Source organism: Rhodococcus sp. NPDC003383 (assembly GCF_053589115.1).
This window is the reverse complement of record NZ_JBSFRG010000020.1, coordinates 1-57294: the sequence shown is the minus strand read 5'-3', so window position 1 is coordinate 57294 and position 57294 is coordinate 1. Positions and strand designations below refer to the sequence as shown.

General features: G+C 70.0%; 55 protein-coding genes and 1 riboswitch (1 of these 56 only partly in view). Of the genes, 26 read left to right on the top strand and 29 right to left on the bottom strand.

Annotation, left to right across the window (positions count from 1 at the left end):
* From rsmH to ACWDTS_RS18025, 4 genes are all read right to left on the bottom strand, one after another.
* A protein-coding gene (rsmH, locus tag ACWDTS_RS18040; protein WP_450118740.1) for a 16S rRNA (cytosine(1402)-N(4))-methyltransferase RsmH crosses the window boundary here: on the bottom strand, positions 1 to 684 show its 5' portion. The gene continues 342 nt to the left of window position 1, outside the view; the window shows 684 of its 1026 coding nt (coding positions 1–684); the start codon lies at positions 682 to 684; its stop codon lies off the left edge, out of view.
* Between the two features lie 244 nt (positions 685 to 928).
* Complete coding sequence (gene mraZ / locus ACWDTS_RS18035) at positions 929 to 1360, bottom strand: division/cell wall cluster transcriptional repressor MraZ (RefSeq protein ID WP_068160088.1); 432 nt, start codon at positions 1358 to 1360, stop codon at positions 929 to 931.
* A 487-nt stretch (positions 1361 to 1847) separates the two neighbouring features.
* Entirely contained in the window at positions 1848 to 2267 is a 420-nt protein-coding gene (locus ACWDTS_RS18030) for a DUF3040 domain-containing protein (RefSeq protein ID WP_197254121.1), read from the bottom strand.
* A gap of 184 nt (positions 2268 to 2451) precedes the next feature.
* Positions 2452 to 2844, bottom strand: coding sequence for an SAV_6107 family HEPN domain-containing protein (locus tag ACWDTS_RS18025; protein ID WP_450118739.1), 393 nt, complete (start codon positions 2842 to 2844; stop codon positions 2452 to 2454).
* A 216-nt stretch (positions 2845 to 3060) separates the two neighbouring features.
* Here ACWDTS_RS18025 and ACWDTS_RS18020 point away from each other — a divergent pair, with 216 nt between their 5' ends.
* The 5 genes from ACWDTS_RS18020 to ACWDTS_RS18000 are packed head-to-tail and all read left to right on the top strand — an operon-like array spanning position 3061 to position 8042.
* Positions 3061 to 3693 (top strand): GNAT family N-acetyltransferase, encoded by a 633-nt coding sequence (locus ACWDTS_RS18020; protein WP_450118738.1) that lies wholly within the window; start codon positions 3061 to 3063, stop codon positions 3691 to 3693.
* 9 nt (positions 3694 to 3702) lie between these two features.
* Complete coding sequence (locus ACWDTS_RS18015) at positions 3703 to 5292, top strand: phytoene desaturase family protein (RefSeq protein WP_450118737.1); 1590 nt, start codon at positions 3703 to 3705, stop codon at positions 5290 to 5292.
* Positions 5289 to 6131, top strand: coding sequence for a carotenoid biosynthesis protein (locus ACWDTS_RS18010; RefSeq protein ID WP_197254113.1), 843 nt, complete (start codon positions 5289 to 5291; stop codon positions 6129 to 6131). The genes ACWDTS_RS18015 and ACWDTS_RS18010 overlap by 4 nt, the downstream gene beginning before the upstream one ends.
* A gap of 32 nt (positions 6132 to 6163) precedes the next feature.
* Complete coding sequence (locus ACWDTS_RS18005; RefSeq protein WP_197254111.1) at positions 6164 to 6901, top strand: LppM family (lipo)protein; 738 nt, start codon at positions 6164 to 6166, stop codon at positions 6899 to 6901.
* A gap of 4 nt (positions 6902 to 6905) precedes the next feature.
* The gene (locus ACWDTS_RS18000; RefSeq protein WP_374068750.1) at positions 6906 to 8042 is read left to right on the top strand and encodes a glycosyltransferase; all 1137 of its coding nucleotides are present in this window, start codon (positions 6906 to 6908) and stop codon (positions 8040 to 8042) included.
* Positions 8043 to 8049: 7 nt separating this feature from the next.
* Here the strand turns inward: ACWDTS_RS18000 and metF are convergent, their stop codons facing one another.
* Positions 8050 to 9030 (bottom strand): methylenetetrahydrofolate reductase [NAD(P)H], encoded by a 981-nt coding sequence (metF, locus tag ACWDTS_RS17995; protein ID WP_374068747.1) that lies wholly within the window; start codon positions 9028 to 9030, stop codon positions 8050 to 8052.
* A gap of 91 nt (positions 9031 to 9121) precedes the next feature.
* On the opposite strand from metF, the gene ACWDTS_RS17990 reads away from it, so the two are divergent.
* The 4 genes from ACWDTS_RS17990 (at position 9122) to ACWDTS_RS17975 (ending at position 14441) form a co-directional block, all read left to right on the top strand.
* Positions 9122 to 10264, top strand: a complete 1143-nt coding sequence (locus ACWDTS_RS17990) for a polyprenyl synthetase family protein (RefSeq protein ID WP_450118736.1) — start codon at positions 9122 to 9124, stop codon at positions 10262 to 10264.
* A complete protein-coding gene (gene crtI, locus ACWDTS_RS17985) occupies positions 10264 to 11850 on the top strand; it encodes a phytoene desaturase family protein (protein ID WP_450118762.1) in 1587 nt (528 codons plus the stop codon). The genes ACWDTS_RS17990 and crtI overlap by 1 nt, the downstream gene beginning before the upstream one ends.
* A 91-nt stretch (positions 11851 to 11941) precedes the next feature.
* Positions 11942 to 13546, top strand: a complete 1605-nt coding sequence (locus ACWDTS_RS17980) for an alpha-(1->6)-mannopyranosyltransferase A (protein ID WP_450110295.1) — start codon at positions 11942 to 11944, stop codon at positions 13544 to 13546.
* Positions 13539 to 14441: a phytoene/squalene synthase family protein gene (locus ACWDTS_RS17975; protein ID WP_450110294.1), complete on the top strand. Its 903-nt coding sequence runs from the start codon at positions 13539 to 13541 to the stop codon at positions 14439 to 14441. The genes ACWDTS_RS17980 and ACWDTS_RS17975 overlap by 8 nt, the downstream gene beginning before the upstream one ends.
* A gap of 44 nt (positions 14442 to 14485) precedes the next feature.
* Here ACWDTS_RS17975 and ACWDTS_RS17970 read toward each other — a convergent pair whose 3' ends face one another.
* The gene (locus tag ACWDTS_RS17970; protein WP_307846373.1) at positions 14486 to 14857 is read right to left on the bottom strand and encodes an Rv2175c family DNA-binding protein; all 372 of its coding nucleotides are present in this window, start codon (positions 14855 to 14857) and stop codon (positions 14486 to 14488) included.
* A gap of 150 nt (positions 14858 to 15007) precedes the next feature.
* On the opposite strand from ACWDTS_RS17970, the gene pknB reads away from it, so the two are divergent.
* Positions 15008 to 17026, top strand: coding sequence for a Stk1 family PASTA domain-containing Ser/Thr kinase (gene pknB, locus ACWDTS_RS17965; protein WP_450110293.1), 2019 nt, complete (start codon positions 15008 to 15010; stop codon positions 17024 to 17026).
* A gap of 75 nt (positions 17027 to 17101) precedes the next feature.
* Here pknB and ACWDTS_RS17960 read toward each other — a convergent pair whose 3' ends face one another.
* The 12 genes from ACWDTS_RS17960 to ACWDTS_RS17905 all read right to left on the bottom strand — a co-directional run bounded on the left by ACWDTS_RS17960 (position 17102) and on the right by ACWDTS_RS17905 (position 28086).
* Positions 17102 to 18487, bottom strand: a complete 1386-nt coding sequence (locus ACWDTS_RS17960; protein WP_197254096.1) for a class II 3-deoxy-7-phosphoheptulonate synthase — start codon at positions 18485 to 18487, stop codon at positions 17102 to 17104.
* A gap of 58 nt (positions 18488 to 18545) precedes the next feature.
* Positions 18546 to 19037 carry a polyadenylate-specific 3'-exoribonuclease AS gene (locus ACWDTS_RS17955; protein ID WP_450110291.1) on the bottom strand — a complete coding sequence of 164 codons (492 nt, stop codon included), beginning with the start codon at positions 19035 to 19037 and terminating at the stop codon, positions 18546 to 18548.
* 54 nt (positions 19038 to 19091) lie between these two features.
* On the bottom strand, positions 19092 to 19859 hold the full coding sequence (locus tag ACWDTS_RS17950; RefSeq protein ID WP_450110290.1) for a lysophospholipid acyltransferase family protein: 768 nt from the start codon (positions 19857 to 19859) through the stop codon (positions 19092 to 19094).
* A gap of 129 nt (positions 19860 to 19988) precedes the next feature.
* The gene (locus tag ACWDTS_RS17945; RefSeq protein WP_450118735.1) at positions 19989 to 20969 is read right to left on the bottom strand and encodes an ROK family protein; all 981 of its coding nucleotides are present in this window, start codon (positions 20967 to 20969) and stop codon (positions 19989 to 19991) included.
* A gap of 17 nt (positions 20970 to 20986) precedes the next feature.
* Positions 20987 to 21415: a hypothetical protein gene (locus ACWDTS_RS17940; protein ID WP_450118734.1), complete on the bottom strand. Its 429-nt coding sequence runs from the start codon at positions 21413 to 21415 to the stop codon at positions 20987 to 20989.
* A complete protein-coding gene (locus tag ACWDTS_RS17935) occupies positions 21412 to 22611 on the bottom strand; it encodes an ArsA family ATPase (protein ID WP_450118761.1) in 1200 nt (399 codons plus the stop codon). The genes ACWDTS_RS17940 and ACWDTS_RS17935 overlap by 4 nt, the downstream gene beginning before the upstream one ends.
* 35 nt (positions 22612 to 22646) lie before the next feature.
* Positions 22647 to 23084 carry an SRPBCC family protein gene (locus ACWDTS_RS17930; RefSeq protein WP_197254087.1) on the bottom strand — a complete coding sequence of 146 codons (438 nt, stop codon included), beginning with the start codon at positions 23082 to 23084 and terminating at the stop codon, positions 22647 to 22649.
* A 99-nt stretch (positions 23085 to 23183) separates the two neighbouring features.
* Complete coding sequence (locus ACWDTS_RS17925) at positions 23184 to 23573, bottom strand: polyketide cyclase / dehydrase and lipid transport (protein ID WP_450110288.1); 390 nt, start codon at positions 23571 to 23573, stop codon at positions 23184 to 23186.
* 42 nt (positions 23574 to 23615) lie between these two features.
* The gene (locus tag ACWDTS_RS17920) at positions 23616 to 24743 is read right to left on the bottom strand and encodes a glycosyltransferase family 4 protein (RefSeq protein WP_450118733.1); all 1128 of its coding nucleotides are present in this window, start codon (positions 24741 to 24743) and stop codon (positions 23616 to 23618) included.
* A 134-nt stretch (positions 24744 to 24877) separates the two neighbouring features.
* Positions 24878 to 26230, bottom strand: coding sequence for a hypothetical protein (locus ACWDTS_RS17915; protein ID WP_450118732.1), 1353 nt, complete (start codon positions 26228 to 26230; stop codon positions 24878 to 24880).
* A gap of 70 nt (positions 26231 to 26300) precedes the next feature.
* Complete coding sequence (locus ACWDTS_RS17910; RefSeq protein WP_450110285.1) at positions 26301 to 27344, bottom strand: NlpC/P60 family protein; 1044 nt, start codon at positions 27342 to 27344, stop codon at positions 26301 to 26303.
* Positions 27345 to 27504: 160 nt separating this feature from the next.
* A complete protein-coding gene (locus tag ACWDTS_RS17905) occupies positions 27505 to 28086 on the bottom strand; it encodes a C40 family peptidase (protein ID WP_197254081.1) in 582 nt (193 codons plus the stop codon).
* Between the two features lie 12 nt (positions 28087 to 28098).
* A riboswitch (cyclic di-AMP (ydaO/yuaA leader) is annotated at positions 28099 to 28264 on the bottom strand.
* Positions 28265 to 28736: 472 nt separating this feature from the next.
* On the opposite strand from ACWDTS_RS17905, the gene ACWDTS_RS17900 reads away from it, so the two are divergent.
* Together ACWDTS_RS17900 and ACWDTS_RS17895 are read left to right on the top strand one after the other, a co-directional pair.
* Entirely contained in the window at positions 28737 to 30530 is a 1794-nt protein-coding gene (locus ACWDTS_RS17900) for a DEDD exonuclease domain-containing protein (RefSeq protein WP_450118731.1), read from the top strand.
* Positions 30531 to 30561: 31 nt separating this feature from the next.
* A complete protein-coding gene (locus ACWDTS_RS17895) occupies positions 30562 to 30837 on the top strand; it encodes an Lrp/AsnC family transcriptional regulator (RefSeq protein WP_197254077.1) in 276 nt (91 codons plus the stop codon).
* A gap of 7 nt (positions 30838 to 30844) precedes the next feature.
* On the opposite strand, the gene trpD is transcribed toward ACWDTS_RS17895, so the two are convergent.
* Positions 30845 to 31915, bottom strand: coding sequence for an anthranilate phosphoribosyltransferase (gene trpD, locus ACWDTS_RS17890; protein ID WP_450110283.1), 1071 nt, complete (start codon positions 31913 to 31915; stop codon positions 30845 to 30847).
* A 65-nt stretch (positions 31916 to 31980) separates the two neighbouring features.
* Entirely contained in the window at positions 31981 to 32427 is a 447-nt protein-coding gene (locus tag ACWDTS_RS17885; RefSeq protein ID WP_450110282.1) for a hypothetical protein, read from the bottom strand.
* Positions 32428 to 32566: 139 nt separating this feature from the next.
* On the opposite strand from ACWDTS_RS17885, the gene ctaE reads away from it, so the two are divergent.
* The 4 genes from ctaE (at position 32567) to qcrB (ending at position 36894) form a co-directional block, all read left to right on the top strand.
* Positions 32567 to 33178, top strand: coding sequence for an aa3-type cytochrome oxidase subunit III (gene ctaE / locus ACWDTS_RS17880; protein ID WP_450110324.1), 612 nt, complete (start codon positions 32567 to 32569; stop codon positions 33176 to 33178).
* Positions 33179 to 33242: 64 nt separating this feature from the next.
* The gene (gene qcrC / locus ACWDTS_RS17875) at positions 33243 to 34115 is read left to right on the top strand and encodes a cytochrome bc1 complex diheme cytochrome c subunit (RefSeq protein ID WP_450110281.1); all 873 of its coding nucleotides are present in this window, start codon (positions 33243 to 33245) and stop codon (positions 34113 to 34115) included.
* Positions 34112 to 35239 (top strand): cytochrome bc1 complex Rieske iron-sulfur subunit, encoded by a 1128-nt coding sequence (qcrA, locus tag ACWDTS_RS17870; RefSeq protein WP_420753125.1) that lies wholly within the window; start codon positions 34112 to 34114, stop codon positions 35237 to 35239. Before qcrC ends, qcrA begins: the two co-directional genes overlap by 4 nt.
* On the top strand, positions 35236 to 36894 hold the full coding sequence (qcrB, locus tag ACWDTS_RS17865; RefSeq protein ID WP_197254069.1) for a cytochrome bc1 complex cytochrome b subunit: 1659 nt from the start codon (positions 35236 to 35238) through the stop codon (positions 36892 to 36894). Before qcrA ends, qcrB begins: the two co-directional genes overlap by 4 nt.
* Positions 36895 to 37097: 203 nt before the next feature.
* Here the strand turns inward: qcrB and ACWDTS_RS17860 are convergent, their stop codons facing one another.
* The 3 genes from ACWDTS_RS17860 to ctaC all read right to left on the bottom strand — a co-directional run bounded on the left by ACWDTS_RS17860 (position 37098) and on the right by ctaC (position 39320).
* Complete coding sequence (locus tag ACWDTS_RS17860; RefSeq protein ID WP_450110280.1) at positions 37098 to 37391, bottom strand: hypothetical protein; 294 nt, start codon at positions 37389 to 37391, stop codon at positions 37098 to 37100.
* 417 nt (positions 37392 to 37808) lie between these two features.
* On the bottom strand, positions 37809 to 38225 hold the full coding sequence (locus tag ACWDTS_RS17855) for a cytochrome c oxidase subunit 4 (RefSeq protein ID WP_197254067.1): 417 nt from the start codon (positions 38223 to 38225) through the stop codon (positions 37809 to 37811).
* 33 nt (positions 38226 to 38258) lie between these two features.
* Positions 38259 to 39320, bottom strand: coding sequence for an aa3-type cytochrome oxidase subunit II (ctaC, locus tag ACWDTS_RS17850; RefSeq protein WP_248673625.1), 1062 nt, complete (start codon positions 39318 to 39320; stop codon positions 38259 to 38261).
* Between the two features lie 306 nt (positions 39321 to 39626).
* Here ctaC and asnB point away from each other — a divergent pair, with 306 nt between their 5' ends.
* Positions 39627 to 41582, top strand: coding sequence for an asparagine synthase (glutamine-hydrolyzing) (asnB, locus tag ACWDTS_RS17845; protein ID WP_450118730.1), 1956 nt, complete (start codon positions 39627 to 39629; stop codon positions 41580 to 41582).
* 72 nt (positions 41583 to 41654) lie between these two features.
* Here the strand turns inward: asnB and ACWDTS_RS17840 are convergent, their stop codons facing one another.
* Together ACWDTS_RS17840 and ACWDTS_RS17835 are read right to left on the bottom strand one after the other, a co-directional pair.
* On the bottom strand, positions 41655 to 42626 hold the full coding sequence (locus ACWDTS_RS17840) for a carbohydrate kinase family protein (protein ID WP_197254062.1): 972 nt from the start codon (positions 42624 to 42626) through the stop codon (positions 41655 to 41657).
* Between the two features lie 145 nt (positions 42627 to 42771).
* Complete coding sequence (locus ACWDTS_RS17835; protein ID WP_197254061.1) at positions 42772 to 43122, bottom strand: HesB/IscA family protein; 351 nt, start codon at positions 43120 to 43122, stop codon at positions 42772 to 42774.
* Between the two features lie 197 nt (positions 43123 to 43319).
* Here ACWDTS_RS17835 and ACWDTS_RS17830 point away from each other — a divergent pair, with 197 nt between their 5' ends.
* The gene (locus ACWDTS_RS17830; protein WP_450110277.1) at positions 43320 to 44018 is read left to right on the top strand and encodes a DUF3043 domain-containing protein; all 699 of its coding nucleotides are present in this window, start codon (positions 43320 to 43322) and stop codon (positions 44016 to 44018) included.
* Positions 44019 to 44045: 27 nt separating this feature from the next.
* Here ACWDTS_RS17830 and ACWDTS_RS17825 read toward each other — a convergent pair whose 3' ends face one another.
* The gene (locus ACWDTS_RS17825; protein WP_197254059.1) at positions 44046 to 44255 is read right to left on the bottom strand and encodes a hypothetical protein; all 210 of its coding nucleotides are present in this window, start codon (positions 44253 to 44255) and stop codon (positions 44046 to 44048) included.
* A 120-nt stretch (positions 44256 to 44375) separates the two neighbouring features.
* On the opposite strand from ACWDTS_RS17825, the gene cobT reads away from it, so the two are divergent.
* Both cobT and ACWDTS_RS17815 read left to right on the top strand, forming a co-directional pair.
* Positions 44376 to 45494, top strand: a complete 1119-nt coding sequence (gene cobT, locus ACWDTS_RS17820; protein ID WP_450118729.1) for a nicotinate-nucleotide--dimethylbenzimidazole phosphoribosyltransferase — start codon at positions 44376 to 44378, stop codon at positions 45492 to 45494.
* Entirely contained in the window at positions 45494 to 46243 is a 750-nt protein-coding gene (locus ACWDTS_RS17815) for an adenosylcobinamide-GDP ribazoletransferase (RefSeq protein WP_450118728.1), read from the top strand. Before cobT ends, ACWDTS_RS17815 begins: the two co-directional genes overlap by 1 nt.
* A gap of 98 nt (positions 46244 to 46341) precedes the next feature.
* Here ACWDTS_RS17815 and ACWDTS_RS17810 read toward each other — a convergent pair whose 3' ends face one another.
* Both ACWDTS_RS17810 and gcvT read right to left on the bottom strand, forming a co-directional pair.
* Positions 46342 to 47454, bottom strand: coding sequence for a branched-chain amino acid aminotransferase (locus tag ACWDTS_RS17810; RefSeq protein ID WP_197254054.1), 1113 nt, complete (start codon positions 47452 to 47454; stop codon positions 46342 to 46344).
* 32 nt (positions 47455 to 47486) lie between these two features.
* Positions 47487 to 48587, bottom strand: a complete 1101-nt coding sequence (gene gcvT / locus ACWDTS_RS17805; RefSeq protein WP_450118727.1) for a glycine cleavage system aminomethyltransferase GcvT — start codon at positions 48585 to 48587, stop codon at positions 47487 to 47489.
* Between the two features lie 99 nt (positions 48588 to 48686).
* Between gcvT and ACWDTS_RS17800 the strand changes: the two genes are divergently transcribed.
* The 5 genes from ACWDTS_RS17800 to ACWDTS_RS17780 all read left to right on the top strand — a co-directional run bounded on the left by ACWDTS_RS17800 (position 48687) and on the right by ACWDTS_RS17780 (position 55035).
* Positions 48687 to 50201, top strand: a complete 1515-nt coding sequence (locus ACWDTS_RS17800) for a leucyl aminopeptidase (RefSeq protein ID WP_450118726.1) — start codon at positions 48687 to 48689, stop codon at positions 50199 to 50201.
* Between the two features lie 263 nt (positions 50202 to 50464).
* Positions 50465 to 52195, top strand: a complete 1731-nt coding sequence (gene sucB / locus ACWDTS_RS17795) for a 2-oxoglutarate dehydrogenase, E2 component, dihydrolipoamide succinyltransferase (protein ID WP_450118725.1) — start codon at positions 50465 to 50467, stop codon at positions 52193 to 52195.
* A 174-nt stretch (positions 52196 to 52369) separates the two neighbouring features.
* Positions 52370 to 53149 carry a lipoyl(octanoyl) transferase LipB gene (lipB, locus tag ACWDTS_RS17790; protein WP_450110269.1) on the top strand — a complete coding sequence of 260 codons (780 nt, stop codon included), beginning with the start codon at positions 52370 to 52372 and terminating at the stop codon, positions 53147 to 53149.
* Positions 53150 to 53225: 76 nt separating this feature from the next.
* A complete protein-coding gene (gene lipA, locus ACWDTS_RS17785) occupies positions 53226 to 54236 on the top strand; it encodes a lipoyl synthase (protein WP_450110268.1) in 1011 nt (336 codons plus the stop codon).
* 58 nt (positions 54237 to 54294) lie between these two features.
* Positions 54295 to 55035: a DUF4191 domain-containing protein gene (locus tag ACWDTS_RS17780; protein WP_450110267.1), complete on the top strand. Its 741-nt coding sequence runs from the start codon at positions 54295 to 54297 to the stop codon at positions 55033 to 55035.
* A 77-nt stretch (positions 55036 to 55112) separates the two neighbouring features.
* On the opposite strand, the gene ACWDTS_RS17775 is transcribed toward ACWDTS_RS17780, so the two are convergent.
* Positions 55113 to 55589, bottom strand: coding sequence for an RDD family protein (locus ACWDTS_RS17775; protein WP_450110266.1), 477 nt, complete (start codon positions 55587 to 55589; stop codon positions 55113 to 55115).
* Positions 55590 to 55800: 211 nt separating this feature from the next.
* On the opposite strand from ACWDTS_RS17775, the gene glnA reads away from it, so the two are divergent.
* On the top strand, positions 55801 to 57237 hold the full coding sequence (gene glnA / locus ACWDTS_RS17770) for a type I glutamate--ammonia ligase (RefSeq protein ID WP_450110265.1): 1437 nt from the start codon (positions 55801 to 55803) through the stop codon (positions 57235 to 57237).
* Positions 57238 to 57294 lie beyond the last annotated feature (57 nt).

Here is a 57294-nt window from a genome sequence, read left to right as displayed (position 1 = left end):
ACCGCCGGTGCGGCGCGACGCGGCCGGGATCGTCCGATAGAGCAGTTCGACGAGCTGCCCGCTGGTCCGGAACGGCGTCTTCTCGCGCGTCCGCACGATCTCGGAGGCGATCTTCCCCGCGAACCGCTCCTCCCCGTAGGTGCTGAGGATGCGGGCGAGGTCGCCGTGGTTGTACGTGTTGAGCACGTCGGCGGCGGTGATGCCGACGGTCGGGTCCATCCGCATGTCGAGCGGCGCGTCCTGCGAGTAGGCGAAGCCCCGGTCGGCCTCGTCCAGCTGCATCGACGACACCCCGAGGTCGAACAGGATCGCGTGGACCGACCCGATCCGATCGAGTCCGCACTCCTCGAGCGCGTCGGCGATCCCGTCGTAGCGGGTATGGACGAAATCGGTCCGGTCCCCGAACGGCGCGAGCCGCGCCTTCGCGATGGCCAAGGCGTCAGGATCGCGGTCGAGACCGATCAGACGCAATCCCGGGTAGGTACGCAGGAAGTGCTCCGAGTGCCCGCCGAGACCGAGGGTCGCGTCGACGTACACGGCACCCTCACCACCGGGGCCCTTCGCCTCGATCGCCGGACCGAGCAGCTCGTCGGCGCGTTCGAGCAGCACGGGAACATGCGCGAAACCTTCGGCGGGGACGTCACCGGCTGCACCGGGTTTCGCGTCGTCCTCGCCGTCCACCATGTTTCCTGCGCTTCCTGTTCGGTCGATTCGGGAAACGAATCGAGACGTGGGGTTCGATCGGTGGACGGTCGTCGGAGTGCCGATACGCGGGCGGCGAATGCATCGAGGTCTCTGTCCGATTCGGGGACCTGGCGCTGGGGAAGTGCGTCAGGGCTCCGTTGCCGAACCTGGCGCTGGGGAAGTGCGTCAGGGTCGGCCTCGGGCAGAGGCCTCGCGGCACTCGCCGCGCGACCGAAGCAGCGGTTTACAGGATGTCTTGCAGCGCCTCGTCCCTCGCCTCCGAAAACTCTTCCTCGTGTTCGGCGAGGTAGGTCTCCCACGCCGTCGCGTCCCAGATCTCGAGGTGCTTGATCGCCCCGATCACGACGCAGTCCTTGGTGAGCCCGGCGTACTTGCGGTGTGCCGCGGAGAGCGTGATCCGGCCCTGCGCGTCGGGTCGCTGTTCGTCGGTGCCGGACGCGAGGCTGCGCAGAAATGCGCGCGCCTGCGGATTGCTGCGCGACGCGGCAGCGGCCCGCTCCGCCAGCGCCGCGAACTCGTCGCGCGGAAACACGGTCAGGCTGTGGTCTTGCCCTTTGGTGATCATCAGCCCTCCCGCCAGTTCGTCTCGATACTTCGCCGGCAACGTGAGCCGACCCTTGTCATCCAACTTCGGGGTATGGGTGCCGAGAAACACTCGCCACCCCCCGCCTTAGTCGGCCGGACCATTCGTCTCCGGCGGGGCAACCCGAGCCGCTCCGCCGCGACCCACAGTACCCCACTTTGCCCCACGTTCAACCAATTACGGGCCCGAATCGCCGGGCGTTTCACCCGAAATCGCTGCTCAACGAAGGTGGGGTGGAGTGGGGCGTTTTCGGGTCGGTGGGTTTCCGCGGCAGCCACCGGCCGTGCACGTCCCGGGCCGGCTCCGATCGACACCGGAAAACCCCAGGTCGATGCGACCGCACCGGACGACTCGGAGGCGTCCCGCAGCTCGGTGGGGCGATGTGGGAGGAGTCGGGCGAGGGGTGAATCCGAGGGGTAAATACGGGGCGATGCGCGCACCGCTCCCGGCACGCACGTGACGCACGTCGCGACATCCCCGAGACGACGAACGGCGCGACCCCTTTACATGGGGTCGCGCCGTTTCGCGGACTGCCTTCTACTCGTGGGCGAACTCGCGGCTATTCCTGTTCGAAACGCCGCCGGAAGCGTTCCTCCATCCGATGGGTGAACCCACCGGTGGATTTGCGGTTCCCTCGGGCCCGGGTTCCCTGCCCGGAACCGGATCCGCCCCCGCGAGGAGCATCACCGAGCGGCTTTCCGCGCCGACCTCCGACGAGGAGCAGAACGCCCGCGCCGAACATCACAAGAAAGCCGAGCAGGCTGATGATCGGGAACCCACCCGGCTTCACCGGCAGGGCGACACCCGCGATCAACAACGCCAGACCCACTACGAACAGCGCACCGGCCTGCAGCCGTCGACGGCTGCCTGCCATGCCCAACCGACTGCCTCGGACGGTCGAGGCGAACTTGGGATCCTCAGCATAGAGCGCGCTCTCGATCTGATCGAGCATGCGCTGCTCGTGCTCGGAGAGTGGCACGGTACCTCCCCCGGCACTAAAACGGTGGCCGCCGATTCCTCCGGTGGAAACGACGGGGGGCCGACTTTGGACGGCCGCCTGATCTCATAATACGAGTACATCATGCGCTGGACCACCAACTCCGACACGGAGTCCCGCACGGGCTTCCGAACGTCCCCGCGGCCCGGCGCCGAAGGTCCCGCGCTCACTCGGGAACGGTCACCCGATCGGAGAGACAATCCTCCACCTCGTGGAGAAACGACCCGACCTCGCCGTAGAACCTGTCGGCCTCGTCGGCCGGCAGCGTCCGTGTGATGCCGGACTCGATCGCAGCCCGGGTCTCGGAACGGTCGGCGAAGAAGTCCGCCCAGCGCGCGAATCCCGGATCCGCCTTCGCCATGAGCACCCACGCGTTTCGGGTCCGGGCCCGCCGGACCACCTGACCGGCGCGAACCTCGGCGACCGCGAGCACGGCCCCTGCTCCCCGCAACGCGGCGAGGTAGGCGAGCTGGAAGCGTTCCGCGGCGTCGCGGGCCCCGGCGGCCTCGGACAGCAACTCGTCGGCCCGGCGCAGCATCGTCGCCGCCCGCGAGGACACCGGACGCGTTACGCAGCCTCGACGTCCGAACCCTGCTCCGCCGTCGGCAACCTGTGGCACGACCATCACTCACCTCCCCGTGACTCGGGTGGGTGATCCGGGGATGTTCGCTTCCCTCGAACATCACCGGATCACCGTTGTCGAACATGCGTTCGACGTATTCAATATAGCTGGACCCACCGACATATCGTCAAGGGAAGGCGGACTCCTCCCCGCATGAGCACGGACCCGATCCCGCACGACGCGGCGCCGATTCTTCTCGACCTGTCCCCCGCGGAATTCCGCGCGCGCCTGCCCGAGATGCTGCCCATCTACGTCGCCGCCATGAAATATCCCCGCGGAACCGAGTACCACCGCGCCCCGATGTGGTCCGAACACGCCGGCCGTCCCGGGTGGCGTGCCGTGGCCGCCGCCCTCCCGCACGACCCGTCGACCCTCGTCGCGATCGCGTACGGCTACCGCGGCGCTCCGCAGCAGTGGTGGAACCAGCAGGTCCGCACCGGGATGCGGCACGCGGGATATTCCGTCGAACAGATCGACGCCACACTCGGCGACTACTTCGAACTCACCGAACTGCACGTTCATCCCGACGCGCAGGGACACCGCATCGGCGAAGCCCTCCTGCTGCGACTGCTCGACGACCGGCCGGAACGCGCGGTGCTCCTGTCCACCCCCGAGGTACCGGACGAGGACAACCGCGCGTGGCGGCTGTACCGCCGCCTCGGCTTCCGCGACGTGGTGCGCGGGTTCGTCTTCACCGGTGATGCGCGACCGTTCGCGGTGCTCGGGCGCGAACTCCCCCTCACGATCGAGACCCGGCCGCCGCTCGAGACCGGACCGCGGCGATAGCCTGAGCCCGTGATCGACGCAGTCGTGGTGGGTTCCGGGCACAACGCCCTCGTCTCCGCGTGCTATCTCGCACGCGCCGGCCGGTCGGTGGAGGTGCTCGAACGCGACACCGTGCTCGGGGGCGCCGTCTCCACCGTCGAACGGTTCCCGGGCCACGCCGTCGACCGCGGTTCGTCCGCGCACATCATGATCCGGCACACCGGCATCCTCGAGGAACTGGAGCTCGACGGTTTCGGGTTGCGCTACCTCGACTGCGACCCGTGGGCGTTCGCGCCCGCGCCACCGGGCAGCGACCGTCCGGGCATCGTCTTCCATCGCGACCTCGACCGCACCTGCCGATCGATCGAAACCGCATGCGGCCCACGCGAAGCCGACGCCTATCGGCGTTTCGTCGACGTGTGGGGTCCCCGCAGTGCCGCCGTGATGCGCTCGTTCTCCGCGCCGCCCACCGGACGGCACCTCCTCTCGTCGTTCTGGGGTCTGGACACCGGCAGCGGCGGCAGCGACCTGTCGCGGCAGTTCCTGGCTTCCGGCGACGCGCTGCTCGACGAGTACTTCGACGACGAGCCGCTGAAGGCCGCGCTCGCGTGGTTCGGCGCGCAGTCGGGGCCCCCGATGTCCGAACCGGGAACCGCGCCCATGGTCGGGTTCGCGGCCCTGATGCACACGCTGCCCCCGGGCCGGGCGGTCGGCGGCAGTGGTGCCCTCACCCGCGCTCTCGCTGCCCGGCTCGCCGCGGACGGCGGCACCGTCACCCTCGGCGACGGCGTCACCGAACTGCGCCGCTCGGGCGGCGGGTGGGTGGTCCGGACCGAATCGGGCCGCACCGTCACCGCGCGCACGGTGGTCGCCGGATGCCACATCCTGACCACGCTGGACCTGCTCGAACGCGGCGGCTACGACCGCGCGCGGCTGACCGACTGGCGTCGCCGCATCCGCGTCGGGCCGGGCATCGGGATGGTGCTGCGCCTGGCCACCGACGCGCTTCCCGCGTACGCCGGGGCCGAGTCCGCCGCCGACACCACGCGCGGACTGCAACTGCTGGTCGACGACCGGGCCCACCTGCGGCTTGCGCACGGTGCCGCGCTCGCCGGCGAACTGCCGCCGCGCCCGGCGGTCCTCGGGATGAGTTTCACCGCATTGGATCCGTCCATCGCACCGGCGGGTGAGCACCAGGTGACGTTGTGGGCCCAGTGGCATCCGCACCGGCTGTCCGGCGGTCGCCGCTGGACCGACCTCGCCGAAACCGAGGCCGACCGGATCGTCGCCGAGATGGAGTCGCGTGCGCCCGGGTTCACCGCGTCGATCCGGCACCGGCACATCCAGACCCCCGAGAACATCGAGCAGGAACTGGGCATGATCGGCGGCAACGTCATGCATGTGGAAATGTCCCTGGACCAGATGTTCATGTGGCGGCCGCTGCCGGAACTCTCCCGGCATCGGGTGCCCGACGCGCCCGGGCTGTATCTGACCGGTGCGTCGACACATCCCGGCGGCGGCGTGTCGGGCGCGAGCGGACGCAGCGCCGCCCGGGCCGCGCTGACCGACACCGCCGGCGGACCCGCGCGCCGCCTCGTCCGCCGGCTGACGAGCGGATGATCGAGCGCCCCACCGCGGCGGTGGCACTCGCGGTCGCCGCCGTGGCCGCTCAGATCGCGTATCCGCTCACGCACGGATCCGCTCGGGACGTCGTCACCGTTCTCGTGGTGGCACTGCTGGCCGCGGCCTGTACGGCACACGCCACGTCGCACCGGGGCGGCGCGTGGGCGGCCGGGCTGTTCGCGATCTCGGCCGGGCTCGGATTCGCGTCCGAGGTCGTCGGTACCGCCACCGGATACCCGTACGGGTGCTACGCCTACGCCACCGACCGGCTCGGTCCCGCGCTGTTCGACGTCCCGCTCGTGGTACCGCTGGCATGGACCGCCGGCTTGTACCCCGTGTGGTGCGTGGCGACGCGGCTGACCCGCCGGCCCGCCCCGCGGATCGCCGCGGCGACGGTCGGCATGGTCGGATGGGACCTGTACCTGGATCCGCAGATGGTCGCGGACGGGCAGTGGACGTGGTGTCACGGACCGGGGCTCCCCGGGCTCGCCCACATCCCGCTCACCAACTACGCCGGCTGGGTGGTCGTCGCGGCCGTCATGGCCACCGCACTCACCGCGCTCGACCGGGTGACCCGGCAGCCCACGGGCGGCGCGACACGATGGCCCCGGACGACCCGGAGCGACGCGGTGCCGGTCGCCCTGTTCCTGTGGACGTGGCTCGGGTCGGCACTCGCCCACACCGTCTTCCTCGACGCACCGGAGCTGCGCTGGTCGGCGATGTACGGATTCGTCGTGATGGGGCTGCTCGGCGTCCCGCTGCTGGTGTCGCTGGTCCACGCTCGCCGAGCGCACCCGAACCTGCGGCGACTCGCCGGAACACCCCCGGACCTCTGACACCCCCGCAGGATGCTGGCACGATATCCGCTGTGCAGCCGTCCCTCATCCCTGCTCCCCGTCGCCGCCCGATCCGGCAGGCGGTCCTCCTTCTCCTGTTGCTTCCGCTGCTCGCGGGCTGCCTGCGTGCCCAGGTGACGATGGGTGTCTCGGCCGACGACCGGGTGTCCGGTCAGATCGTCGCCGCGACGATCCCGGTCGACGACAACGACAAGGGACCGCAGCTCGTCGTCCCGGAATCGCTGGCCGGACGCGTCCGGGTACAGGAGTACAAGCAGGACGGCTACGTCGGCAGCCAGGTGTTCTTCAGCGACCTGTCGTTCGGCGACGTGCAGCAACTGGGCGCGATGACCGACCAGAGCGCGGGCTCGTTCCAGATCTCGTTGCAGCGGGCCGGTGATCTCGTGTCCCTCACCGGCAAGGTCGACCTCGAATCGGTGCCCGCGCAGGGCACGGACGTGCAGTTCACGATCGCGTTCCCGGCCCGGATCGCCACCACCAACGGCACCCGCGAGTCCGACTCGGTCGTCACGTGGAAGCTGCCCGCCGGGGACGTGACGAACCTGCGCGCCGAGGTCCGCTACTCCGATCCCAACACCCGCGGCTTCGCCGGGTGGGCCGGTATCGTCGCCGGGGTCACGCTCGGGGTGGCACTGATCATCGGTGGCCTGGCCTGGCTCAATCGCAACCCGGCACCCGTCCGCACGTCGGCGACCGGGCCGGATCCCGACTCCGGCTCCGGCCCGGCCCCGGACTCCGACAATTCGTAGCGTGATCACCGCGGTCACCCGCGCCGGCGCGGCGGTAGCACTGTTCGGCGCGGTCACCGCCGTCGCCAACCGGCTCACGCTCCCACGGCTCGAACCCGGCACCGCCACCACCGAACCGGTCACGGTGCTGGTCCCCGCCCGCGACGAAGCGCACCGGGTGCCGGATCTCGTCGCGGACCTGCGTGCCCAGCACGGCGTACCGGGGATGCGGGTGATCGTTCTCGACGACGACTCGTCCGACGGCACCGCCGACGCCGCGCGCCGGGCCGCCGCCGGGGACGACCGCATCGAGGTGGTACGCAGCACGGAGCAGCCACCGGTGGGCTGGACGGGTAAAGCTGCCGCGTGCGCGCACGCCTACCGGGTCGCGGCACCGGCCGCGGACACCGGCGTGATCGTGTTCGTCGACGCGGACGTGCGTCTGGCACCGCAGGCGCTGGCCGCGGCGGTGACGTCCCTGCGGCGGATGGGCGCCGACCTGCTCTCGCCCTGGCCGTTCCAGGTGGCCGGATCACCGGCGGAGCACCTGCTGCAGCCGCTGTTGTGCTGGTCCTGGTTCTCGTCGCTGCCGGTCGCGGTGGCCGATCGTACGACCCGGCCGTCGATGGCGGTGGCGTGCGGGCAGTTCCTCGTCTTCGACGCCCGCGCGTACGCCGCGATCGGCGGTCACGCCGCGGTCGCGTCCAGTCCCACGGAGGACCTCGATCTCGCCCGCTCCCTGCGTGCCGCGGGCCGTCGCACGGTGGTCGCGGCGGCCGGGCCGCTCGCGTCGTGCCGGATGTATCTCGATCGCCGGCAGCTCACCGCCGGATACACCCGCTGGCTGTGGTCGGCGTTCGGATCCACCGCCGGTGCGGTCGCGGTCCTCGCCGGGTACACGCTGGCCTACGTGCTACCCCCGGTCGCCGCGGTCGCCGGGCACGGTTCCGTCCGGCGCTGGGGTCTGGCCGGCACTGCCGCGGCGCTCGTCTCGCGCACGCTGGCCCGGTCCGCCGAGCGAGGGAGCGCCCCGACCGGATCGGATGCGGTGGCGGCGCTCGGGCATCCCGCCGCGATCACCGGGTTCGGTGCTCTGACGGTCGCCTCGTTGCGCGCCCGGCGCGAGGGCCGGACCGGCTGGAAGAACCGGCCCCTGCCCTGAGCGTTCGTCAGGCGGGCTGGACCACCGGAGTGGGGACCTCGATCCCGAGCCGCGCCAGCACCTCGCGGGTCGCACGCGCGAAGTTCAGCGTGATGAAGTGCAATCCGGGTGCGCCCTCGGCGATGAGCCGCTCACACATCTCGGTCGCGACCTCGATACCGACCTCGCGCACCGCGGCACGGTTCTCCTCGGGGCCGTCGCCTGCGGCCCGCACGAGCCGTTCCTCGAGTGCCGCGGGGAGCCGGGAGCCCGACAGTTCGAGACTGCGCCGCGCCGACCGCAGCGACGTGATCGGCATGATCTCGGGAATGATCGGCTTGAGCGCCTGCTCCGCGTCGCACGCCGCGACCCGGTCCCGCAGCCGCAGGTAGTGCTCGACGTCGAAGAACATCTGCGTGATCGAGTACTCGGCGCCGGCCCGCAACTTCTGCACCAGGTACCGGGTGTCGTGGTCGAGATCCGGGGAGCGGTAGTGCCCCTCGGGGAAGGACGCCACACCGACGTGGAAGTCGCCGAGTTCCCGCACGAGCCGGACCAGTTCCTCGGCGTGCTCGACGCCCTGCGGGTGCTTGGTCCATTCGCCCAGCGGATCGCCGGGCGGGTCGCCGCGCAGGGCCAGGATGTTGCTGATTCCGCGGTCCGCATAGGCCCCGACCATCGCGCGCAACTCGTCGATGCTGTGCCCGACCGCGGTCAGGTGCGCGACCGGCAGCAGGGTCGTCTCCTCGGCGAGCTGGCCGGTCACACGGACCGTGCGGTCCCGGGTCGAACCCCCGGCGCCGTAGGTCATGGACACGAACGCCGGGCCGAGCCGTTCGAACTCCCGGACGGCACGCCAGAGCCGCGCCTCCGCGTCGGCGTCACGGGGCGGAGAGAACTCGACGGAGAAGGGAATCCGGCGGTGGGACGGTACCCGCAGCCGGTCCACGATCGACGGTGTGCGGGAGGTCCCGCCGCCCTGGCCCCCGCTGACGGAATCGCATGTCACCCGACAAGCATAGGTGGCCGGAGGGGGGTGGGTTCCTCGTGCCCCCGATAGGGTGGTCTTCGGCGCCGCGACGTCCCCACCGACCCGGTGCATGCCCCACCCGGCGTCGGCGCCCGCCCATTCGACCAGGAGGAATCCCCTGTCCACCGGATCTGCTCACGTTCCGCCCTCGCTGCTGCCCGAACTCGTCGAGGGCGCCCTGCGGGACTTCTTCGTCTCACGCGCCGAGATCGTCGCCGCGGTCGGCGGGGGTTACCCCGAAGCGGTCACGGCTCTCGAGTCGTTCGTCCTGCGCGGCGGCAAGCGGATGCGGCCCGTATTCGCCTGGACCGGCTGGATCGGCGCCGGCGGCGACCCGTCCGGACCGGACGCCGGAGCGGTGCTGCGCGCGTGCTCGGCGCTGGAACTGGTGCAGGCCGGTGCGCTCGTGCACGACGACATCATCGATGCCTCCACGACCCGCCGCGGTTATCCCACGGTGCACGTCGAGTACGCGGAACACCACCGCGCCGCGCAGTGGCTCGGTGTCCCCGAGCGGTTCGGTGAAGCCGCGGCGATCCTGCTCGGCGACCTGGCGCTCGTGTGGGCCGACGACATGCTGCGCGAGGCCGGGCTGGACGCTGCGACGGCGGCGCGGGTCACGCCGGTGTGGTCGGCGATGCGCACCGAGGTCCTGGGCGGCCAGTTCCTGGACATCGCCGGGGAGTCGGCCGGCGACGAATCGGTCGAGGCGGCGATGCGGGTGAACCGGTTCAAGACCGCGGCGTACACGATCGAGCGCCCCCTGCATCTGGGTGCGGTCCTGGCCGGGGCGGACGACGCGCTGGTGGACGCGTACCGCCGATTCGGAACGGACGTGGGCATCGCGTTCCAGTTGCGCGACGACCTGCTCGGGGTGTTCGGCGACCCGGAGGTCACCGGCAAGCCGTCCGGGGACGACCTGCGCGCCGGGAAGCGGACCGTGCTGTTCGCGCTCGCTCTCGCCGCCGCCGACGCGACCGACCCGGCCGCCGCGCAGCTGCTGCGCGACGGGATCGGCACGGATCTGAGCGACGAGCAGGTCGAACGGATGCGGGCGGTGATGACCGAGCTCGGAGCCGTCGACCAGGTCGAACGTCGGATCGCCGCGCTCACCGAGGACGCGTTCGCCGCGCTCGACGCGTCCGACGCCACCGCCGAGGGCAAGACCATGCTGCGTGACTGGGCCCTGGCCGCGACGCGGCGCACAGCGTGATGAGCCCGCTGCGCACCGTCGCCGGAGCGGATCGCGTCGTCGTGGTCGGCGCCGGGCTCGCGGGCCTGGCCGCGGCGCTGCACCTGCGCGGGGACGGCCGCGAGGTCACCGTCCTCGAACGCGAGAGGTCGGTGGGCGGCCGGGTCGGCACCCACGTCGGGCCCGGCTACGAGATCGACAACGGCGCCACGGTCCTGACGATGCCGGACCTGATCGCCGACGCACTCGCCGCGGTCGGCGCGGATTTCACGACGGTGGATCCACCGCTGCGCATCCATCCGATGACGCCCGCCTATCACGCCCGGTTCGCCGACGGCAGCAGCATCGACGTGCACTCGGATCCGGATCGGATGGCCGCCGAGGTCACTCGCGTGTGCGGCCCGGACGAGGCGCGTCGCTACCTGCGGCTTCGACGCTGGCTCGCGGACATCTTCGACGCCGAGTTCGCCCACTTCATGGACGCGAACTTCGACTCCCCCCTCGACCTGGTCGGCTCCCCGGCCTCGGCGCGGGACCTGCTGCGGCTCGTCCGGCTCGGCGGTTTCGGCCGGCTCGGCGCCCAGGTGGACCGGAAGGTCACCGACCCGCGGTTGCGGCGCATCTTCACGTTCCAGGCGCTGTACGCGGGGGTGGCTCCGGCCAAGGCGCTGGCGGTGTACGCGGCGATCGCCCACATGGACACCTCCCTGGGGGTGTTCTCCGTCGAGGGCGGCATGCGATCGGTGGCGCGCGGTATGGCCGACGCCCTGGTGGCGGCCGGCGGCACGCTCCGGCTCGGCACCGAGGTCGGCGACCTCGAGTTCGACGGCCGCCGGGTGGTCGCGGTGCGCACCCCCGGCGGCGACCGGTACCCGTGCGATGCGGTCGTGCTGACACCGGACCTGCCGGTGGTGGACGCGCTGCTGCCGCGGCCACGGCGACGGCGCACGGTGGCGTCCCCGTCCGCGGTGGTGCTGCACGGCAGCATCCCGACCGCCGTCAGCGCGGGGTGGGCGGCCCACCACCATCACACCATCGAGTTCGGTACGGCCTGGGAGAGCACGTTCGCCGAGATCACCGCGCGCCGGGGCCGCGGCCGGCTGATGCGCGATCCGTCGCTGCTGATCACCCGGCCCGCGCTCAGCGACCCCGGACTGCGGTTCGTCCGCGACGGCGTCGAGCACGAACCGCTGTCGGTGCTGGCGCCGTGCCCGAACCTGGACAGCGCGCCCTACGACTGGCAGGCGCTCGCCGGGCCATATGCGGCCGAACTGTGTGCGGAACTCGAACGGCGCGGGTTCGACGGGATCACCGACCGGTTCCGGATCGACCACGTGGACACGCCGCAGACGTGGCTCGAGCGGGGCATGCTGGCGGGCAGCCCGTTCGGCGGGGCGCATCTGTTCCGGCAGACCGGCCCGTTCCGGCGGCGCAATCTCGATCCGCGCTATCCGAACGTGGTGCTGGCCGGGTCCGGCACGGTCCCCGGAGTGGGGGTTCCGACGGTCCTGCTCTCGGGTCGGCTGGCCGCCGAACGGCTCGGGGTCCGGCGCCGGTCGACCGCGCCTTCCCCCACGGTGGGCGGCGCGGTTCCGGGACTCAACTAAACTGTCTGTTCGTCGTAGATCATCTGCACGGTGTCACGTGTGCACATCTGCACCGTGTCATTGCGTGCATCAGGGGGAGGTAACCGTAACCATGTCGTCCCCTGCTGCCTCCGACGCCGCACCGGACGCCTCACCGACCGCGGACGGGAAGCTGCGGCAGTCCGGCCGGGGCATCGGCCCGTTCCTGCGCAGCCCCGCCGGGAACGCCGCGCTGCTCGGGGCGGTCGGCGCGGCACTGCTGGCGTTCGGCAGTTTCGGTGCCGGGAGCGTCCGACGGCAGGATCCGCTGCTCGAGGAGATGTTCCTGTCGTGGCTGCGGTTCGGTCACGGGCTGCTGCTGTCGACGATCCTGGTATGGGCGGGCGTTCTGCTGATGATCGCGGCGTGGGTGCGGCTCGGCCGCAGTGCCCGCGCCGGTCTGGTGAGCCTGCGCGACACCTGGAAGGTGCTGTCCGTGTGGGTGGTGCCGTTGCTGATCGCGACCCCGCTGTTCAGCCGCGACGCGTACTCCTATCTCGCCCAGGGCGCGATGCTGCGGGACGGGTTCGATCCGTATGTCGACGGTCCGGTGGTCAATCCGGGCATCCTGCTCGACAACGTCAGCAACGTGTGGAAGACCACGACGACTCCGTACGGACCCGTGCACCTGCTGCTCGGCGCCGGAATCACGTCGCTGACCGGGGACAATGTGGTGCTGGGGACGTGGCTGTGGCGGCTGACGATGCTGCCGGGCCTGGTCCTGATGGCGTGGGCGGTGCCGAAACTCGCCCGCCGGATGGGTGGCGATCCGACCATCGCGCTGTGGCTGGCCGTGCTCAATCCGCTCGTGCTGATCCACCTCGTCGGCGGTGTCCACAACGAACTTCTCATGGTCGGCCTCATGATGGCCGGCATCGTGCTCGTGCTCGAACGCCGCCACGTCGGCGGGATCGCGCTCGTGTCGCTCGGTGCGGCGATCAAGGCCACCGCCGGCCTGGCCCTGCCGTTCCTGGTCTGGGTGTGGATGGTGCACGAACGGGACCGGGCCCGTGAGGAGGGGCGCGATCCGGCCGCGCCGGTCCGGTTGTTCGTCAAGACCGCGGGTATCGGCGTCGTCGTGTTCGCCGCCGTGTTCGGTGCCGCGTCCGCGCTGGCCGGTGTCGGCATCGGATGGCTCACGGCGCTGTCCGGATCGTCGAAGATCATCAACTGGCTGTCGCTGCCGACGATGATGGCGCACGTCGTCACGTGGGTCACGCCGTGGCGCCTCGGCCCGGTGCTCGACGTGACCCGCATGATCTGCATGGTCGCGCTCCTGGTGATCCTCGTGTGGGCGTGGTGGCGGTTCCGGCGGACCGAACGCGACGCCGTCCTCGGCATCGTGGTCGTGCTGACCGCGGTGACCGTCCTCTCCCCCGCCGCGCTGCCCTGGTACTACTCGTGGCCGCTCGCCGTCGCCGCGGCCTTCGCGATGTCGACGCGGACGTTGATGGTGCTCGTGGGCCTGTCCACCTGGTTGATGGTGATCTTCAACCCGGACGGCTCGATCGGCATGTACAACGCGGCACACGTGGCCGTCGCGATCTTCGTGTCGGTGGTCGCGGCGCTGTCGCTGCGCACCGTCGATCCGCTGCACCTGCGTTCCCGGCGCCCGGCGCCCGCACCGGCGGCCGATCGGGTTCCGGCGGCATCCGCGGAGCCCTCCGCCGGTGACTGACGACCTGGGCGCGGCGTTCCGGTACTGCGAGCGGCTGACCGCCGCGCACGGCCGCACCTACCACCTGGCGGCACGACTGCTGCCCCCGGACCGTCGCGCCGGTGTGCACGCCCTCTACGGGTTCGCCCGCACCGTCGACGACATCGTCGACGTGACCTCCGTCGACGATCCCGCCACTGCGTCCCGGCAGGTCGACGCGGTGCACGCGCGTCTGCACGCCGCGCTCGCCGGTGATCCCGGCCCGGCCGACGACATCGGCCTCGTGGTCCGGGCCACGGCGGACACCATTCACCGCTACGAGATCCCCGTCGACTATTTCGAGGCGTTCGTGCGGTCGATGCGGATGGACATCCCGGCGACCGCCCAGTTCCGCGACCGGTACCGCGACATGGCGGAGCTGCAGGAGTACATGTACGGGTCGGCGGTGGTGATCGGCCTGCAGCTGCTACCGGTGTTCGGTGTCGAGGACCCCGACCGGGCGGGCCCGTACGCGGCCGCGCTGGGCACCGCGTTCCAGCTGACCAACTTCGTGCGGGACGTCGGTGAGGACCTGGCGCGCGGGCGGATCTACCTCCCGGCCGACGGCTGGGCCGCATTCGGGGTGGACGACGAACTGCTCGCCGAATGCCGGCGCACCGGCACACCCGATCCGCGGGTACGCCGGGCGCTGGCACATTTCGTGGCGCTCGCGCGTGCCGAATATCGGCGCGCCGAGCCGGGACTGGCATTGCTCCCGGACCGTGTCCGGCCGGGCATCCGGGCGGCGTTCGTGCTCTACGGCCGGATCCTCGACCAGGTGGAGGACCACGGGTACCGGGTGTTCGACCGGCGGGTCGTGGTGCCGCGCCGGCAGCGGGTGGCGGTGCTGCTCACGCAGCTCACCACCCGCCGCTGAGGCTCGGAAGCCCGAGGCTGTCGGTGAGAAGGCGAGATTGTCGCTCAGAAGCCCAGGGCTTGGGCCCGGCGGACGACCTCGCGCGCCGAGTGGGTGTGCAGGGCCGCCGCGGGGCTGCCACCTTCGAGCGAGTCGTCCTCGCGGAACAGCCAGGTCAGGATCTCGTCGTCGCGGAAGCCGCCGTCGTGCAGAACCGCGATCAGGCCCGGCACGCTCTTGAGGAGGTGCCCGTCCTCGCCGAAGAACGCTTCCGGCACGGCGAGCACGCCGTCGCGCTTGATCGCCAGGATCTGGCGGTCCCGCAGCATCTGGTGGACGCGGGTGATGACGACACCGAGTTGTTTCGACACATCGACGAGTTGCAGCACCGGGACCGAGGGGTCGAGGACGTCGTCGCAGAACGGGATTGAACTCACCCGGGTAACGTTATCGGGTTCGATCCGCTGTCCGCGCGAGACCGTCCCGTCCGGGGCGCTGGCTACGATCGACTGGGGTGTGCAGGCCCCACCCACTCAGGAACCGACCGACGTCGTGCACCGGCGTCGCAGAACACGGGGGTACACCGCGTGACCGCTGGAGGCGACCGCATGGTCGGCATCGTGCTCGATGGACGCTACCGGATCGAAGCGCCCATCGCTCGGGGCGGCATGTCGACGGTGTACCGGGGCACCGACCTGCGGCTCGACCGGCCCGTCGCCGTCAAGGTGATGGATCCGCAGCTCGCCGCCGATCCCCAGTTCCGCACCCGGTTCGAGTTCGAGGCCCGTGCGGTCGCGAAGCTGAACCATCCCGGTCTCGTCGCCGTGTACGACCAAGGGCACGACGGGGAGCACGCGTTCCTCGTGATGGAGCTGGTGGAGGGCGGCACCCTGCGTGAGCTGCTGCGCGAACGCGGGCCGATGCCCCCGCACGCCGCCGCCGCGGTCGCGGCACCGGTGCTCGGGGCGCTCGCCGTCGCGCATCGGGCGGGCCTGGTGCACCGCGACGTCAAACCCGAGAACATCCTGATCTCGGAGAGCGGCGAGGTGAAGATCGCCGATTTCGGGTTGGTGCGGGCCGTCGCCGCCGCCACCACGACGTCCCGCAGCGTGATCCTCGGCACCGCCGCGTACCTGTCGCCGGAGCAGGTGACGGTCGGCAACGCCGACGCGCGCAGCGACGTGTACTCGGCGGGCGTCGTCCTGTTCGAGATGCTGACCGGGCGCACCCCGTTCACCGGCGACACGTCGCTGTCGGTCGCCTACCAGCGGGTCGAGAAGGACGTGCCCGATCCGGGATCCTGCATCGACGGGGTGCCCCCGGAATTCGACGAGCTGGTCCGGCACGCGACCGAACGCGAACCCGGTCAGCGCTTCGACGACGCCGGCGCGATGGCGGCGGCGCTGACCGAGGTGTGCGAAACCCTGGCGTTGCCCCGGTACCGGGTGCCCGCGCCGCGCCGCGCACCCCGGCCGACCGCCGCGGACGCCGCTGTCGCCGCGCCTCCGGCCCCCGTGCCCGTCGAGGTGGCGGCATCATCGTCGGCGGCCTCGGCCGTGCACTCGGATGCACCCGCGACCACGGTGATTCCGTCCGTCCCGGCCCCCGCCGGTCCGGCTGCGCCGGTGACGACGCGGCACACGCGGGTCGTCACCCAGCAACAGCCGCGTGAGTTCGCGCCGGCGCAGGCGCCGGTGCCGCGTCCCGACTACGCCCTCGAACGTCGCGCCCAGCGGCGCCGGACGCTCGGCTGGATCGTCGCGATCCTGGTCGTCGCGCTGCTCCTCGGCTACGGCGGGTGGTGGCTCGGCGCGGGACGGCTGGCCACGGTGCCCACAATCGCCGGCCTGGATCGGGCGGCCGCGGTGTCGGCGCTCGAGGCCGCAGGGGTGTCGAACGAGATTCGCGGGCAGTATTCCGACGACGCCCCGGTCGACGCCGTGCTCGGTACCGACCCGGCCGCCGGTGAACGTGTCGGCGACGGCGAGACGGTCGCGCTGCTGGTGTCGCTGGGCCGGCCGACGGTTCCGAAACTGCCTGGTGGGGGCGACCGCGCGGCCGTCGAGGACGAGCTGCGGCGGCGCACGTTCGAGCCGGTCGACGGCGGCACGGCCTTCAGCAACACGGTCCCCGAGGGTGGGGTTGCCGCGCTGGATCCGGGTCCCGGCACGGAGCTGGCCGTCGGTTCACCGGTGAAGGTGATCATCAGCAAAGGCGCGGCCCCGGTGGAGATGCCCGACGTGTCGGGCAAGAAGCCCGACGCCGCCCGGTCCCAGCTCGAGGCTGCGGGCTTGACCGTGGTCGAGTCGAGGGAAGTGTTCGACCCGGACGTCGACGCCGGCCGGGTCGCGGGCACGGATCCCGCGACCGGTACCGAGGTCGGGGCCGGCAGCAGCGTCACTCTGCTCGTGTCGAATGCGGTGAAGGTTCCGTCGCTGCTGGGGCGATCGGTCACGGCGGCCCGCAACGAACTCGAGCGGCTCGGTCTCGGGGTCGAGGTACGCCAGGTCGCGGACACGGACCGGTCGGTGGTGATCGGTCAGAGTCCCGGCGCGGGTGATCGGGTGGAGCCGGGCGGCACCGTCACGCTGACCGCCCTCCCCTGATCTCGAGGATCTCGAGCACCGGAGACGCGTCCGGCCCCGGCGCGCGAGCACCGGGGCCGGACGTCGAGGGCAGTGTCAGCCGCGCAGCATCTCGGCGACGAGGAACGCCAGCTCGATGGACTGCTGGGTGTTCAGACGCGGGTCGCACGCCGTCTCGTAGCGGCCGTGCAGGTCCACGTCCGAGATGTCCTGGGCGCCGCCGAGGCACTCGGTGACGTTCTCACCGGTGAGCTCGACGTGGATGCCACCCGGGTGGGTGCCGAGCGCGTTGTGCACCTCGAAGAAGCCCTGCACCTCGTCGACGATGCGATCGAAGTGGCGGGTCTTGTAGCCGGTCGAGGACTCGTGGGTGTTGCCGTGCATCGGATCGCACTGCCAGATCACCTGGTGGCCGGTGGCCTCGACCTTCTCGATGATCCCGGGCAGCAGGTCGCGCACCTTGGAGTGCCCCATCCGCGAGATCAGGGTCAGCCGGCCCGGCTTGTTGGTCGGGTCGAGCCGTTCGACGTACTCGGCGGCCAGATCCGGGGTGGTGCTCGGGCCGATCTTGAGACCGATCGGATTGGCGAGCAGTTCGGCGAACGCGATGTGCGCACCGTCGAGCTGACGGGTGCGGTCACCGATCCACAGGAAGTGAGCGGACAGGTCGTACAGGCGCGGGTGCCCGTCGGTGTCGTCGAGGCGCAGCATCGCGCGCTCGTAGTCCAGCACGAGCGCCTCGTGGCTGGCGTAGATCGTCGCGGCCCGCAGGTTGGGGTCGATGACGCCGCACGCGTCCATGAAGCGCAGCCCGCGGTCGATCTCCGAGGCGAGTGCCTCGTAGCGGGCCCCGGCCGGCGACTTCGACACGAACTCGCGGTTCCAGTCGTGGACGCGGTGCAGGTCGGCCTCGCCACCGGCGGTGATGGCGCGCACCAGGTTCATCGCCGCGCTGGCGTTGGCGTACGCCCGGACCAGCCGTGACGGGTCGTGGGTCCGGACCGCGGCGTCGGCGACGATCGAGTTGACCATGTCGCCGCGGTAGGACGGCAGGCCGAGCGCGTCGGTGTCCGACGACCGCGGCTTGGCGTACTGCCCGGCGATCCGTGCGACCTTCACGACCGGCAGCGACGCACCGTAGGTGAGCACCACGGCCATCTGCAGCAGCGTCCGGATGTTGCCCTTGATGTGGGGTTCGGTGTTGTCGGCGAACGTCTCGGCGCAGTCACCGCCCTGCAGCAGGAACGCCTCGCCGCGCGCGACGGCGGCGAGATGGTCCTGCAGTTCGATGACCTCGCGGGGCACGGTGATGGGCGGCACGCTCTCGAGTACGGTGCGCATCGCCGCCGCCTGATCCACCGGCCAGTTCGGCTGCTGCAGCGCCGGCTTGGCGAGCGCGGCGTCGAGCTGCTCACGCATCTCGTCCGGCAGCGGGGGCAGTTCGGGCAAGCGGTCGATCGGCACGTCGACAGTCCAGTTCACGCTCACCAGGATATTGCCCCTGACCACCGGAGGTCACGCACCCCCGCAACCGGCGGGTTCACCGGGTGCGGCGGGCCGCTTCGATCGCCTCGAACTTCGCGAGGTTGTGGCGTGCGTCGGCGAGCGCGTCGTGATTGTCGTCCGGCACCGGCGGCAGCAACGGACGCCCGTGCTGCTCCCAGTGCTGGCGCAGTTCCCGGGTGAAACGCGGAATGGCGTCGGGCAGCTCGGGCATCGCGCCCCACAACTGCGCGAGGACGACATGGTCGTATGCCCCTATCCAGGCCCACAGCTCGGGCTGGATCCCAGGCCGGGGGATCAGGAAGGCGAGCAGGTCGTCGCGGATGCGCGCCCGCGATTTCCACGCGGGATGCGCTTCGGGGGGAAGTTTCGGCAGCACGTTGCGACGCACCCACGGACCGGCCCGGTCGGGATCGAACTCGTTGGACACCGCATAGAACTCACGGCCGTCCTCGCAGGCAACACCGATCGACACGAGCTCGATGGTTCGGCCATCCTCGATGAACTCGCAGTCGTAGAAATAACGCACGTGCGGACATTATGCCCGATAGGGTCGCGCGGCAACGATTCGCGTCGCCCCGATTCAGCCCGCCTGGGTGTCGGGCAACCGGTCGGCGTCGGCTGCGGCCGGCGCATTCGTCCCGGAAGCCGCGTCCTCCCCTGCCTTCTCGGAGGCTGCACCCTTCTTCTTCAGGGTCGCGGCGTAGATGTCGACGTATTCCTGGCCGGACAGCTGCATCAGCGCGTACATCACCTCGTCGGTGACGGTGCGCTCGACGAAGCGGTTCCCGCCCATCCCTTCGAAGCGGGAGAAGTCGATCGGCTCACCGATCTTCACGGTGATCTTCGCCGGCCGCCACATCTTCGAGCCGATCGGGTTCATCTTGTCGGTACCGATCATCGCCACGGGGATGACCTTGACGCCGGTTTCCAGGGCGAGGCGCGCCATGCCGGTCTTGCCCTTGTAGAGCCGTCCGTCCGGCGACCGGGTGCCCTCCGGGTAGATGCCGAGCAGTTTGCCCTGACCGAGCACGCGGACGCCGGCGTTGAGGGCGTCCTGCGCGGCGTCGGCGCCGGTGCGGTCGATGGGCACCTGGCCGACGGCGGAGAAGAACCAGCGCTGGAATCCGCCCTTGAGGCCGGTTCCGGTGAAGTACTCGCTCTTCGCGAGGAAGGTGATTCGCCGGCGCACCATCAGCGGCAGGAAGAACGAATCGAGGACCGCCTGGTGGTTACTCGCGAGGATCGCCGGGCCGTCCGACGGAATGTTCTCTCCGCCTTCGATTTTCGGGCGTCCCATGAGATACAGCAGCGGCCCCAGCAGAACGTATTTGAACAGCCAGTACCACATGGCATCCCTCCTGAACCCCGCCCGCACCACCACGCGCGCTCGACGATCGACTCTACGTCCACGCGGTGTCGGCGTGCACACCGCGACCCGCGTGCACGCGAGGTCACACCGGCGGACGTGACCAGCATCTCAGTCGGACGGACCGATCCTGCCGGGGTGCGCCGGGCCGCGGGCGAGATCCGCGGCGCCGATCAGTCCCGCCGCGTCCCCCAGATGCGCGGCGCGGATCCGCGCGAGCGGGCGATGTCCGGTACCGGTGAGGGCAGCGGCGTAGTGGTCGCGGGCGTCGTCGAGGAACAGCGAGGCCGAGCCCGACACACCCCCGGCGATCACGACGAGTTCGGGATCGTAGATGTCCGCGACGGCCGCCAGGCCGACTCCGAGCCAGCGCGCGAACTCGGCCATCGCGGCGACCGCGAGCACGTCCCCGTCCTGGGCCGCAGCCGCGATCCGGCGGCCGGTGAGCGACCCGGGATCGGCCGCGGCGTCACGGGCGAGCAGCGAGCGGCCCCGGACCGTGGGTAGCAGGTCGACGGCGGTGTCCACGAGTGCCGTGCCGCTGCAGTACCGCTCCCAGCATCCGCGTTTGCCGCACGCGCAGACCCGGCCGCCCGGAACCATCTGCAGGTGCCCGAGTTCCGGGGCGACACCGTGAGCGCCCCGGTAGATGCGGCCGTCGAGCAGCAGCGCTGCGCCGATGCCGGTGCCCAGCGCGACGAGGACCACGGTGTGCGCACCGGCGGCGGCCCCGAACCGATATTCGGCCCACGCTGCGGCGTTCGCGTCGTGTTCGAGGACGACGGGCATCGCGAACCGGTCGGTGAGCCGCTGCGCGACCGGCGCGTCCACCCAGGCCAGGTGGGGCGCGAACAGCACGGTGCGACGGTCGACCGCGAGGAATCCGGCGACGGCCAGGCCCACCGCGGCGACATCGTTGCGTTCGGACAGGTACCGGACGGTCTCCTCGAGCGCGTCTTCGAGGGCGCCGGCCGACGCCGGGGTCGCCGCGCGCACCGAATCGACGATCGTTCCCGTGCCGTCGACTACCGCGGCGCGGATGCTGGTGCCGCCGACGTCGATGCCGATCGTCAGCCGTTCCGGGTCAGCCATGTCGGTTCCCGCGCGGATCAGGGCCGGATCGTGACCGGAATGGACACGAACCCACCGTTCCGGTCGGTCGGTTCCGGCGGCGGCGTCGGCTCCGGACCGCCGGAACCCGCGGGGCCGGTCGGCGGCGGGAGGTAGCGGGCGAGCAGTTCGCGGATCAGCGCGATGAGCGCGGCGATCTGGGTGGCCAGCCGGGTGAGCAGTTCGTGGGGTTCGCCGCGCAGCAGGGCGGCGGCGGCACACACCGGGCACCACGAGCAGCCGGCGGAGGGTGCGGGGGTCGGCATGCCGGAAGGGGCGGCGTCGGCCGGTGTGTCCCCCGGCCCGGCTTCCGCCGGTGCGGGAGGCTGCGCGGCCGCGTACTGCTGGACGGCACGGTCGACACGGTCGAGAACGGCCTCGGCGAGCAGCCGCAGTTCGGCGACGAGGGCGTCGTGTTCGGAGCTCACTGGGGCCACACCGCCGGATCCGGAACGAATCGCACCACCAGGTCGCCGCCGTCGAACTCGGCACCGGAGACCGTGCAGCGCCGCAGACCCGACGCCAGCCGGACGCGGCGGCGGATCCCGTCCGCGCCGACCACGAGGTCGTCGTCGACCCGGCCCAGGGTCAAGGTCGCCGGATCTGCCAGCGGCAGATGCATCCGCATCGTGTACACCGAATCCACCCCTGTCCCCGATTCGTGTTGGACCCGGATCGGGGTCGTGTCGGCGGCCGCCGGCTCCCGAACATCCCGATCGTCCCGGTAGAGCGCCCGGGCAAACGCCCCCAGAGACGCCAACCCTACCGGTTCCGAGGCCTGCCGCTCACATTCGAGGACCGGCACGTCACCGACCGAGGAGACGATGTCGTCGAGCACCGACCGTTGCGTCCTGCGCTGCGCGGCGAGCCAGTCCGCGGCCGGTCCGGTGCCGGCACCGAAGTCGGGCACGAGGCCGTTGACGATCACACCGTCGAGGCGCAGCCCGGACAGCGCCGTCCACGAGCGGAGCCGGCGCAGTTCGGCGGCCGAGACACGGTCGGCGGTGCCGACGAGGGTCACCGACGTGCGCCGCCGGTCCGCGAGCAGATCCGCGATCTCCCCGAGCCGGTCCAGCATCCGGTCGAACAGCGCCACGACGAATCCGAGCCGCAGGTCCGGTCCGGTGGCGGCCTCGATCCGGCTGTGCCGCGGCCAGATCCGTTCGACGTAGTCGGCGGCCGTGCGGGGCGCGGCCAGCGTGCCGAACGCCGCGGCCCCCGACGGGCAGTCGACGACGACCGCGTGCCGTCGGCCGTCCGAGGTCAGGCGGGCGATCTCGTGGAGGGCGAAAACCTCCTGCAGGCCGGGCACACCGGTGATCTCCTCCGGCGCGGGCAGCGCGAACCCCGCGGCGTGCTCGTGTCCGCCTCCTGCGGCCGCGAGGAGCCTCGCCAACGCCGCGAAGCGCTGTTCGAGCAGGGCGAGCGAGTCGATCTCCAGGATGTCGAGTCCGTCGGCGACGGACCGGACGACGCCGGGCGCACGGTCGAGACCGAACAGGTCGGACAGCGACGACGCCTGATCCAGCGACACCAGCAGCACCGGGTGCTGCGGGCTCGCGGCCGCGACTGCGGTGGCGGCGGCCACCGTGCTGGTTCCGGCGCCGCCCTTGCCGACGAACAGCCGCAGGCGGGTCTCGGCGGTGCCCTCGTTCTCGCTCAGCCCTCGACCTGCTTCTTGAGTTCCTTGAGCGCGGTGTCGGTGATCACCTTCTCGGCCTTGCGCTTGAACAGGCCGATCATCGGGATCGTCAGATCCACGGTCAGTTCGTAGTCGACGGTGGTGCCGCCGCCCGGAGCGTCGGACAGCGCGTACGTCCCGGACTGCGCCTTCTGGATCTCACCGGATTCGAGTTCCCAGCTGACCGAACGGCCGTCCGCCGCCCACACGTAGCGCAGCACGTAGGTGTCCTTCACGATGCCCGCGTCGAGCACGAACCGGACACGCTCGGCACGACCGTCCGGAAACCTGTCGAGCACCTCCACCGACTTCGCCGCCTCCACCCAGGTCGGGTACTCGTCGAAATCCGCGATCACGGACATCACCCGATCGGCCGGAGCAGCGATGGTGATCGACCGCTTGGTCTTCTCGGCCATGCGATGACGCTTCCTTTCCGTCTGTTCCGCCCGGCCACATCCCCCGGGACGGTTGTCTGTCCCCACACCGTAACGGTCGCTGCCGTCACCGGCCGATCGTCAGTACTGCGGAGGCTCCCCCGCGGGCCGGCCGGTCTCGAGCTGCTGCTTGATCTCGAAGGTCATCTTCTTTCCCGCAACCCGCCGTTCCCGGTTCAGCTTCGCGAGGTCGAGCATGCCGACCCGTTCCGGCGCGACACCGGTCGGTTCGCAGTGCAGGAAGTAGTGGACGACGGCGCCGTCGAGCATCTCCTCGAGCCACACCTCCATGGTCCCGTTCAGCGGACCGGTGACCGCCCAGCGAATTCCCTTCTCGCCGCGGTCTTCCCGGACCGTGAGGGCCAGATCGGGCCACCACACACGCCATCGGTCGCGCCGCGCGACGGCCGCGGCGATGCGCTCGGGCGGCGCGGCGATGAAGGTCTGATCCGACACCTGAATGCTGCTCACGGGGACAGCTTCACATACGGCGGTGGTGGGCTCGATGCGGGGTCAGCTCAGGATCTTGCGCAGCTTCGCGCCGAGGGTGTCCCAGCGCCATTCGGCGCCGACCCAGGCGCGGCCCGCGGCGCCCATCGCGGCGGCGCGGTCACGGTCGGCGAGCACATCGGCGATGGTGTCCGCGATCTGCGCGACGTTCGTGCCGTCGACGACCCGCCCGGTCTTTCCCTCCTGCACGGTCTCGGGTGCGCCGCCGGACCGTCCGGCCACGACCGGGACGCCGGTCGCGGACGCCTCGAGGTAGACGATGCCGAGGCCTTCGACGTCGAGACCGGCACCGCGGGTCCGGCAGGGCATCGCGAAGACGTCGGCGATCGTGTGGTGCGCGGCGAGTTCCGCGGCGGGGACCCCGCCGGTGATCACGACGTGTTCCTCGACGCCGACCTGCCGGACCAGCTCGCGCAGCCGTCCCTCGTAGGGGCCTCCACCGACGATCACGAGCACCGCCCCGTCGATGCGGCGCCGGATCTGCGGCAGCGCGCGGATCAGCATGTCCTGGCCCTTGCGGGGTACCAGCCGCGACAGGCACAGCACCGTGGGCCGGTCCCCCAGCCCGTACCGGGCGCGCAATTCGGCGCGTGCGGCCGGATCGGGCCGGAACACCTCGGTGTCCACACCCGAGGGCAGGTGCTCGAGACCGGCGTTCGGCCCGAAGGCGGAGGCGAACCGGCCACGGGTGTAGCGGCTGACGAAGGTGACGGTGTCGGTGCCGTCGCCGATGCGCCGCAGCGCACCGCGTGCTCCCGGCAGCATCGACCAGCCGACCTCGTGCCCGTGTGTGCTGGCGACGATCTTCCGCGCCCCCGCGCGCCGGAGCACCGGGGCCAGCAGCGCCAGCGGTGCGGCCGCCCCGAACCAGACGGTCTCGCAGTCGTGCTCGGTGAGCAACCGGGTCGCGCGGCGCGCCACCATCGGGGTGGGCAGCATCAGGGTCGTGGGGTGGCGGACCACCTCGAACGGCTGCCGAGCGTCGAACTTCGTGTGGCTGTCGCCGCGCCACCGGGGTGCGTAGACGACGAGGTCCTCGGCCGGCAATTGCGCCGCGAACGACTGCAGGTACGACTGTATGCCGCCCGGGCGAGGCGGAAAATCGTTCGTCACCAACAGTGTTCGAGACATGACGTTCACCGTATCGGTGCGGGTTCGACCGCCGGGTGGGCGGGTCACCGGGTGGGCGGGTCCGGGCGGGCAGGTCACCGGGTGGGCGGGTCCGGGCGGGCAGGTCACCGGGTGGGCGGGTCCGGGCGGGCAGGTCACTGTGTGGACGCGGCCAGGCGGTCGTCGACCCAGCTCCCCCACGCCGCGACGAACGTGCCGGTGTCGGTGCCGAGCACGTCGGTCAGCACGGCATCGAGCTCCGCTCCGTCGATCGGCCCGCGGGCGAGCCGCCGATACAGCTCGGTCAGCCGCGCGGGCCCGTAGTCGTCGGCGGTGTAGGCGGCGAGCGACCATGCCGTCTCGTAGGCGAGCAGCGACCGTTCGTCGGTGAACTCGGCGTCCTCGGGCAGCGCGGCCGGGGTGCCGTTCCGGGTGACGGCCGCGGTGAGCGTCGGTGCCGTCGCGTCGAACTCCTCGTCCGCACCGAGATACCCGATGTAGTCGGCGTAGCCCTCGAGCATCCACAGCGGGGAGCCGTCGACGGTGTCTGCGCGGGCGGCGATGTGGGTGAGTTCGTGCCGCAACACGGTCCGCAGGCCCTCGGCGTCGAGCCTGTCGGCGGCGGCCGGGCTGAACACGATGCGCTGTCCGGTGGCGCTGCCCGCGCGGGGATCCACGGCATCGGACACCGCGACCGCGGCGATCCCGGCGCCGTTGTGCCGGTCGCCGACCTGATGGGTGAACTCGTCGTGGGACGAGGTGACGAGGACCACGGCCCGGCGCGACCAGTCCGTTCCCCAGATCCGGTCGACGGCGCCGACGGCGGGCTCCATCTCCCGGGCGATCGCATCCACGAGCTCTTCCTGCTCCGGGTGGCCGATCACCAGCGACCTCCCGCCTGAGCGTTGCGGCACGGGTTCGACGACGAGCGGCCCGAAGTCCCACGGGCCACGCCACGTGACCCGGCCGGGTCCGGGTTCGTCGTCGACGAGACGCCAGCCGTCGTCGCGCCGCACGACGACGACGGTGACGGGCTTGCGGGTGGGTTCGGCGTCGATTCCGTCGATCGCGTAGCGCAGGTACACGCTGCGTGTCTGCGCCTTCGCGTCGCCGAGCCGGGCGGCGACGTCGGCGGGCACCGGGGCGGGTTCCGCGTTGCCGAGCTCGTATCCCCAGTCCGAGAAGGGCACCTGCGCCACAGCGGCGGCCCTGCGCAGTTCCGCGTCGAGGAAACCGGGTCGGGCCCGGTCGTCGACGAGCGTGCGCAACGTGTCCGCGTCGGCGGCCCGGACCGCGGCCGCCCAGGTGTCGAGCAGCGCCTGGATCTCCTCCGACGCCTGGATCTCCTCAGACGCCCTGTCGACGGGCCCGGATCGGGGGCTCGTGTCGTCCGGGATGAACAGCACCAGCAGCGCGACGGCGGCCACCACAGCGGCGAGCCCGACGACCGCGAACCGCTCCCAGCGTCGCGGCGCGCGCGGTCGCGGAGAGGGTGAGGAATCGGGCACGGCGGACAGTCTAGGACCGCGCCCCACCGAGCACCGGAATGGTGGGCCGGGCCTCGGTCCGGCAGCAGGGTCAGTAGCGGCGGGCGCTGTGGAACGGGAAGCTGTCCATCGATTGGACCTTCACCGGAACACCGAACGTCGACGCGTGCACGATGTTGCCGTCACCGGCATACATGCCGACGTGGGATGCGTCGTCGTAGAAGATCACCAGGTCGCCGGGCTGCAGCTGGTCGCGCGAGACCGGGGTGCCGCCCTGCGCCTGGGCCTGGCTGGACCGCGGCAGGGTCTTTCCGACCTGCTTGTACGCCCACACCATGAGCCCGGAGCAGTCGAACTGGTCGGGGCCGGTGGCGCCCCACACGTAGGGGTCGCCGATGCGGGTCATCGCGGCCCGAAGAGCTGCGGATCCGGTGCCGGGCGCGAGCTTGGACAGGATCGTCGCGGCGTCCAGGCCGGGTGGGAACGGGGTGCCCGCAAGCACGGCCTTCTCGTCGTCGCTCAGTTTCGAGAACGCGTCGTACACCCCTTCGATCTGATTCCGGAGGTCGGTCTGCTGCCGCTCGAGGTCGTCGCGCAGCGTCTCGGCCTGCTCGGCGGCGACCCGGGCGGCGTCGGCGGAACGTTCGGAGGCCGCGGCCGCCTCGGCCGCCGCATTGTTCGCAACGCGGTAGCCCTCGACGTCGTCGGCGGTCTGCTGGGCGATCACGCCGAGCGTGGACATCTGATCGAGCAGCTGCTGCGGGGAATCGCTGACGAGCACCGAGTACAGGCGGTTGGTGCGGGCACCGCGGTAGTTCGCGGCGGCGAGCTTGTCGATCGTGGGGCGGAAGCGGTCCACCTCGGCCTGCGCCTGCGCCAGGACGCCGCGGTCGGCAGCGAGGCGAGCCTCGGCGTCGCGCTGGGCGTTCTGCTTGGCCTCGAGGTCGATGACGGCGTTGTGGAGTGCCTCGTTGGTCTGCTCGGACCTGCGGGACAGGTCGGCGAGGTGTTCGAGCGCGGCCGTCGGATTGTCGGCGGCGGGATCGGCGACCGCGGGAACGGTCAGACCCGCCGCCAGGAGCACCCCGGCCACGAGCCCGGCGCGCAGCGTCCGCTTCGTCCTGTCGAAAACCACGAGAGCGACGTCCTTTCCCCAAAGATCTCGATAAGGTTACGGAATGGCATAGGTTTGTGTCTACCCGGCAGTAGCCGCCGTCACCCGAGTGCAGAAACGCCGCGAGGGTGGTATCGGCTCGTGGGCCGATACCACCCTCGCGGGCGGATTCCCTGTGTGATCAGAAGCGGCGAGCGCCGTCCACAGGCATCGAGTTCAGCGGCGCGATCTTCACCGGCTGACCCGAGGTGGAGGCGTGCACGATGTTGCCGCCACCGATGTAGAGGCCGGTGTGGCTGCCGCCGTAGAAGGAGACGACGTCACCGGGCAGCAGCTCGGCGATGGACACGGCGCGACCCGCACCGGCCTGCTCGTAGCTGGTACGCGGCACGTTCAGACCGGCCTGCTTGTAGGCCCACTGCACCAGACCGGAGCAGTCGAACGAGTTCGGGCCGGCAGCGCCGTAGACGTAGGGCGCACCCAGCTTGGACTGCGCGGCGTCGGCGGCACGCTGGCCGACCGAGGTGTAGGGCGCGGTGAACTGAGCCGGGGCAGCCTGCGGGGCCGCGGGAGCCGCGGGGGCCGGCGGGATGAGGTTCGTGACCTCCGGCGGCAGGTTTGCGGGCAGTTCGACGTCGCCGATGCCGGGGATGTTGATCGGGGCGGCCATAGCGGGGGCGGCCGAGAGGGTCAGAGAGCCGAGCGCGAGGGCTCCGGCGACGACAGCGCGACGAATGTTGCGCGTGGACTTGTGAGACGCCACGGGGGTGTTGCTCCTTCTTCCGTCATCCGCCGACCGAGTTAGCTGACGGGTTCGGGCCGGGAAGATCAGCCCTACCCCTCGGCCGCTGACGCGACCGGAGGAGATTCACCCCAAGTAACAAGTGGGTCCCCGGCACGGGCACCCGATCTCGGGTGCGCCGATTAGGCGGTGGCCTAGCGGCTCCGGTCCGGTGGGCCGGCAAACTCTCCGCTTGGTCTCGAGAAGATTACGAAACGGCATCGACGGATGTCGACCGGCCCGCGTCCGAATTGACCGTTGGGCCCGCTCGGCGCGGACCGGAAGTCACACCGGGTCACGCTTGATCACGAACCGATAACGACGGGCTGTCGTAGGGCCCGCGGCACGCCACCCCGGCTCGGGGCCCACAGCACGGTCGCACCCGCCGCCGCGACGCCGTCTCCGCAGGCCGGGACGCATTTTCGCAGCGAGGCCGCCGACCGCGAGCCGCCCTCCACCCCGAACCTCCAGGGGCTTCGCGAGACGGAACAACGGAGCCGGATTCGACGACCCGCAGAGGACCGTCGAATCCCCGTGCGAAAAACCGGTGTGATCCTCGCCACTCAGTGCTTTCGGCAGCGCTCACAGCCCGGTTCCCGAGGCTGTCGGTGCCGCTTCTTAACCTGACGTCCATGACGTCCCCGCTCCGGTCCGGTCCCATACCTCCGACCGGCGTCCAACTCGCCTTCGACGAACTGGACACCCCGCTGCGGGGCACCACGTTCGTCGTCGTGGACCTCGAGACCACCGGCGGCAGCGCCGAGAACGACGCCGTCACCGAGATCGGGGCGGTCAAGGTCCGCGGCGGCGAGGTCCTCGGCGAATTCGCCACCCTCGTCGATCCCGGTCGCGACATTCCGCCGGCGATCGTCGAACTGACCGGGATCACCACGGCGATGGTGCGGGCCGCGCCGCGGATGGAACAGGTGCTGCCGTCCTTCCTCGAATTCGCCGCGGGTTCCGTGCTGGTGGCGCACAACGCGGGATTCGACGTCGGCTTCCTCCGCGCGGCCGCCGCGCGCAACGACACGGCCTGGCCGCGGTTCCCGGTGGTGTGCACCGTGAAACTCGCGCGCCGGGTCCTCGGGCGCGACGAGGCACCGTCGGTGCGTCTGTCCGCACTCGCCGACCTCTTCCACGTCTCGACCCGCCCGACGCACCGCGCCCTCGACGACGCCCGCGCGACCGTCGACGTCCTGCACGCATTGATCGAACGCGTCGGGAACCAGGGCGTGCACAGTCTCACCGAGCTGCGCGACTACATCCCCGCGATCAGTGCGGAACAGCGGGCCAAACGGACGCTCGCCGCCCACCTGCCCCACCGGCCGGGCGTCTACATGTTCCGCGGACCGTCCGACGAAGTGCTCTACGTCGGCACGGCGGTGAACCTGCACCGCCGCGTCCGCAACTACTTCACCGGGTCCGAGACGCGCCCGAGGATGCGCGAGATGGTCGCACTGACCACACGCATCGACCACGTCGAATGCGCACACGGGCTCGAGGCCGGGGTCCGGGAACTGCGGCTGCTCGCCGCTCACACTCCCCCGTACAACCGCCGGTCGAAGTACCCGACCCGCGGCTGGTGGATCAACCTGTCCGACGACGCGTTCCCCCGGCTCGTGGTGGGCCGCACGCCCGGCGTCGACGCGCTCGGACCGTTCTCCGCGCGCGCGTCCGCCGCCGAGGTCGCGGCGACACTCGCCGAGGTGTGCGGACTGCGCACGTGCACGCGCCGGATCGCGCGCAGCGGCCGGCACGGCGACCGGTGCCCGCCCGAGGCCGTGGGAGGCTGCAGTGCCGCCCCGTACGGCCTCCAGAGCGCCGAGCAGTACGCCGCGCAGGTCGCGGTGGCACGCGAGCTGCTGCGCGGCAGCGACGACACCGCCCTGGTCCGGCTGCGCGACCGCATCACCGACCTCGCCGGCGCCGAACTGTTCGAGAACGCCGCCCGGCTGCGCGACCGCGCCGCCGACGTCGTGCGGGCACTGCGGAGAACGCAGCGACTGGCCGCGCTCGCCGCCGTCGACGAGTTGATCGCGGCGAAACCGCGTCCGGAGGGCGGGTGGGAGTTCGCCGTGATCCGCTCCGGAAGACTCGCGTCGGCCGGGGTCGCGGCGCGGCACGTGCCACCGATGCCGGTGGTCGAGGCGATCGCGGCCGCGGCCGAAACGGTGCGACCGACCGCGGCGCCGCTGCGTGGCGCTCCGGTGGAAGAGATCGGGCTGGTGGCCCGCTGGCTCGACGAGGACGGCATCCGGATCGTCCGGGCCACGCACGGCTGGACGGAACCGGCCCGCGGGGCGGGGGCATGGATGCACTGGGTGGACAAGGCGCGGGAGGCCCGGTCGGACTCGGTCGACGTAGTCGCCCGGTCGGACACCGCCGACAGGGCCACCGCCGCCGGGGTGCGGCACCTTCTAGGCTGAGCACACCCGCGAGCAAGAGTGAGGAGCGCTCATGATCAACGCCATCGTCCTGATCGACGCCGAGGCCGACCGGATCCAGGAAGCCGCGCAGGCGGTCGCCGACCTGGACGGGGTCGACAAGGTGTATTCCTGCGCCGGCGACGTCGATCTGATCGCCATGGTGCGGGTCCGCGACCACGAGCAGATCGCGGAGGTCGTCACCGGCCGTATCAACAAGGTCGAGGGCGTCTCCCGGACCGTCACGCACATCGCGTTCCGGTCGTACTCGAGTTCCGACGTCGAAGCCGGATTCTCGATCGGCGAATAGCCGCGGATCAGCCGGCGGCGCCGAGCCGGGTCGTGGTTTCCGCCCACGTCGCCAGCACGCGCTCGGCACCGCCGCTGTCGACGGCGGCAGCGGCCTCTTCGAGGCCTGCCGCGAGCGCATCCTCGAGCGAACCTTCCACTCCGCGGTAGGCCGCGATCGCCCCCGCCGCGTTGAGCAGGACCGCGTCGCGGACCGGCCCGGTCTTCCCGGCGAGCATCGCACGGGCGATCGCCGCGTTCTCGACGGCGTCGCCACCGCGCAACGCCTCGAGGGGAACCCGGGCGATGCCCAGCACCGTCGGATCGAAGGTCTGCGTGCGTACCGCGCCCTCGTGCACGATCCGCACGGTCGAGGTCGTCGAGAGGGTCAGTTCGTCGAGCCCGTCGTCGCCGCGCACCACGAGCGCCGAATTCCCGCGTGCCGCGAGCACCCCGGCGATCGTGTCGAGCAGGCCCGGGAACGCGCACCCGATCAGCCCTGCCCGGGGCCGCGCCGGATTGGTCAGCGGGCCGAGGACGTTGAACACCGTCGGAATACCGATCTCCTTGCGGGTCGGACCGGCGAAACGCAGCGCGGGGTGGAACACCGGCGCGAAGCAGAACCCGATCCCCGCCTCGGCGAGCGACTGCGCGACCTGCTCCGGGCCGAGCGTGATGTGCACACCGAGCGCCTCGAGGACATCGGCGCCACCGCTCTTCGACGATGCCGCGCGGTTGCCGTGCTTCACCACGCGGATACCGGTCGCCGCGACGACCAGCGACGCCATCGTCGAGATGTTCACCGTGTTCGCCCGGTCGCCGCCTGTGCCGACGATGTCGACGGCGTCGTCGTCGACCGGCACGAGTCGCGCGTGCCCGAGCATCGAGTCGGAGAGCCCGAGAACTTCCTCGGGTGTCTCCCCCTTCATCTTCAGAGCGACACCGAACGCGGCGATCTGCGCGGAGGTCGCATTGTCGGACATGATCTCGTCCATCGCCCACTGCGCCTCGGACCTGGTCAGGTCACGGCCGGAGGTCAATGCGCCGAGCACCGCGGGCCAGCTCTGCGCCACCTCGTCCGCCGGTCGTCCCGCGTTCATCGCACCCACCTTCGCCGCACCTCGCTCCGTTACCGGGCACCGTCCGCGCCCCTTCCGCTGGGAGCTTAGTCAGCTGCGGAATCGGGCTGCAGTGCGTCCCATCCCGTGGCCGTTCCGCCGAGGCGCTGTGCCAGCCCCGCCATCCGCGACTTCTCCTGGGCGCAGTGCATCGCGTCGAGGATCTGCACCCGCTGCAGGACGAACCCGGTACGGCCGTTCGTGGGGGTGTGCACGGGGGCTGCCTTCACGTACCCCTCCTGGCCGGCGAGCTCGACGGCACGGTCCACGGCGTCGGCGGGGAGTTCGAGATGGTGCCGGAGCACGGCTTCGTCGCCATCGACCCAGCGCGGCGCGGTCGCGGCTCCTCGCTCGAGGGCACCGGAACACGACTCGGCGTCGTCGAAGGACGACACCACCACGACCAGGTCCGTCCGCGCCGGATCCAGGGGCGGTCGGCGGCCCCCTCTCAGCGCTTGCCGGAGACGTTCCCAGATCCCTGTGACACCGCTCATGCACACCACGATCGCACGGTCGGTGGCCGGGGGCACATCCCGGTCGCTGCACGGCCAGGACCAGGCGATTACCTGCAAAGACGCGCCGAATTCCGCCCCGATTGCCCAAGACTTACTACGACGGGTCATACTAGCCAGCGTGACGAGCGCAGTAGGGACTTCAGGAACTGCAATCACCCAGCGCGTGCACTCGCTGAACCGGCCCAACCTGGTCAGCGTCGGCACCATTGTGTGGTTGTCCAGTGAGCTCATGTTTTTCGCAGGGCTCTTCGCCATGTACTTCGTGGCACGGGCTCAGGCCCACGGTGATTGGCCGCCGGCCCCCACCCACTTGAACCTGTTGCTGGCGGTGCCGGTGACGCTGGTGCTGATCGCGTCTTCCTTCACGTGTCAGCTGGGTGTGTTCGCCGCCGAGCGCGGTGACGTGTTCGGGCTCCGCCGGTGGTACGTCGTGACCCTCGCGATGGGCACGTTCTTCGTGCTCGGCCAGGGCTACGAGTACATCAACCTGGTTCGCGAAGGCACCTCCATCTCGAGCAGCGTGTACGGCTCGGTGTTCTACATGACCACCGGTTTCCACGGCCTGCACGTGATCGGCGGCCTGGTGGCCTTCGTGTTCCTCCTGGTCCGCACCCGGGTCAGCAAGTTCACTCCGGCGCAGGCCACCGCGGCGATCGTCGTGTCCTACTACTGGCACTTCGTCGACATCGTGTGGATCGCCCTGTTTGCCACGATTTATTTCATCCGTTAGCCAGCTGTACGCCCAGGCAGCCCCCTGACGTCCAGTCCGTCCCGACATACAAAAAGGGATACAGATGAGTTCATCCCCACCTCTCACACCCGAGGGTGACATGCCCGGTCAGTCCGAGGCAGCGTCCGCTGCCCGGTCCCGTCGTCAGCGGAAGTTCCGTCGTCGCCTCACAGGCGCGCTGGTGCTCGCGCTCGGCCTGCTCAGCGCCGGCTTCATCGCCTCCGCGCTGACCCCTGCCCCGCAGGTGGCGACGGCGAACGAGGACCAGGTCGCGTTGATCCGCAAGGGCCAGCAGCTCTACGAGACCTCCTGCGTCACATGCCACGGCGTCAACCTGCAGGGTGTCGAGGACCGCGGTCCGTCGCTGATCGGCGTCGGTGAGGCCGCCGTCTACTTCCAGGTTTCCTCCGGCCGCATGCCGGCATCGCGTAACGAGGCCCAGGTCCTGCGCAAGGAACCGAAGTTCGACGCCGCGCAGACCGACGCGATCGGTGCGTACATTCAGGCCAACGGCGGCGGCCCGACCGTCATCCGCGACGAGAACGGCGAGATCGCCCAGTCCTCGCTGCGCGGCGACGACGTGGCCCGCGGTAGTGAGCTGTTCCGCCAGAACTGCGCTTCGTGCCACAACTTCACCGGTCGCGGTGGCGCACTGTCGTCCGGCAAGTTCGCGCCGCCGCTCGATCCGGCGAGCGAGCAGCAGATCTACACCGCGATGCTCACCGGCCCGCAGAACATGCCGAAGTTCTCGGATCGTCAGCTCACGCTCGACGAGAAGCAGGACATCATCGCGTACGTCAAGGCGTCCTCCGAGACGGCGAGCCCCGGCGGCTACGGACTGGGCGGGTTCGGCCCCGGTACCGAGGGCCCGGCCATGTGGATTGTCGGCATCGTCGCGGTCGTCGGCGCTGCACTGTGGATCGGAGCAAGGTCATGAGTGGCGACGAAACGCCCAACAAGCACTCGATCGAGAACCTCGATCAGATGAGCCGCGACGACCTCGTCGCACTGGGAACGAACCTCGACGGTGTCGATGTCGCGTTCCGCAAGGAGCGGTGGCCCGTCGAAGGCACCCGCGCGGAGAAGCGCGCCGAGCGCAACGTCGCGTTCTGGTTCGCCCTCGCCGGCCTGTCGGCCCTCGCGTTCATCGCCATCTACCTCTTCTGGCCGTGGGAGTACCAGAGCCCGGGCGAGGAGAACTACACCTTCTTCAACCTGTACACGCCGCTGCTCGGCCTGACCCTCGGTCTGGCGATCCTCGGTGTGGGCGTGGGCGCGGTGCAGTTCACCAAGAAGTTCATCCCCGAGGAGGTGTCGATCCAGGATCGGCACGACGGCCCGTCGAAGGAGGTCGATCGCAAGACGATCGTCGCCGAGCTGGCCGACTCCCTGGATACGTCGACGCTGCCCCGCCGCAAGCTGATCAAGCGCACGGCGATCTTCGGTGGTGGCGCCCTGGGCGTGGGCCTGATCATGCCGCTCGGTGGCCTGATCAAGAACCCGTGGGCGCAGGGTGACGAGTCCCCGCTGTGGGTGTCGGGTTGGACCCCCCGCTACGAGGGCGAGACCATCTACCTGCGTCGCGACACCGGTCGCCCCAACGACATCGTGCTGGTGCGTCCCGAGGACCTCGACGCCGGCGGCATGGAGACGGTCTTCCCGTTCCGTGAGTCGGATCGTGGCGACGAGCACGCGCTGCTCGACGGCCTGCGCGGCATCCGCAACGCCGTCATGCTGATCCGTCTGCGCACGGAGGACGCCGAGCGCGCCATCAAGCGCAAGGGTCAGGAGAGCTTCAACTACGGCGACTACTTCGCCTTCTCGAAGATCTGCACCCACCTCGGCTGCCCGACGTCGCTCTACGAGCAGCAGACCAACCGCATTCTGTGCCCGTGCCACCAGTCGCAGTTCAATGCCCTGGAGTACGGAAAGCCGGTGTTCGGACCTGCCGCTCGCGCTCTGCCGCAGCTGCCCATTACAGTGAACGAAGAGGGTTTTCTCGTCGCCAACGGTGACTTCATCGAAGCCCTCGGCCCGGCATTTTGGGAGCGTCGCCCGTGAGTACCGCAACCCCGACCCGCGCCGCAGAGATCGGCGAGAATCTCGACTCTCGCTACCACCTGTCGGCCGGTATCCGTCGCCAGATCAACAAGGTCTTCCCCACGCATTGGTCCTTCCTGCTGGGCGAGATCGCGCTGTACAGCTTCGTCATCCTGTTGATCTCGGGTGTCTTCCTCACCCTGTTCTTCGACCCGTCGATGGCCCACGTGACCTACGACGGCGCGTACACCCCGTTGCGTGGCGTGGGCATGTCCCGGGCCTACGAGACTGCCCTGAACATCTCCTTCGAGGTGCGCGGCGGTCTGTTCGTCCGGCAGGTCCATCACTGGGCAGCGCTGATGTTCGCGGCGTCGATCATCGTCCACATGGCGCGCATCTTCTTCACCGGTGCGTTCCGTCGCCCGCGTGAGGCGAACTGGGTGATCGGCTCGCTGCTGCTCATCCTGGCGATGTTCGAAGGCTTCTTCGGGTACTCCCTGCCCGACGACCTGCTGTCCGGCACCGGCCTCCGCGCCGCGTTCTCCGGCATCACGCTGAGCATCCCGATCATCGGTACGTGGATGCACTGGGCGATCTTCGGCGGTGACTTCCCCGGCGACCTGATCATCCCGCGCTTCTACGTCCTGCACGTGCTGCTCATCCCGGCCGTCATCCTGGCCCTGATCGCAGCGCACCTCGCGCTGGTCTGGTACCAGAAGCACACGCAGTTCCCCGGCCCGGCCCGCACCGAGCAGAACGTCGTCGGCGTTCGCATCCTGCCCGTCTTCGCGGTCAAGTCCGGTGCGTTCTTCGCGATGACGTTCGCGGTGCTGGCTCTGATGAGTGGTCTCTTCCAGATCAACCCGATCTGGAACATCGGCCCGTACAACCCGTCGCAGGTGTCGGCAGGTTCGCAGCCCGACTTCTACATGATGTGGACCGACGGTCTGGCCCGTACGTGGCCGGCCTGGGAGATCTACCTGTTCGGCCGCTACACGATTCCTGCCGTGTTCTGGGTCGCGGTGATCATGGGTCTGGTCTTCGTCCTGATGACGGTCTACCCGTGGATCGAGAAGCGTCTCACCAAGGACGACGCGCACCACAACCTGCTGCAGCGTCCGCGCGACGTTCCGGTTCGTACCGGTATCGGCGCAATGGCGATCACGTTCTACCTGGTGCTCACCCTGATGTGCATCAACGACCTCATCGCGTACAAGTTCGACATCTCGATCAACGCGACGACGTGGATGGGCCGCATCGGCATGGTGATCCTGCCGCCGCTCGCCTACTACATCGCGTACCGGTTCTGCCTGGGCCTGCAGCGCAGCGACCGCCAGGTGCTCGAGCACGGCATCGAGACGGGCATCGTCCGTCGCCTGCCGCACGGTGAGTACATCGAGATCCACCAGCCGCTCGGCCCGGTGGACGAGCACGGCCACCCGATTCCGCTGGAATACCAGGGTGCCCCGGTGCCGAAGCGCATGAACCGCCTCGGCCTCGCCGGCAAGCCCGGCGCCGGCAGCTTCCTCTCCCCCGACCCGGCGGACGAGGCGGCAGCGCTCGAAGCGGCCCACCACGAGGCCGAGATCGAGCAGCGGACGGTCCTGCGGGACTACCAGAACCGCGTGCACAGCCTCGAGGCGGGCAGCGGCGACGGCGACGGCCAGGCGCACTGACGCCAGCAGTTCCGAGACACACGGGTGTGGCCCCGAACCGACGAGGTTCGGGGCCACACCCGTTTCTGTAGGCCCCTTCTCCCCGTAGCAGCCGCGCTGATCCGCTCCCGCAGAGCCAGCAGACAGCCGCGCGTTGTCGGCAGCGCGCGGTTGTCTGCCAGCTCGGCGGATCGGGTCCTCCCCCGTCCGGATTCCGGCACAGGTCAGTGATCGTCGTAGTGATCCCCGTGCGCGGCGTGGCGGTGCCCGTCGTGCAGATAATCCACGTGATCGCCGTGCGGGACCGCAACGTGTCCGCATCCCTGTCCGTGAACGTGATCGTGACCCTCGTGTGGGACGTGCCCGGGGTTTTCGCACTCGTCGAAATGCCCGTCGTGTTCGCGATGCAGGTGTCCGTCGTGCACGTAGTCGACGTGGTCGCCGTGCGGGACCGCAACGTGCCCACAGCCTTCACCGTGGACGTGGCCGTGATCGGTGTGTTCCGGGTGGCTGCTCATCGCAGGACTCCTCTTGAGGGCTGCACCGGATGTGTTCGTCCAGTGTCGCACCCGCGGAGATGGCGGCGAGGCCGTTCGGGACGCGATCACCGCGCGACGCCGGCATGCCCGAGGGTTTCAGCGGGCGGCACCCCGACCCCACCACGACGAGGAGAACGGGCCGCACGGGCCCGCTGAGGGCGTCCTGGAGCGGGGTTGGCACACGACGGGGCCCGGTTGCGCCGAAGAGTTCCTGGCGACCGTCCTGCCCTCACCGGTCGGAGGCCCGGTGACGCGATGGAACGGATCTTTCCGGAACCGCTGCCGATCACACTCGCATCGATTCCCCGGGTGGACGGACAGAGCGCAGGAACACCCGAAACGGCGACGGGCGCCGCACCCGAAGGTGCGGCGCCCGTCGCGCGGATTCGTTCTGCGTCAGTGCTTCTCGGGTCCGATGTGGTACTCGAACACCAGGCCCGCGGCTGCGCTGAGGATCAGGAAGACCGCCACGACGATCATCCACGGGTGGAAGAACGCCAAGGCGATGGCGGCGAAGGCCGCGGCACCCGCGAGCAGGATCGGCCAGTAGCTACCGGCGCTGAAGAAGCCGAGGTCGCCGGCACCGTCACTGATCTCGGCGTCCTCGTAGTCCTCCGGGCGGGTGTCGAGGCGACGCGCCACGAACCGGAAGTAGGTGCCAACGATCAGGGTCAGGCCTGCCGAGAGCACGATCGCGGTGAGGCCCGCCCACTCGATGCCCGTGCGGGACAGGCCGGTGAACGTTCCGTACACGATGGCGACGAGCACGAAGAACACCGTCACGACCTCGAAGAGCTTGGCTTCGATCTTCATATCAGCACTTGTCCTTGTCGATGGTGGGTTCGGTCACTCGCCGGCGACGCCGCTGGCCGAACGGTCGGTGCGGTCGGTCTTGAACGGGGACGTGGTGGTCGCGACGGGCGACTCGCCGATGGCTTCGAGGGCCTCGGCGTTGCTCAGGCCCTGACCGCCCTCGGCAGCCGGCTTGCGAAGCTCGATGTACTGCGCGAACTTCTCCGGCGACACCGCGCGGACCTCGAAGTTCATCATCGCGTGGTACGTACCGCACATCTCGGCGCAGCGGCCGACGAACGCGCCTTCACGCTCGATCTCGGTGATCTGGAAGACCGGATCGGAGTTGTTCTCGCGCGGGTTCGGGTTCACATCGCGCTTGAAGAGGAACTCGGGGACCCAGAAGGCGTGGATGACGTCGGACGAGGCGAGCTCGAACTCGATGCGCTTGCCGGTCGGGAGAACCAGGACCGGGATCTCGTTGCTGGTGCCGACCGTCTCGATCTTGTCGTAGTGCAGGTACGAGAGGTCCTCGACCGGCTTTCCGTGGATCGGCGGAACCACCGCGTGCTCGTCACCCTCGGCGGCAACGTGCTCGGGCTGAGCCACGGCCTCCTGCGCCTCGTAATCGGTGCCGTCGTACTTGGCGGTGCCGTCACCGAGATCGACGGTGCGGTAACCGAACTTCCAGTTCCACTGGTAGCCGGTCACGTCGACCACGACGTTCGGGTTGTCTTCCTTCTCCAGGACGTAGTTCTGGACCACGACGGTGAAGTAGAAGAGCACACACACGGCCACGAACGGAGCTGCCGTGTAGACCAGCTCGAGGGGCACGTTGTACGCGGTCTGCCGCGGGAACTCGGGGGAGTTCTTCTTCTTGCGGTGGAAGAGGACCACCCAGAAGGTCAGACCCCACACCAAAATGCCCATGACGAGGGCGGCGATAACCGACCACGTCCACAGCTCACGCATACGCTCGGCCTCGGGAGTCACGCCCTCCGGCCAGCCGAAACGAAGGACTTCTTCGCTGGAGCACCCGGTCAACATCATGGCTGCAATGCCAAGAGATGCTGCGAGTCCGAACCGCCGAAGGATCCGACCTTGCGCCACGTTCACGCCTTCCTGATCGCCGCAATTCCATTAGGGCAACCCCGGAGGGCAGGCCCAATTACTACGCAGCGTAGACCAAACCGGCGCGCTATCCACCCTCGGGGCGCGCACAACGTGTCGATCCTGAGACATTGCCTCGACGCAGGACGCCGTGTCGCCGGGTGACAGGCGACGTCACAGCGACTTTCCGGGTATGCGCGCTCCGCTCGATTTCCCGCACTGCGGCATACTCCACATGACGAACGTCGGCCCTCGAGGGAAAGTTCCCGATGGGTCCGGCACTCCCCTACTGGAATCGAGGTAACGGACGCCGTGTGCGGATTGCTCGGGCTACTGACCACTGACGGCACCAGCGACGACGCCGTCGCACTGGTCGACTCCGCCATGCACTGTCTGCGGCATCGCGGACCGGACGAGCACGGCACCTGGCACGACGACGACCTGATCTTCGGATTCAACCGCCTGTCGATCATCGACATCGCGCATTCGCATCAGCCGCTGCGCTGGGGGCCGCAGGACCAGCCCGACCGGTACGCCCTGACCTTCAACGGCGAGATCTACAACTACCTGGAGCTGCGCAGGGAACTCACCGAGGAACACGGCGCCGTCTTCGCGACGGAGGGTGACAGCGAGACGATCGTCGCGGCGTTCCATCACTGGGGTGCGGACGCGGTGCGTCGCCTGCGCGGCATGTTCGCGTTCGCCGTCTGGGACACCCACACACGGGAGCTGTTCCTGGCCCGCGACCCGTTCGGCATCAAGCCGCTGTTCCTGGCGACCGGTTCGGGCGGGACCGCGTTCGGCAGCGAGAAGAAGAGCCTGCTCGAGCTGGCCGGTGCGATCGGCATCGGCACCGACCTCGATCCGCGGGCGATCGAGCACTACACCGTGTTGCAGTACGTTCCCGAACCGGAGACGCTGCACCGGCAGATCCGTCGCCTCGAGTCCGGCTGCTACGCGCGGGTCCGGCCCGGTAGCGAACCGGAGATCACCCGGTACTTCGAGCCGCGCTTCCCGGTTCGGCCGTTCGCCGCCGGCCGCGAACAGGATCGGTACCGCGAGATCGCCGAGGCGCTCGAGGATTCGGTCGCCAAGCACATGCGTGCCGACGTGACCGTCGGGTCGTTCCTGTCCGGCGGCATCGACTCGACGGCGATCGCGGCGCTGGCCAAGCGGCACAATCCCGACCTCATCACGTTCACCGCCGGTTTCGAGCGGGAGGGCTATTCCGAGGTGGACGTGGCCGCCGAGTCGGCGGCCGCGATCGGGGCACGCCACATCGTGCGGGTGGTCTCCCCCGCCGAGTTCGCCGCGGCGATCCCGGAGATCATCTGGTACCTCGACGACCCGGTCGCCGATCCGGCGCTGGTGCCGCTGTGGTTCATCGCCAAGGAGGCCCGCAAGCACGTCAAGGTGGTGCTGTCCGGTGAGGGCGCCGACGAGTTGTTCGGCGGCTACACGATCTACCGCGAGCCCATCTCGCTCAAGCCGTTCGAGTACCTTCCGGCAGGACTGCGGCGTGCCGTCGGCAAGCTGTCCGAGCGGATCCCGGAGGGCACGCGCGGCAAGTCGCTGCTGCATCGCGGCTCGATGCCGCTCGAGGAGCGGTACTACGGCAATGCACGCAGCTTCAACGACGCGCAGCTGCGGTCGGTGCTACGCGATTTCCGCCCCGAGTGGACCCATCAGGACGTCACGGCACCGATCTACGCGCGGTCGGCGGGGTGGGATCCTGTGGCCCGCATGCAGCACCTGGACCTGTTCACATGGCTGCGCGGCGACATTCTCGTCAAGGCCGACAAGATGACGATGGCGAATTCGCTGGAGCTGCGCGTCCCGTTCCTCGATCCCGAGGTGTTCCGGGTGGCCTCGCAGATTCCGCTCGAGCAGAAGATCACGACGAGGCGAGCGAAGCGACGGGGAATTTCGCTGCAGACGAGCAAGTACGCGCTGCGGCAGGCGCTCGAGGGAATCGTTCCGCCGCACGTGCTGCACCGCGCGAAGCTGGGCTTCCCGGTGCCGCTGCGGCACTGGCTGGCCGGCACCGAGCTGTTCGACTGGGCGCACCAGCAGATCGCCGAGTCCGGCACCGACCACATCTTCGACAAGGCCGCGGTCGCGCGGATGCTGAACGAGCACCGCGACGGGGTGTCCGATCACAGTCGTCGACTGTGGACGATCCTGTGCTTCATGGTGTGGCACGGCATCTTCGTCGAGAAGCGGATCGTGCCGGAGATCCAGGAGCCGGTCTACCCGGTCAGCCTGTAGGCGCTGACGCGCCCGTGTGCCTTTCTGGCGGTGGGAGCCGCCGGAAAGGCACACGGGCGGCGAAGCCGCACCCTACGGCAGCAGCGCGCCGATCTCCTCGGCAGCGACCTCGCCGTACGCGTCGGTCAGGCGCTTGAGGGCGTCGGCGCGGTCGAACGTCCACTCCTGGGTGCCGGTGGTCTCGAGCACGTAGACGGCGACGAGGCAGCCGAGCTGGGCGGCGCGTTCGAGGCTCAGGCCGCCGCGGTGACCGAGCAGGAAGCCGGCGCGGAAGGCGTCGCCGACACCGGTGGGGTCGACCTTCGCACGCTCGGGCACGACGCTCACGCGGACCCAGTTGCCGTCCGAATCGACGATCTCGACGCCGTCGCCGCCGAGAGTGGTCACCCGCAGCCCGACCTGTGCGCGGATCTCGTCCTCGGTGAGGCCGGTCTTCTGCTGCAGCAGACCCCACTCGTACTGGTTGGTGAACAGGTACGCCGCGCCGTCGATCAGCCGGGCGGCCTCGTCACCGCTGAGGCGGGCGAGCTGCTGGGAGGGATCGGCCGCGAACGCCACGCCCAGTTCCCGGCACTCGTCGGTGTGACGGGCCATCGCCTCGGGATCGTTGGCGCCGATCAGCACCAGGTCGACGCCGTGCGTCTCGACGACCTCGGCGAGGGAGATGTTGCGGGCTTCGGACATCGCGCCCGGGTAGAACGAGGCGATCTGCGCCATGTCCTCGTCCGTGGTGCACACGAAACGGGCGGTGTGCGCGGTGGTCGACACCAGCACCGAGTCGCAGTTCACGCCGTTGGACTCGAGCCAGGCCCGGTACTCGGCGAAATCCGCGCCGACCGCGCCGACGAGCACCGGGTCACCGCCGAACACGCCCATGGCGTACGCGATGTTCCCGCCGACACCGCCCCTGCGGACGACGAGATCGTCGACGAGGAAGCTCAGCGAGATGTGGTTGAGCTGGTCTGCGAGGAGTTGCTCGGCGAATCGACCGGGGAATCGCATGAGGTGGTCGGTGGCGATGGAGCCGGTCACGGCAATGGTCACGGTGCTGTGCCTTTCGACGGGTGCAGAAGTGCGGGCCTCACCAGGGCACGGGGGTCACGGCGAGGTCGGGAAAGCCGGGCTCACACGCTACCCGCAGACGACAGGGCCCCGACACCTCATGGTGCCGGGGCCCTGTCGAGCGGACTCAGTTGAACGAATCGCCGCACGCGCACGAGCCGGTGGCGTTCGGGTTGTCGATGGTGAAGCCCTGCTTCTCGATGGTGTCGACGAAGTCGATCGACGCACCTTCGACGTAGGGGGCGCTCATGCGGTCGACTGCGAGCGTGACGCCGCCGAAGTCCACAGTGAGATCACCGTCGAGAGTCCGGTCGTCGAAGAACAGCTGGTACCGGAGTCCGGCGCAGCCGCCGGGCTGCACTGCGATCCGCAGCGCGAGGTCGTCGCGGCCCTCCTGATCGAGAAGAGCCTTCGCCTTGGCGGAGGCGGCCTCGGTCATGATGACGCCGTGAGTGGCGGTCTCGTCCTGCACAGTCATGGGCGCTCCCTGGTGGTTCGTGTCAAGCAGTCGTTGCTGGAGGTCGTGTCGAGACGACCCCGATGAGTCAACGGTACCGCGCGTACATCTATTCCTCACCCACTGCGGGCGTTGTCTCCGTCTCGCCACCGGTCTCTCCACCGATCGAGACCTGGGGTGATTTCCCCACGTGTCCGGATATCCCATAGCCTGGAGAGGTGAAGTTGCTACGCCGCGGGAGTTCCGACGAATCCGACAGCCACGACTCTTCGTCGTCCGGCAGCGCCGACGTCGCCGCGTCCGAGGTCACGCCTGCACAGTCCGGCACCCCGGTGTCCGGTGGCAAGGAGACCGCGGGCAAGGGACGGCCGACGCCCAAGCGCCGCGAAGCCGAGGGCCGTCGCCGCGGCCCGGTGGCGCCCGCACCGCTGACGGCGAAGGAGGCGCGCGAACGCAAGAAGGCCGCGCGCAAGTCCATGTCGAAGGACGAGCGCAAGGCCCAGGCCGCCGAACGTCGCGCCGCCGCCTCCGAGCGACGGAGCCGGATGCTTGCGGGTGAGGAGAAGTACCTGCTCCCCCGCGACCGCGGTCCCGTCCGCGCGTACGTGCGCGACCTCGTCGACAGCCGCCGCAACCTCGTGGGCATGTTCATGCCGCTGGCGCTGGTGCTCATCGCCACAATGTTCCTGGGCCCGGTCATCCAGCAGTACGTCACGCTCGCGATGTTCGTAATGATGCTGCTGATGGTCATCGAGGGCATCTACCTCGGCCGGATGATCAACAAGAAGGTGCGGGCCCGCTTCCCCGACGCGACCGAGGGCGGTTTCGGTCTCGGGTGGTACGCGTTCGTGCGCGCCTCGCAGATCCGCAAGCTGCGTGCACCCCTGCCGCGGGTCAAGCCCGGCGACGCGGTCTGACGGGCGACACGGTCCGACGTTCGGGATTCAGTGGTGGGGCGCACCGCGCGCCGCCATCACGAACCGTTCTTCTCCGGCCACAGGTTCCTCCGATTTCCGGGGGTCCTGTGGCCGGAAGTGGTTGAGGCGCAACCAGGCCTTGCGCGCCCATCGGGCGGCTCCGTTGCTGCGGGCGGCCGGTTCGGTTCCGAACGCCACGACGAGCATGAACACGACGATCACGGCGAATTCGAACATGGTCCGATCCTGCGCTCGCGCCACTGCCGCCGACAGTGGCAGATACGACATCTCCCGTCGAATTCCTGCCAATTCTGCTGTTGGTAGCGTCTACCCCGATCACTTCTCGAAAGGTGCACTGTGAGCAGCGAACCCGCGCCGACCTCTCCCGGCCTCGACGCCACCTTCCCTCCCGTCGTCAGCCCCGACCGGGAGGTCCGTCGGCGCGCCGACGCCCGCCAGCTCGCACTCACCAAGCCCGCGGGCTCGCTCGGCCGACTCGAGGACCTCGGCTGCTGGATCGCCTCCTGCCAGGGTGAAGTCCCGCCGCACCCGTTCCGGCGACCGCGCGTGGTGGTGTTCGCCGGGGACCACGGCATCACCCGCCACGGCGTCTCGGCGTATCCGGCGGAGGTCACCGCGCAGATGGTCGCGAACTTCGTGGCCGGTGGCGCTGCCGTGAACATCCTCGCGACCGTCGCCGGGGCCGGGGTGCGGGTCGTCGACATCGCCGTCGACTCCGACACGAACCCGTCGGTGTCGGAGTTCAAGATCCGCCGGTCCAGCGGCTCCATCGACCGCGAGGACGCGCTCACCGAGGACGAGACGCTCCGGGCGATCGCCGCGGGCCGGGCGATCGCGGACCGGGAGATCGACGAGGGTGCCGACCTGCTCATCGCCGGTGACATGGGCATCGGCAACACCACTCCCGCGACCGTGCTCATCGCGACGCTCACCAACACCGAGCCGGTCGCCGCGGTCGGCCGCGGCACCGGCATCGACGACGCCGGCTGGATGCGCAAGGTGACCGCGATCCGCGACGCCATGCGCCGCGCCCGCCCGCACACCCGCAATCCGATCGCGCTGCTGCGCACGGCCGGCGGCGCGGACTTCGCTGCGATGGCCGGGTATCTCGCGCAGGCGTCGGTGCGCCGCACCCCCGTGCTGCTCGACGGTGTCGTGGTCACCGCGGCTGCGATGGTCGCCGAGGAACTCGCCCCCGGAGCTCGCGACTGGTGGGCGGCCGGGCACCGGTCCGCGGAACCCTCGCACGCGATCGCACTGCGTCACCTGAATCTCGAACCGATCGTCGACCTGGGCATGCGGCTCGGGGAAGGATCCGGCGCGGTCGCGGCGCTGCCGGTGCTGCAGGGCGCAGTGACGGTGCTCGCACAGATGGCCACGTTCGACGAGGCCGGCATCAGCGGACGCGACACGGCTTCCGACGAGGCCACCGTTCCCGATCCGCGCGACGAGTGATGGGCGGGCTGCCGCTCGCACTGTCGTGGCTGACGGTGCTGCCGGTGCGCGGTCCCGCCGACATCGACCGGGCGTCGGCGGCTCGCGCGATCCGCGCCGCCCCGGTCACCGGGATACTGCTCGGCGCCGCGGCGGCCGGGGTGCTGTGGTTCCTGCTCGCCGCCGGGTGCGCTCCCCCGCTCGCGGGATTGCTGTGCGTCGGGTTCCTCGCGGTCGCCACGCGCGGCATGCACATCGACGGTCTCAGCGACACCGCCGACGGGCTGGGTTGCTACGGCCCGCCCGAGCGGGCCCGTGAGGTCATGCACTCGGGGGGTGCGGGACCGTTCGGCGTCGCCACCCTGGTGGTGGTGCTCGGGGCGCAGGCGTGGTCGTTCGGGATCCTCGCCGAGGCCCGCGCGTGGCCGGCGGTGGTGCTCGCGGTCGCGGCGGGACGGATCGCGGTGGTCCTCGCGTGCCGGAACGGGATCGTCGCGTCCCCCGGGAGCGGGTTCGGTGCGCTCGTCGCCGGAACCCAGTCGTGGGCGAGCGTGTTCGGCTGGCCGCTGCTCGCCGCGGTCGCCGCGGTGTGGTGCGTGCCGGGGACCGCGTGGCTCGGCCCGATCGTGGTTCTCGTCGCGCTGGCGCTGTCCGCACTCTTCGTGCGGCACTGCGTCGCCCGCTTCGAGGGGGTGAACGGCGACGTGCTCGGCGCGGCACTCGAGGGCACCGTCACCGCCGTCGCGATCGCCCTCGGCGCCGGACTCTGACTCCCGGATCCGACGACCTTCCCCGGCAGACCCACGAACACGGAACGGGCGCGACCGTCGGTGACGGTCGCGCCCGTGGCGTCTTCGTACAGTGTCGGCTACTGAGCGGCGCGCAGCGTGGTCATCCAGCCGTGGGTGTCGGCGAAGGTACCGCGCTGGATACCGGTCAGTGTGTCGCGCAGCGCCATCGTGATCGGGCCCGGCTCGCCGCCGGCGATCGAGAACTCCCCGTCGGCGTCCTTCACACTGCCGACCGGGGTGATGACCGCCGCGGTACCGCACGCGAACACCTCGGTGATCTCGCCGGATGCGGCCTTCTCGCGCCACTCGTCCGTGCTGATACGACGCTCCTCGACGACCAGACCGGAGTCCTTCGCGAGGGTCAGCAGCGACTCGCGGGTGATACCGGGCAGCAACGAGCCGGACAGTTCGGGGGTGACCAGCCGGGCATCGGCACCGGACCCGAACACGAAGTACAGGTTCATGCCGCCCATTTCCTCGACGTACTTGCGTTCGATCGCGTCGAGCCACACCACCTGATCGCAGCCCTGCTCCGCGGCGTGGGCCTGCGCGACCAGGGACGCGGCGTAGTTGCCGGCGAACTTCGCGGCACCGGTGCCCCCCGGCGCGGCGCGCACGTATTCGCGCGAGAGCCACACGCTCACCGGCTTGACACCGCGCGGGAAGTACGCGCCCGCCGGGGATGCGATGAGCAGGAACTTGTACTCGTGGGCCGGGCGCACCCCGAGGGCCGGTTCGGTCGCGAACACGAACGGCCGCAGGTACAGCGACTCCTCACCACCGGCCTTGGGCACCCACTCGTGGTCGACCTCGAGCAGTTCGACGATGGCGCGGTGGAACAGCTCCTCCGGCAACGCCGGCATCGCGATCCGCTCCGCGGACCGGTTGAGCCGTGCCGCGTTCGCGTTCGCGCGGAACGACGAGATGGACCCGTCCGCCTGCCGGTAGGCCTTCAGTCCCTCGAAGATGGCCTGCCCGTAGTGCAGCACCATCGCCGCGGGATCGAGCCGGATCGGTCCGTACGGCTCGACCGTCGCGTCGTGCCAGCCGGTTCCCTCGGTGTAGGTGATCGTCACCATGTGGTCGGTGAAGAAGTTCCCGAAGCCCGGATTCGACAGAATCTCCTGCCGACGCTCGGGGGTCGTCGGCGAAGGATGCGGGATGTGGGCGAATTCCAGGACACCGGTCATGAAAGCCGATCCTATCGAACGCCCCTGCTCCCCTACTTCGTGTGGTCCTCGACGAACGGTGGAACGACCAGCTCGGCGCGCAACGACCGGCCCCGGACGTCCACGGCGACCTCGTCACCGGCGGACAGACCGGCAGCGCTGTCGATCAGCGCGAGCGCGATACCGACCTTGAGGGTCGGTGAGAACGTTCCGGAGGTCGTCACGCCGACACGCTCGCCGTCGCGCAGGACCGTCTGGTCCTGGCGCAGGACACCGCGGTCGAGAGCGCGCAGACCCCACAGCCGGCGTGCGGGTCCGGCCTCCTTCTCGGCGAGCAACGCCTCCCGGCCCCAGAACTCCGGCTTCTTCCAGCCGACGGCCCAGCCGCAGCGGGCCTGCAGCGGCGAGATCGACGTCGACAGTTCGTGTCCGTGCAGCGGGTAACCCATCTCGGTGCGCAGGGTGTCGCGGGCACCGAGCCCGGCGACCTGGCCGCCGGCGGCCTGCACCGCGGACACGAGCGCGCGGAACAGCGGCTCGGCGTCGGCCCAGCGCGGCAGCAGCTCGAAGCCGCGTTCACCGCTGTAGCCGCTGCGGCACACCCGCACCGGCACACCGTTCCACTCGGCGTCGACGAACGCCATGTACTCGATGTCGGTGGGCAGTCCCAGACCGGTGAGGATGTCGGCGGCCTTCGGTCCCTGCACGGCGAAGACGGCGTGGTCGCGGTGCTGATCCGTCACGGTGACACCGGCCGGCGCGACCTTCGCGAGCGCGGCCACGACCGCGGCGGTGTTCGCGGCGTTCGGCACGAGGAACAGCTCGTCGTCCGACACGTAGTACACGATGAGGTCGTCGACGACTCCCCCGGATTCGGTGCAGCACAGCGTGTACTGGGCCTTGCCCGGCCCGATCTTCGACAGGTCGTTGGTCAGCGTCGAGTTCACGAACTTCGCGGCATCCGGACCGGCGACCAGCGCCTTGCCGAGGTGGCTGACGTCGAACAGGCCGACGTTCTCCCGGACCGCGGTGTGCTCGGCGACCGTGCCGGCATAGGAGACGGGCATCTCCCACCCGCCGAACGGGGCGAAGGTGGCACCGAGTTCGACGTGGACGGCGTGGATCGGGCCCTGCTGAAGTTGCTGGTCGCTCATGTCGCATGACGGTATCCCACGTGCCGGGCCGGGACCGCCTCCACGGCTTCGAACCCGACGATCACTAGCATCGACACAACGCCACCCTCTGCATAGGAGATGCCCGTGAGTGCCCCCGCTCCCACCCTCCCGGAACTCGTTCTCGCCGGGTCCCTCTCGAAACGAGCCGATGTTCTCGTGATCGGACTCACGTCCGGAGACGACGGTCCCGAGGCGCTGCTCGGCGGCGTCGTCGACGAAGCCGTGCTCGGCGAGGTGCTCGACGCCGTGACCGCGGTCGGCGCGACCGGCAAGTCCGAGGAACTGACCCGGGTCCCCACCCCGGCGGCGCTGTCGGTGACGAGCGTGCTGGCAGTCGGTCTCGGTGCCGCCGACAAGATCGACGCCGAGCAGGTGCGCCGCGCCGCCGGCTCCGCGGCTCGGGCCCTGAACGGTGCCGCGGTCGTCGCGACGACGCTGTCCGAGGTGGATCTCGGTGCGGCCGTCGAAGGCTTCGCCCTCGGCGCGTACACGTTCACCGAGTTCCGCTCCGCGAAGTCCGCGCCGGGCGACGACGCGCGCCCGCCGGCCCGCATCGAGTTCCTGGTGGCCTCGCCCCGTGCCCGCGAGACCAAGGCCGCGCTGACCCGGTCGGCCGCGATCGCCGAGGCCGTCGCCACCGCCCGCGAATTCGTCAACACCCCACCGAGTCACCTGTACCCGGCGGAGTTCGCCGACCGCGCGAAGGCGCTCGGCACCGCGGCGGGCCTGAAGGTCGAGGTGCTCGACGAGAAGGCCCTGGCCAAGCAGGGCTTCGGCGGCATCGTCGGTGTCGGGCAGGGTTCGTCGCGTCCGCCGCGGCTGGTGCGGCTGAGCTACTCGTCGAAGAAGCGCAAGGCCCCGAAGGTCGCGCTGGTCGGCAAGGGCATCACGTTCGACACAGGTGGCATCTCCATCAAGCCCGCCGCGGGCATGGAGAACATGACCTCCGACATGGGCGGTGCGGCCGCGGTGATCGCGACCGTCGTGCTCGCCGCGAAGCTCGGTGTGGCCGCGGACGTCACCGCGACCGTCCCGATGGCCGAGAACATGCCGTCGTCGACGGCGCAGCGTCCCGGCGACGTGCTCACCCAGTACGGCGGAACGACGGTCGAGGTGATCAACACCGACGCGGAAGGCCGCCTGATCCTGGCCGACGCGATCGTGCGTGCCTGCGAGGACGAGCCCGATTACCTGATCGACACCGCCACGCTGACCGGCGCGCAGATGGTCGCGCTGGGCACCCGCACCCCGGGTGTGATGGGCACCGACGAGTTCCGTGACCGGGTCGCGGAGCTGTCGCGGTCCGTCGGGGAGAACGGCTGGGCCATGCCGCTGCCGGCGGAGCTGCGCGCCGACCTCAACTCGCGGGTCGCGGACCTGGCGAACGTCACCCCGCACCGGTGGGGCGGGATGCTGGCGGCCGCGATCTTCCTGAAGGAATTCGTCGCCGAGGGTGTGCAGTGGGCGCATCTGGACGTGGCGGGTCCGGCGTTCAACACCGGCGGTCCGTTCGGCTACATCGGCAAGGGCGGGACCGGTGTGCCGGTGCGCACGATGTTCGCGGTCATCGAGGACATCGCAGCCAACGGCTGATCTCAGGCGTGCCTTCCGGGTGCCTTCGAGTGCCCGGGAGGCGCGCCCGGTGCAACGTGACGTGCCCCTCGCCGTACACCCGGAAGTGATCAGTGCAAGGATGGTCGAGGCCATGCCTGCCGGGTGTGGACCGTACGCACCAACGAAGTACCCGCGCGAGTCTTCGGGCTCGAGCACAATAGTCAACGACCACACAATGGTCGGACGACCACGAGTCGGTACAACTCAACACACACGAAACAACCGTCGAGGAGTCAACAGACATGGCCTTCTCCGTCCAGATGCCAGCGCTTGGTGAGAGCGTCACCGAGGGAACTGTCACGCGATGGCTCAAGCAGGAAGGAGACACGGTCGAAGTCGACGAGCCCCTGCTCGAAGTCTCCACGGACAAGGTCGACACCGAAATCCCGTCCCCCGCTGCCGGTGTCCTGGTGAGGATCGTCGCCCAGGAGGACGACACCGTCGAGATCGGTGGCGAGCTCGCCGTCATCGGTGAGGCCGGCGAGGCCTCTGCTCCTGCCGCCGCCCCGGCTCCGGCCGCGGCCGAACCTGCCGCTCCGGCTCCGGCCGCCGAGGCCCCCGCCGCTGCCGCACCCGCACCCGCCCAGGGCGGCGCCGCGGACGGCACCCCGGTCACCATGCCCGCACTCGGCGAATCCGTCACCGAAGGCACCGTCACCCGCTGGCTCAAGGCCGTCGGCGACGAGGTCGCGGTCGACGAACCCCTCCTCGAGGTCTCCACCGACAAGGTCGACACGGAAATCCCGTCCCCTGTCGCCGGCATCCTCCTCGAGATCAACGCCCAGGAAGACGACACCGTCGAGGTCGGCGGACAGCTCGCCGTCGTCGGCTCCGGCGCACCCGCCGCAGCCGCACCCGCCCCCGCGGCACCCGCCCCGGCCCCGGCCGCACCTGCCCCGGCTCCGGCTCCGGCCGCACCTGCCCCGGCTCCGGCCGCCCAGGCTCCCGCTGCTCCGGCACCGGCGCCCGCGCCGGCTGCGCCGAAGCCCGCTGCGGCTCCCGCGGCTCCGGCTGCGGCCGCGCCGTCGGGTGAGGCGACGCCGTACGTGACCCCGCTGGTCCGCAAGCTCGCCGCCGAGAACAACGTCGACCTGTCGACCGTCAAGGGCACCGGTGTCGGCGGACGCATCCGCAAGCAGGACGTGCTCGCCGCGGCCCAGGCTGGGAAGGCTCCCGCCGCTGCCGCCCCGGCCGCTGCGGCGCCGACGGCGCCGGCAAACGCCCCGGGTGTCCGCCCCGAGCTCGCGAAGCTGCGCGGCACGACCCAGAAGGTCAACCGCATCCGCCAGATCACCGCGGTCAAGACCCGCGAGTCGCTGCAGAGCACCGCGCAGCTCACGCAGACCTTCGAGGTCGACGTCACCAAGATCGCGCAGCTGCGGGCGCAGGCGAAGAAGTCGTTCGCCGAACGCGAGGGTGTGAACCTCACCTTCCTGCCGTTCTTCGCGAAGGCCGTGGTCGAGGCGTTGCGGGTGCACCCGAACATCAACGCGTCCTACGACGAGGCCAAGAAGGAGATCACCTACCACGCTGCCGAGCACCTCGGCATCGCCGTGGACACCGAGCAGGGCCTGCTCTCCCCGGTGATCCACAACGCCGGTGACCTGACCCTCGGCGGCCTCGCCCGGGCGATCGTCGACATCGCCGACCGCGCCCGCAACGGTGGGCTCAAGCCCGACGAGCTGGCCGGTGGCACGTTCACGATCACCAACATCGGCAGCCAGGGCGCGCTGTTCGACACCCCGATCCTGGTTCCGCCGCAGGCGGCGATGCTCGGCACCGGCGCGATCGTCAAGCGTCCGGTCGTCGTCAAGGACGAGGCGGGCAACGAGTCGATCGGTGTGCGGTCGATGTGCTACCTGCCGATGACCTACGATCACCGCCTCATCGACGGCGCCGACGCCGGCCGCTTCCTCACCACGGTCAAGCACCGTCTCGAGGAGGGCGCGTTCGAGGCCGATCTCGGTCTGTGACCCGGTGACCCGTTCCTGCGGGTGACCGAAAGCCTCACGTAGCGGGGCGATGCCGCACCGGCATCGCCCCGCTACGGGCGTTTCCGCGACCGATCGAAGGCGCCCGAGAAATCGTTCCCTCGGCGAAGCGCCTCCCCTTCTGACCGCTCACCGGACGGCGTAGGGTCGACATACATGAGCAGCGCCACAGCTTCCGCCCGACTCGATCCGAATCCCGTCGTCGTTGCCCGCCTGGGGCTGATCGGTTACCTCGAAGCCTGGGAACGTCAGCGTGAACTCGCTGCCGAGCGCGCCGAGGGCATCGGCGCCGACACGCTTCTCCTGCTCGAGCATCCCCCCGTCTACACCGCCGGTCGGCGTACCGAGGAAGGCGACCGGCCCAAGGACGGCACCCCGGTGATCGACGTCGACCGCGGCGGCAAGATCACCTGGCACGGGCCGGGTCAGCTCGTCGGGTACCCCATCGTGCGGCTCGCCGAGCCGATCGACGTCGTGAACTATGTGCGACGTCTCGAGCAGGCCCTGATCACCGTGTGCACCGACATGGGACTGCGGTGTGGACGCGTCGAGGGCCGTTCCGGGGTGTGGCTGCCCGCCGAACTGCGCGACGGCCGGTGGCTTCCCGAACGAAAGATCGCAGCGATCGGGATCCGGGTCCAGCGCGGCGTCGCGATGCACGGGTTCGCCCTCAACTGCAATTCCGCGCTCGACGCGTTCGACTCCATCGTTCCGTGCGGCATCCGCGACGCGGGCGTCGCGTCGCTGACGGGCGAACTGGGCCGCGACGTCACCGTCGACGAGGTGACCGACGCCGTGACGACCGCGGTCGTCGATGCGCTCGACGGGAAGCTTCCGGTCGCCGAGCACGACATCGAGCGGGTCACGTTCGAGCAGGCCGTCGCCGCGTCCGAGCCGCCCGCACAGCGCCCCGAGTTCACCACCATGCGGTTCTGACGGCTTCCACCGGACGGCCCCGGCCGGGCGCTCCCCGGCCGGGGCCGAACCTTTCCCCGGGCGTACGATCGGATCCGTGACTGTGGCCCCAGAAGGACGCAAACTGCTGCGGATCGAGACCCGAAACGCGCAGACGCCGATCGAACGCAAACCGAACTGGATCAAGACCCGGGCGAAAATGGGCCCGGAGTACACCGAGCTCAAGGGCCTGGTGCGCAGCGAAGGTCTGCACACGGTCTGTGAGGAAGCCGGCTGCCCCAACATCTACGAATGCTGGGAGGACCGCGAAGCGACCTTCCTCATCGGCGGCGAGCAGTGCACCCGACGCTGCGACTTCTGCCAGATCGACACCGGTAAGCCCACCGCCCTCGACCGCGACGAACCGCGCCGTGTCGCCGAGTCCGTTCAGGCGATGGGCCTGCGCTACTCGACCATCACCGGTGTCGCCCGCGACGACCTGCCCGACGGCGGCGCCTGGCTCTACGCGGAAACCGTCCGGAAGATCCACGAACTGAACCCGGGCACCGGCGTCGAGAACCTCATCCCCGACTTCAACGGCAAGCCCGAGCTCCTGCAGGAAGTGTTCGAGTCCCGTCCCGAGGTGCTCGCGCACAACGTCGAGACCGTTCCGCGGATCTTCAAGCGGATCCGCCCGGCGTTCCGCTACCAGCGTTCCCTGGACGTGATCACCGCCGCCCGCGACTTCGGTCTGGTCACCAAGTCCAACCTGATTCTGGGGATGGGCGAGACCCCCGAGGAAGTGACCGAGGCGCTGCACGACCTGCACGACGCCGGCTGCGACATCGTGACCATCACCCAGTACCTGCGTCCGTCCCCGCGGCACCATCCGGTGGAGCGGTGGGTCAAGCCCGAGGAGTTCGTCGCGCACTCGAAGACCGCCGAGGAGATCGGCTTCGCGGGCGTGATGGCCGGACCGCTGGTGCGTTCGTCCTATCGCGCCGGTCGCCTCTACGCGCAGGCGATGGCCCATCACGGCCGCGAGTTGCCCGCGGGCCAGGCGCATCTCGCGCAGGAGGGCACCGCGTCGCAGGAGGCGAGCTCGGTTCTCGCCCGCTTCGGGCAGTAGCCGGAGACGGGACCCGTGGTGGCGAGGACGCCATCACGGGGAACGTATCCTGATAAGCATGGCGAACGGCAGCAAACCCACCAAGGAAGCGAAAGCCGCGGCGAAGGCCGCGCGCAAGCAGGCATCGAAGGAGCGGCGCACGCAGCTCTGGCAGGCCTTCCAGATCCAGCGCAAAGAAGACAAGCTTCTGCTGCCGTGGATGATCGGTGTGCTCGTCGCGTCGATCGTCGTGTTCTTCCTGATCGGCCTGATCTTCGGGCTGCAGTGGTTCTTCCTGCCGATCGGCATCATCGTCGGCGCGCTGCTGGCGTTCATCGTCTTCGGTCGCCGCGTGCAGAAGACGGTCTACACGAGAGCGGAGGGTCAGGCCGGTGCGGCCGCGTGGGCGCTCGACAACCTTCAGGGCGCGTGGCGCGTGACCCAGGCCGTTGCCGGCACCACCCAGCTCGACGCCGTGCACCGCGTGATCGGTCGCCCCGGCGTCATCCTCGTCGGTGAGGGCTCGCCCGGCCGGGTGAAGGGTCTCATCGCGCAGGAGAAGAAGCGCGTGGCACGACTGGTCGGCGACACCCCGATCTACGAGGTCGTGGTCGGCAACGACGAGGGCCAGGTGAAGCTGTCGCAGCTGCAGAAGCATCTGTCGAAGCTTCCCCGCAACATCGACACCAAGCGCATGGATGCCATCGAGGGCCGACTGTCGGCGCTGAGCACCAAGAAGTCCGGTCCCGCGATGCCGAAGGGTCCGTTGCCGCCCGGCGCGAAGATGCGCAGCGTGCAGCGCACGATCCGCCGACGCTGACGAGAACGCGAACGAGAAGGGCCGCTCCCGATCACGGGAGCGGCCCTTCTCGTTGTGTCAGGCGGGGGCCGAAAGCTCTAGCGCCTGCGGACGACGGCGGTCTGGGTGGCCCGGTCCTGCAGGCCGCGGTTGTCGACGTCGGTGACGAGCGCGGGGGCGATGAACACGAGCAGCAGCTGACGCGACAGGGCGCGGATGATGCCGACCCGCACCGGAGTGTCGACCCGCGCGACCTGCAAGCCGGCGATGTACTGGCCGGGGGTGAACGAGAACAGCGTCACGCACAGGACGCCGACGACGAACCAGACGATCAGGGTGTAGGCGGACAGGTTCGGGCTCTCGAGCGGGTTCTCGCCGACGAGCAGCATCGCGACACCCATCGCAGTGAACCAGTCGATCATCAGAGCGAGCACACGCTTGCCCGTGGTGGCGAGCGATCCGGGTCCGTTCTGCGGGAGTCCGAGCAGCTGCCCGGGATAGTCCTGCTCGCGCTGCTGGTCCTTCGGCAGTGCCGCCGAGGGACCGGAAAGCCAACTGCCCGTCATCCGTGCCATGCGTCCAGGATAGGCTGTGGACCGCCCTAGAAGGGCGAGCCCGTGCACCGCCGGTGACTTCTACCACAAACTACGTCCTCACCGCAGGACGACGCGAGGTGTAACACTGGCGAAACATGGGTTTGATGGGCGGGCAACACCGAGTCCATACCGTCTGCATTCGACGCAGGCGCCCATCACACTGGCGCGCACCGACTGAAGGAGCACAAGCGTGGCGTTCACCACGGCCGAAGAGGTCATCAAGTTCATCGCGGACGAAAACGTCGAGTACGTCGACATCCGCTTCACCGACCTGCCCGGCATCGAACAGCACTTCTCGATCCCCGCGAAGGCATTCAACCAGGATGTTTTCGAGGACGGCCTGGCCTTCGACGGATCTTCGGTCCGCGGCTTCCAGTCCATCCACGAGTCGGACATGCTCCTCCTCCCGGACGTCACCACCGCGCGTATCGACCCCTTCCGCGCCGCCAAGACCCTGAACGTCAGCTTCTTCGTCCACGACCCCTTCACCCGCGAGTCCTACTCGCGCGACCCGCGCAACGTCGCTCGTAAGGCCGAGGAATACCTGATCAGCACCGGCATCGCCGACACCGCGTACTTCGGTGCCGAGGCCGAGTTCTACATCTTCGACTCCGTCTCGTACGACTCGAAGATGAACGGTGCGTTCTACGAGCTCGACTCGATCTCCGGCTCCTGGAACACCGGCGCCGAGTACAACGCCGACGGCACCCCGAACCGCGGCTACAAGGTGCGCCCGAAGGGTGGCTACTTCCCGGTCGCCCCGTACGACCACTACGTCGACCTGCGTGACGAGATCTCCACCAACCTGCAGCTTGCCGGCTTCGAGCTCGAGCGCGGCCACCACGAGGTCGGCACCGGCGGCCAGGCCGAGATCAACTACAAGTTCAACACCCTGCTCGCCGCGGCCGACGACCTGCAGCTGTTCAAGTACATCGTCAAGAACACGGCGTGGAAGAACGGCAAGACCGCCACCTTCATGCCGAAGCCGCTCTTCGGTGACAACGGCTCGGGCATGCACGTCCACCAGTCGCTGTGGAAGGACGGCAAGCCGCTGTTCCACGACGAGGCCGGCTACGCGGGCCTGTCGGACGTCGCCCGCTGGTACATCGGCGGCATCCTGCACCACGCGCCGTCGCTGCTCGCCTTCACGAACCCGACGATCAACTCGTACCACCGCCTGGTGCCGGGCTACGAGGCTCCGATCAACCTCGTGTACAGCCAGCGCAACCGCTCCGCCGCGGTCCGCATCCCGATCACCGGCAACAACCCGAAGGCCAAGCGCCTCGAGTTCCGCGCGCCGGACTCCTCGGGCAACCCGTACCTGAACTTCGCCGCGCAGATGATGGCCGGCCTGGACGGCGTCAAGAACAAGATCGAGCCGATGGCTCCGGTCGACAAGGACCTCTACGAGCTCCCGCCGGAGGAGGCCAAGAACATCCCGCAGGCTCCGACGTCCCTCAACGCGGTCATCGACCGTCTCGAGCAGGACCACGAGTACCTCACCGAGGGCGGCGTGTTCACCACCGACCTGATCGAGACCTGGATCTCGCTCAAGCGCGAGCAGGAGATCGCTCCGGTCAACCTGCGTCCGCACCCCTACGAGTTCCAGCTGTACTTCGACTGCTGAGTCGCGTAGGTCGCTGACCACAGCGATTCACGAATCGGTCCGCTCGCCCTCTCCGGG

Bases quoted from the DNA above. Each gene is read 5' to 3' on its own strand.
- ACWDTS_RS17780 (WP_450110267.1), top strand. From the start codon at position 54,295: ATGGCGAACGGCAGCAAACCCACCAAGGAAGCGAAAGCCGCGGCGAAG.
- gcvT (WP_450118727.1), bottom strand. From the start codon at position 48,587: ATGAGCGACCAGCAACTTCAGCAGGGCCCGATCCACGCCGTCCACGTC.
- ACWDTS_RS17860 (WP_450110280.1), bottom strand. From the start codon at position 37,391: ATGAGCAGCCACCCGGAACACACCGATCACGGCCACGTCCACGGTGAA.
- ACWDTS_RS17825 (WP_197254059.1), bottom strand. From the start codon at position 44,255: ATGTTCGAATTCGCCGTGATCGTCGTGTTCATGCTCGTCGTGGCGTTC.
- ACWDTS_RS17775 (WP_450110266.1), bottom strand. From the start codon at position 55,589: ATGGCACGGATGACGGGCAGTTGGCTTTCCGGTCCCTCGGCGGCACTG.
- ACWDTS_RS17945 (WP_450118735.1), bottom strand. From the start codon at position 20,969: ATGGCTGACCCGGAACGGCTGACGATCGGCATCGACGTCGGCGGCACC.
- ACWDTS_RS17900 (WP_450118731.1), top strand. From the start codon at position 28,737: ATGACGTCCCCGCTCCGGTCCGGTCCCATACCTCCGACCGGCGTCCAA.
- crtI (WP_450118762.1), top strand. From the start codon at position 10,264: ATGAGCCCGCTGCGCACCGTCGCCGGAGCGGATCGCGTCGTCGTGGTC.
- ACWDTS_RS18010 (WP_197254113.1), top strand. From the start codon at position 5,289: ATGATCGAGCGCCCCACCGCGGCGGTGGCACTCGCGGTCGCCGCCGTG.
- ACWDTS_RS17950 (WP_450110290.1), bottom strand. From the start codon at position 19,859: ATGTGGTACTGGCTGTTCAAATACGTTCTGCTGGGGCCGCTGCTGTAT.
- ACWDTS_RS17920 (WP_450118733.1), bottom strand. From the start codon at position 24,743: ATGTCTCGAACACTGTTGGTGACGAACGATTTTCCGCCTCGCCCGGGC.
- trpD (WP_450110283.1), bottom strand. From the start codon at position 31,915: ATGAACGCGGGACGACCGGCGGACGAGGTGGCGCAGAGCTGGCCCGCG.
- qcrC (WP_450110281.1), top strand. From the start codon at position 33,243: ATGAGTTCATCCCCACCTCTCACACCCGAGGGTGACATGCCCGGTCAG.
- ACWDTS_RS17800 (WP_450118726.1), top strand. From the start codon at position 48,687: ATGCCCGTGAGTGCCCCCGCTCCCACCCTCCCGGAACTCGTTCTCGCC.
- sucB (WP_450118725.1), top strand. From the start codon at position 50,465: ATGGCCTTCTCCGTCCAGATGCCAGCGCTTGGTGAGAGCGTCACCGAG.
- ACWDTS_RS17895 (WP_197254077.1), top strand. From the start codon at position 30,562: ATGATCAACGCCATCGTCCTGATCGACGCCGAGGCCGACCGGATCCAG.
- ACWDTS_RS17835 (WP_197254061.1), bottom strand. From the start codon at position 43,122: ATGACTGTGCAGGACGAGACCGCCACTCACGGCGTCATCATGACCGAG.
- qcrA (WP_420753125.1), top strand. From the start codon at position 34,112: ATGAGTGGCGACGAAACGCCCAACAAGCACTCGATCGAGAACCTCGAT.
- ACWDTS_RS17885 (WP_450110282.1), bottom strand. From the start codon at position 32,427: ATGAGCGGTGTCACAGGGATCTGGGAACGTCTCCGGCAAGCGCTGAGA.
- ACWDTS_RS17980 (WP_450110295.1), top strand. From the start codon at position 11,942: ATGTCGTCCCCTGCTGCCTCCGACGCCGCACCGGACGCCTCACCGACC.
- ACWDTS_RS17815 (WP_450118728.1), top strand. From the start codon at position 45,494: ATGGGCGGGCTGCCGCTCGCACTGTCGTGGCTGACGGTGCTGCCGGTG.
- ACWDTS_RS17855 (WP_197254067.1), bottom strand. From the start codon at position 38,225: ATGAAGATCGAAGCCAAGCTCTTCGAGGTCGTGACGGTGTTCTTCGTG.
- ACWDTS_RS17990 (WP_450118736.1), top strand. From the start codon at position 9,122: ATGCCCCACCCGGCGTCGGCGCCCGCCCATTCGACCAGGAGGAATCCC.
- ACWDTS_RS17930 (WP_197254087.1), bottom strand. From the start codon at position 23,084: ATGGCCGAGAAGACCAAGCGGTCGATCACCATCGCTGCTCCGGCCGAT.
- ACWDTS_RS18020 (WP_450118738.1), top strand. From the start codon at position 3,061: ATGAGCACGGACCCGATCCCGCACGACGCGGCGCCGATTCTTCTCGAC.
- lipB (WP_450110269.1), top strand. From the start codon at position 52,370: ATGAGCAGCGCCACAGCTTCCGCCCGACTCGATCCGAATCCCGTCGTC.
- ACWDTS_RS17810 (WP_197254054.1), bottom strand. From the start codon at position 47,454: ATGACCGGTGTCCTGGAATTCGCCCACATCCCGCATCCTTCGCCGACG.